37 protein-coding genes (1 of these 37 only partly in view) are annotated in these 40409 nt (G+C 72.3%); 12 read left to right on the top strand and 25 right to left on the bottom strand.

Annotated features, from left to right (window positions below; genetic code table 11):
• Both H283_RS26030 and H283_RS26955 read left to right on the top strand, forming a co-directional pair.
• Window positions 1–1619, top strand: a 1619-nt coding sequence (locus tag H283_RS26030) for a DNA gyrase subunit A (RefSeq protein ID WP_020145504.1), incomplete at its 5' end; no start/stop codon positions are given.
• 455 nt (window positions 1620–2074) lie between these two features.
• A complete protein-coding gene (locus tag H283_RS26955; protein ID WP_231372338.1) occupies window positions 2075–2992 on the top strand; it encodes a sucrase ferredoxin in 918 nt (305 codons plus the stop codon).
• Window positions 2993–3010: 18 nt separating this feature from the next.
• Here the strand turns inward: H283_RS26955 and H283_RS26950 are convergent, their stop codons facing one another.
• The 7 genes from H283_RS26950 to H283_RS0120970 form a co-directional block, all read right to left on the bottom strand.
• Entirely contained in the window at window positions 3011–3853 is an 843-nt protein-coding gene (locus H283_RS26950) for a tetratricopeptide repeat protein (protein ID WP_020145502.1), read from the bottom strand.
• Entirely contained in the window at window positions 3850–4860 is a 1011-nt protein-coding gene (locus H283_RS26015; protein ID WP_231372337.1) for a VWA domain-containing protein, read from the bottom strand. Before H283_RS26015 ends, H283_RS26950 begins: the two co-directional genes overlap by 4 nt.
• Entirely contained in the window at window positions 4857–5846 is a 990-nt protein-coding gene (locus H283_RS0120990) for a VWA domain-containing protein (protein ID WP_020145500.1), read from the bottom strand. The genes H283_RS26015 and H283_RS0120990 overlap by 4 nt, the downstream gene beginning before the upstream one ends.
• Window positions 5837–6319 carry a hypothetical protein gene (locus tag H283_RS26010; protein WP_020145499.1) on the bottom strand — a complete coding sequence of 161 codons (483 nt, stop codon included), beginning with the start codon at window positions 6317–6319 and terminating at the stop codon, window positions 5837–5839. The genes H283_RS0120990 and H283_RS26010 overlap by 10 nt, the downstream gene beginning before the upstream one ends.
• On the bottom strand, window positions 6306–7193 hold the full coding sequence (locus H283_RS0120980; protein ID WP_020145498.1) for a DUF58 domain-containing protein: 888 nt from the start codon (window positions 7191–7193) through the stop codon (window positions 6306–6308). Before H283_RS0120980 ends, H283_RS26010 begins: the two co-directional genes overlap by 14 nt.
• A 26-nt stretch (window positions 7194–7219) precedes the next feature.
• Complete coding sequence (locus H283_RS0120975) at window positions 7220–8476, bottom strand: MoxR family ATPase (protein WP_020145497.1); 1257 nt, start codon at window positions 8474–8476, stop codon at window positions 7220–7222.
• A 130-nt stretch (window positions 8477–8606) separates the two neighbouring features.
• Window positions 8607–10739, bottom strand: coding sequence for a type IIA DNA topoisomerase subunit B (locus H283_RS0120970; protein ID WP_020145496.1), 2133 nt, complete (start codon window positions 10737–10739; stop codon window positions 8607–8609).
• A 407-nt stretch (window positions 10740–11146) separates the two neighbouring features.
• Here H283_RS0120970 and H283_RS27375 point away from each other — a divergent pair, with 407 nt between their 5' ends.
• Both H283_RS27375 and H283_RS0120960 read left to right on the top strand, forming a co-directional pair.
• Entirely contained in the window at window positions 11147–11371 is a 225-nt protein-coding gene (locus tag H283_RS27375; protein WP_028785799.1) for a hypothetical protein, read from the top strand.
• Window positions 11372–11441: 70 nt separating this feature from the next.
• On the top strand, window positions 11442–11930 hold the full coding sequence (locus H283_RS0120960) for a DUF456 domain-containing protein (protein ID WP_020145495.1): 489 nt from the start codon (window positions 11442–11444) through the stop codon (window positions 11928–11930).
• 105 nt (window positions 11931–12035) lie between these two features.
• Here the strand turns inward: H283_RS0120960 and H283_RS0120955 are convergent, their stop codons facing one another.
• From H283_RS0120955 to H283_RS0120930, 6 genes are all read right to left on the bottom strand, one after another.
• Window positions 12036–12434, bottom strand: coding sequence for a DUF3040 domain-containing protein (locus H283_RS0120955; RefSeq protein WP_028785798.1), 399 nt, complete (start codon window positions 12432–12434; stop codon window positions 12036–12038).
• A 74-nt stretch (window positions 12435–12508) separates the two neighbouring features.
• The gene (gene dinB / locus H283_RS0120950) at window positions 12509–13768 is read right to left on the bottom strand and encodes a DNA polymerase IV (RefSeq protein ID WP_020145493.1); all 1260 of its coding nucleotides are present in this window, start codon (window positions 13766–13768) and stop codon (window positions 12509–12511) included.
• 42 nt (window positions 13769–13810) lie between these two features.
• On the bottom strand, window positions 13811–14575 hold the full coding sequence (locus H283_RS0120945; protein ID WP_020145492.1) for a bifunctional 2-polyprenyl-6-hydroxyphenol methylase/3-demethylubiquinol 3-O-methyltransferase UbiG: 765 nt from the start codon (window positions 14573–14575) through the stop codon (window positions 13811–13813).
• 63 nt (window positions 14576–14638) lie between these two features.
• On the bottom strand, window positions 14639–18661 hold the full coding sequence (locus H283_RS0120940) for a DNA polymerase III subunit alpha (protein ID WP_051103712.1): 4023 nt from the start codon (window positions 18659–18661) through the stop codon (window positions 14639–14641).
• An 8-nt stretch (window positions 18662–18669) separates the two neighbouring features.
• Window positions 18670–19122, bottom strand: coding sequence for an SAV_6107 family HEPN domain-containing protein (locus tag H283_RS0120935; protein ID WP_020145490.1), 453 nt, complete (start codon window positions 19120–19122; stop codon window positions 18670–18672).
• Window positions 19123–19153: 31 nt separating this feature from the next.
• Window positions 19154–19519: a DUF6504 family protein gene (locus tag H283_RS0120930; protein ID WP_020145489.1), complete on the bottom strand. Its 366-nt coding sequence runs from the start codon at window positions 19517–19519 to the stop codon at window positions 19154–19156.
• Window positions 19520–20235: 716 nt separating this feature from the next.
• On the opposite strand from H283_RS0120930, the gene H283_RS26005 reads away from it, so the two are divergent.
• Both H283_RS26005 and H283_RS26000 read left to right on the top strand, forming a co-directional pair.
• The gene (locus H283_RS26005; protein ID WP_020145488.1) at window positions 20236–20958 is read left to right on the top strand and encodes a DUF4126 domain-containing protein; all 723 of its coding nucleotides are present in this window, start codon (window positions 20236–20238) and stop codon (window positions 20956–20958) included.
• A 160-nt stretch (window positions 20959–21118) separates the two neighbouring features.
• A complete protein-coding gene (locus H283_RS26000; RefSeq protein ID WP_020145487.1) occupies window positions 21119–21631 on the top strand; it encodes a hypothetical protein in 513 nt (170 codons plus the stop codon).
• A 153-nt stretch (window positions 21632–21784) separates the two neighbouring features.
• Here H283_RS26000 and H283_RS0120915 read toward each other — a convergent pair whose 3' ends face one another.
• Window positions 21785–22693, bottom strand: a complete 909-nt coding sequence (locus tag H283_RS0120915; protein ID WP_020145486.1) for a methylenetetrahydrofolate reductase — start codon at window positions 22691–22693, stop codon at window positions 21785–21787.
• A gap of 106 nt (window positions 22694–22799) precedes the next feature.
• Here H283_RS0120915 and H283_RS0120910 point away from each other — a divergent pair, with 106 nt between their 5' ends.
• The gene (locus H283_RS0120910) at window positions 22800–23894 is read left to right on the top strand and encodes a polyprenyl synthetase family protein (RefSeq protein ID WP_156023356.1); all 1095 of its coding nucleotides are present in this window, start codon (window positions 22800–22802) and stop codon (window positions 23892–23894) included.
• A 67-nt stretch (window positions 23895–23961) separates the two neighbouring features.
• Here H283_RS0120910 and H283_RS0120905 read toward each other — a convergent pair whose 3' ends face one another.
• Window positions 23962–24360 (bottom strand): Rv2175c family DNA-binding protein, encoded by a 399-nt coding sequence (locus tag H283_RS0120905; RefSeq protein WP_020145484.1) that lies wholly within the window; start codon window positions 24358–24360, stop codon window positions 23962–23964.
• Between the two features lie 304 nt (window positions 24361–24664).
• On the opposite strand from H283_RS0120905, the gene H283_RS25995 reads away from it, so the two are divergent.
• The 3 genes from H283_RS25995 (at window position 24665) to H283_RS0120890 (ending at window position 28946) form a co-directional block, all read left to right on the top strand.
• A complete protein-coding gene (locus H283_RS25995) occupies window positions 24665–25849 on the top strand; it encodes a lytic transglycosylase domain-containing protein (RefSeq protein ID WP_020145483.1) in 1185 nt (394 codons plus the stop codon).
• Between the two features lie 195 nt (window positions 25850–26044).
• Complete coding sequence (gene pknB, locus H283_RS0120895) at window positions 26045–28039, top strand: Stk1 family PASTA domain-containing Ser/Thr kinase (RefSeq protein ID WP_028785795.1); 1995 nt, start codon at window positions 26045–26047, stop codon at window positions 28037–28039.
• Between the two features lie 7 nt (window positions 28040–28046).
• Window positions 28047–28946, top strand: coding sequence for a DMT family transporter (locus H283_RS0120890; RefSeq protein ID WP_020145481.1), 900 nt, complete (start codon window positions 28047–28049; stop codon window positions 28944–28946).
• A gap of 167 nt (window positions 28947–29113) precedes the next feature.
• Here H283_RS0120890 and H283_RS0120885 read toward each other — a convergent pair whose 3' ends face one another.
• The 5 genes from H283_RS0120885 to H283_RS0120865 all read right to left on the bottom strand — a co-directional run bounded on the left by H283_RS0120885 (window position 29114) and on the right by H283_RS0120865 (window position 34717).
• Window positions 29114–30181 carry a low specificity L-threonine aldolase gene (locus H283_RS0120885; protein WP_020145480.1) on the bottom strand — a complete coding sequence of 356 codons (1068 nt, stop codon included), beginning with the start codon at window positions 30179–30181 and terminating at the stop codon, window positions 29114–29116.
• A gap of 3 nt (window positions 30182–30184) precedes the next feature.
• A complete protein-coding gene (locus H283_RS0120880) occupies window positions 30185–31621 on the bottom strand; it encodes a class II 3-deoxy-7-phosphoheptulonate synthase (protein ID WP_043650406.1) in 1437 nt (478 codons plus the stop codon).
• Window positions 31622–31726: 105 nt separating this feature from the next.
• On the bottom strand, window positions 31727–32419 hold the full coding sequence (locus H283_RS0120875; RefSeq protein ID WP_043650404.1) for a response regulator transcription factor: 693 nt from the start codon (window positions 32417–32419) through the stop codon (window positions 31727–31729).
• Window positions 32420–32436: 17 nt separating this feature from the next.
• Complete coding sequence (gene macS, locus H283_RS25990) at window positions 32437–33879, bottom strand: MacS family sensor histidine kinase (RefSeq protein ID WP_020145477.1); 1443 nt, start codon at window positions 33877–33879, stop codon at window positions 32437–32439.
• Complete coding sequence (locus tag H283_RS0120865; RefSeq protein ID WP_020145476.1) at window positions 33839–34717, bottom strand: 1-acyl-sn-glycerol-3-phosphate acyltransferase; 879 nt, start codon at window positions 34715–34717, stop codon at window positions 33839–33841. The genes macS and H283_RS0120865 overlap by 41 nt, the downstream gene beginning before the upstream one ends.
• Window positions 34718–34904: 187 nt before the next feature.
• On the opposite strand from H283_RS0120865, the gene H283_RS0120855 reads away from it, so the two are divergent.
• Window positions 34905–35555: a hypothetical protein gene (locus tag H283_RS0120855; protein WP_020145475.1), complete on the top strand. Its 651-nt coding sequence runs from the start codon at window positions 34905–34907 to the stop codon at window positions 35553–35555.
• A 25-nt stretch (window positions 35556–35580) separates the two neighbouring features.
• Here H283_RS0120855 and H283_RS0120850 read toward each other — a convergent pair whose 3' ends face one another.
• From H283_RS0120850 to H283_RS0120835, 4 genes are read right to left on the bottom strand one after another with little or no spacing between them, the layout of a single operon-like run.
• Complete coding sequence (locus H283_RS0120850) at window positions 35581–36309, bottom strand: endonuclease/exonuclease/phosphatase family protein (RefSeq protein WP_020145474.1); 729 nt, start codon at window positions 36307–36309, stop codon at window positions 35581–35583.
• 4 nt (window positions 36310–36313) lie between these two features.
• Window positions 36314–37282 (bottom strand): ROK family glucokinase, encoded by a 969-nt coding sequence (locus H283_RS0120845; protein WP_020145473.1) that lies wholly within the window; start codon window positions 37280–37282, stop codon window positions 36314–36316.
• Window positions 37279–37872 carry a hypothetical protein gene (locus H283_RS0120840; protein ID WP_020145472.1) on the bottom strand — a complete coding sequence of 198 codons (594 nt, stop codon included), beginning with the start codon at window positions 37870–37872 and terminating at the stop codon, window positions 37279–37281. Before H283_RS0120840 ends, H283_RS0120845 begins: the two co-directional genes overlap by 4 nt.
• 6 nt (window positions 37873–37878) lie before the next feature.
• Window positions 37879–38322, bottom strand: a complete 444-nt coding sequence (locus H283_RS0120835; RefSeq protein WP_020145471.1) for an SRPBCC family protein — start codon at window positions 38320–38322, stop codon at window positions 37879–37881.
• A 220-nt stretch (window positions 38323–38542) separates the two neighbouring features.
• Here H283_RS0120835 and H283_RS0120830 point away from each other — a divergent pair, with 220 nt between their 5' ends.
• Window positions 38543–40333 (top strand): long-chain fatty acid--CoA ligase, encoded by a 1791-nt coding sequence (locus H283_RS0120830; protein ID WP_020145470.1) that lies wholly within the window; start codon window positions 38543–38545, stop codon window positions 40331–40333.
• Window positions 40334–40335: 2 nt separating this feature from the next.
• Here H283_RS0120830 and H283_RS0120825 read toward each other — a convergent pair whose 3' ends face one another.
• Window positions 40336–40409, bottom strand: partial view of a hypothetical protein gene (locus H283_RS0120825; RefSeq protein ID WP_020145469.1) — the end only. 1282 nt of this gene lie beyond the right edge of the window; the window shows 74 of its 1356 coding nt (coding positions 1283–1356); its start codon lies beyond the right edge, outside the window — the gene reads right to left on this strand; the stop codon is at window positions 40336–40338.

Here is a 40409-nt window from a genome sequence, read left to right as displayed (position 1 = left end):
GGCAGCACGGCCTGCGCCTCGTCATCGAGATCAAGAACGGCTTCAACCCCGACGCCGTCCTCGAGCAGCTCTACAAGCTGACGCCGATGGAGGAGAACTTCGGCATCAACAACGTCGCGCTCGTCGAGGGCCAGCCGCGCACCATGGGCCTCAAGGACCTCCTCAAGGTCTACGTCGACTTCCGCACCGACGTCGTGCGCCGGCGCACCGCCCACCGCCTGGCCAAGCGCGAGGAGCGACTGCACCTCGTCGAGGGCCTGCTCATCGCCATCGTCGACATCGACGAGGTCATCCAGGTCATCCGCAGCTCCGACGACGCCGCCACGGCCCGTGCGCGGCTCATGGACGTCTTCGACCTCTCCGAGCTCCAGGCGACGTACATCCTCGACCTGCAGCTGCGCCGGCTCACGAAGTTCTCGCGCATCGAGCTCGAGAACGAGAAGACCGAGCTCGAGCGAGCCATCGAGGAGCTGCGCGCCCTGCTCGACAACGAGAAGCTGCTGCTCAAGCTCGTGTCGACCGAGCTCGCCGACGTCGCCAAGGCGCACGGCACCCCGCGTCGCACGGTGCTCCTCGAGAGCTCGGGCGCCAGCGCGACCGCGACCGCGGCGTCGCCGCTCGAGATCACCGACGACCCCTGCTGGGTCCTCCTCAGCTCCACCGGCCTGCTGGCCCGCACCGGCACGGCCGAGCCGGTCAGCGCCGAGGGCTCGCGCTCGAAGCACGACGTCGTCATCGGTGCCGTCCGCACGACCGCACGCGGGGAGTTCGGGCTCGTGACGAGCGCCGGCCGCATGGTGCGCCTCTCGGCGCTCGACCTGCCCACGCTTCCGCCGACCAACGGCTCCCCCACGCTGTCGGGCGGTGCGCCGCTCGCGGCCTACGTCGACCTCGGCAAGGGCGAGGAGCCGGTGACGATCGTGCCGATCGGTGCCGACGCACCGGTCTTCGCCGTCGGCACGGCGGCCGGAGTCGTCAAGCGGGTCACGTCAGAGGCGCCCAAGAGCAACGACTGGGACGTCATCAGCCTCAAGGACGGCGACCGCGTCGTCGGTGCCGCGGTCGCCGACCGCGAGGACCTCGACCTCGTCTTCATCACGACCGACGCCCAGCTGCTGCGTTTTGCGGCGAAGTCCGTTCGCCCGCAAGGCCGCTCGGCTGGCGGCATGGCGGGCATCAAGCTCGCCGCCGGCGCCCGAGTCGCCTTCTTCGGCGTCGCCGACCCCGCCCGCGAGGGTGTCGTCGTCACGTCGTCCGGCTCGTCGGGTGCGCTGCCCGGCACCGAGGGCGGGTCGCTCAAGGTGACGCCGTATGCCGAGTACCCCCCGAAGGGACGCGCGACCGGTGGCGTCCGCTGCCACCGCTTCCTCAAGGGCGAGGACACGCTCGTGCTCGCCTTCGCGGGCAACACCCCGGCCCGAGCCGCCGCCGCCAACGGTGTCGCCATCGAGCTGCCGCCCGCGGACGGTCGTCGCGACGGCTCGGGTGTCCCGACGACCGCGGTCATCGCGCACGTCGCGGCCCCTCCCGCCACCGCCCAGTCCACCGACGCGGAGTCCGCGGTCACGACGGATGTTGTCGCCGATGACGACGCGCCGTCCGACGGCGGCGACGCGTGACCCCGCCTCCCGGCGGCAAGGCCGCCCGCCGTGCCGCGGCGGCAGCGGCGGCAGCCACCGCCGCCGCGTCCGCCGCGTCCGCAAAGGTGTCTTCGGTCGTCGACGCGATCTCCGGGACGCCCGCGCCCGCCACAGATCCCCCGACGTCGGCGGAACCGACGGAGCCGGCTGCGCTGACGGAGCCGACGGAGCCGGCTGACTCTGTCGAACCGACGGAGCCGGCCGACTCTGCTGAACCGACGGAGCCGGCTGGCTCTGCTGAACCGGCTGACTCGGCTGACTCGGCTGACTCGGCTGACTCGGCTGACTCGGCTGACTCTGCTGAACCGACTGACTCGGCTGACTCGGCTGGCTCGGCTGACGCGCCGCCGCCCTCGCGGGAGCACGCCGAGCCCGAGCACGCCGAGCACCCCGCGACGACCGGCTACGGCACCCCGGCCTCCGACGCGTGCTCGGTGCTCTGGGACCACGACGGCACGAGCGCCTACGGCACGGCGGCCACGGCACGCTTCTTCGTCATCGTCGAGCAGCCCGGGCCGTGGGGCCGGGACGCGGCGCGCGAGTCGCACCTCGACCGGGAGCTCGGCGCCGAGCTGGAGAGCCGCACGAGCCGTGCCGGTGGGCGCTTCATGCTCATCCGGCGCCCGGGAGGGCACCCGGCGCACGACGGCCCCCGGCACGTGTTCGTCGCGCACGCCGGCGCGCGCCCCGAGGACGCCTGGCTGCTCGTCGCCGAGGTCGACCAGGTCGGTGACCTGCTCGGGCTCGACTGGGGCGGTCTCGCCCGCGGCAGCCGGGCGCTCGTGCAGGCCTCGCTCCTCGGGTCCCGGCCCGCTGAGCCCACGCTGCTCGTGTGCACCAACGGCCGCCGCGACGTCTGCTGCGCCGTGCGGGGACGTCCGCTGGCGGCCCATGCCGCCCGGGTCGCCCCGGGCCGAGCCTGGGAGGTCTCCCACACCGGCGGCCACCGCTTCGCGCCGACGGCAGTCCTCCTGCCGTGGGGACAGACCTTCGCGCGGCTCGACGAGCAGGCATCGGAGTGGCTCCTCGGAGCGAGCGAGTCCGGGCACCTACCTGTCGAGCTGCTCGGGCCGCTGCACGACCGGGGCCGTTCCGGGGTCACCGGTCCAGCGCAGTGCGCCGAGTCCCACGTGCGCGCCGAGACGGGCGAGACCCGCCTCGCCGCCCTGTGGGCCGACGCCCCAGAGGCGGCCGACGACGGCTGGGACGTCACCGTCACCCACGCCGACGGGCGCCGCTGGCACGTGCGCGTGACGCGCGAGCCGGTCGGTCGCACGCGCCCTGAGTCCTGCGGCAAGAAGGCGGTCGAGGTGCTCGAGCACCGAGCCACGATCGTCGAGGCCTGGTTCTAGCCACCGCGACGGGATCAGTCACCAGGGCTTGGGGACGGTTTGCGACCCGTCGCCGGGCACGGTGTCGTCGTTGCCCTGCTGCTGTTGCTGGTTGCGCTCGATGGTGTTCTGGCGCTGCTGCTCCTGGAGGTAGTCCTGCTCCTCCTGGCTCGGGGTGTTCCCGGGGTCGGGCGTGGGTGCGGGCTGCTGACCCGGGCCGGGCTGCTGCGGGTCGTCAGGAGGTTGCTGGTCAGGCGGGGTGTCGGAGTTCTTCTGCTCCATCCGCTGCTGCGCCTGCTGGAGTTGCTCCCCGGTCTGGCCGCCCTCGGGCGCCTCGCAGAGCGGCGGGCGCTCCTTGGTGATGGTGATGCCCTTGTCGTAGTACTGCTTCCACTCGTCGGTGCGTTCGCGCGCCTTGGCGGCGTCGCCCAGGGCCTCGTAGGTCAGGCCGAGGTTGACGCGCACCTTGCAGTCGTCGATCCCGCCCTTGGGGACCTGCTCGAAGGCCTGCTCGAACCACGGACGCGCCAGCTCGAAATGACCCGAGAGGACGTGGGCGTCACCGATCGCGAAGGGCGACCGGAACTGCTCGACGACGTTGACCCAGCCCTGCCGCTCGCCCCAGGTCAGGGTGCGGGGCTTGTCGCCGGCCTCGTACGCGTCGAGCGTCTGGGCGTGCACGAGGTTGAGCGAGATGAGCCGGAGCGCCACGAGGACGAGCAGGACGACGACGGGAGCGGACGCGAGCAGCAGGCGCCGGCGTCGCCGACGCAGGTGCGGCGGGAGGGGGCGACGGTCACGTCGGCGCACGCGGAACCGGCTCCGTACGTCCTCGCCGGGCACGCTGTCCGCGCGCGCCGGCCGCTCGTCGAGAATCGTCATGGGCGCGCCTCCCTCCGGCGGCGGGTCTGGACGAGCGCCGTGATGCCGGCGCCGACCTCCCACGCGGCGATCCCGGCCACCGCGAGCAGCAGCGGCCAGTAGAGCTCGCGACGGGCGATGACCTTCTGCTTCTCGATCTGCTCGCTCGTGCCGAAGCGCTCGAGGTCGATGCCGCCCACGACCGGGCCGATCGCGTCGCCCGCCTCGCGGTGCACGTAGCCGAGGCCGAGCTGGTCGCCGATCGTGCGGAGCGTGTCCTCGCTGACGACCGACCGGGCGTCCTCACCGGTCGCGGGGTCCTTGATGTAGTCGCGCGTCGTGTCGAAGCGCGACCGCGTGGCCTTCATCCGGCCGCCCTCGGTGGTGCCGTAGCCGAGGACCGCTCCACCGTTGATGAGCCGCTTGTCGATGTCGAAGGGTGCAGGGGGGTCCTGCGCCGTCTGCTCGCCGTCGCCGAGGTAGAAGACGACCCGCCCGCGCTCGGGGGTGCGCGCGTCGGCCTGCCGGAGCAGGGTCTTGAGGCGGTCGTTCGCCTCGCTCACGGACGTGCCCCTGGAGACCTCGTAGGACTCGGGGAGCAACGTCTCGACGGCCGCGTCGAGGGCCGTGGTGTCGGTCGTCAGCGGCAGCCGCACCCGAGCCTCCTGGTCGAACGTCACGACGGAGTAGCGGGCGCCCGGAAGAGCCTCCGCGATGGCAGAGATGTCCGCGGAGACGCCGTCGATGCGAGGGTGTCCGTCGCCGTAGTCCTCGGCGATGATGCTGCTCGTCGTGTCGACGACGAAGTAGACGTTGAGGTTGGCGGCGGTGGTGTCGACCTGTTCACCCGCGACGGCCGGACGCAGCGCGGCGACCCCGAGGAGCACGACCGCACCTGTGAGGCGCCAGTGCGTCGCCCGCGACTCCCCCGGCACCGAGCGCGACGACGGGTTCCACCACACGGCGGCGAGCGCCCCGACCGCGAGGACGAGCAGCACGGGCCAGGGGGCGACGGGCAGGAGGCTCACGACGCCCACCTCCGGCTCGCGCCGATGACGCCGATGAGCCCGATCCCGGCGAGGGTGACGGGCAGCGTCGGGTTGTCGGAGTAGAGGGCGCGGGAGGCGGCGTCGATGAGCGTCGCCTCCTGGGCCTGGACCGCGTCGACGATGCCCTTGATGGCCGCCTGGTCGCTCATCGCGAAGTAGCGTCCGCCGGTGCCGGTGACGATGTCGCGCATCTCCACCGCCTCCTGGTCGGCCCCGTCCTCCTCCGGGTTGAGCCCGTAGACGCGGACGCCCTTGGCCTTGGCCAGCTCGCCGGCCTCGTCGACGTCGATGATCGGCCGCCCGGCGAGGTGGTTGTCGGTGGCGAAGACGACCGAGCGGGCGCGCTGGAGGTCGACCTTGTCGAAGCTGGAGACGCACGTGGCGAGGCCGTCGCCGATCAACGAGGTGCCGCGCCCGTTGAAGGTGCCGGCGAAGAAGGAGTCGTACTCGGGGTCGCCTGTCAGCGCGCGGCCCGCAGAGTCGAGCTCGCCGTTGATGAAGTCGTAGTCGTCGGTGAGCGGGAAGACCGTGGCGGCCGACGAGTTGAAGATGACGAGCCCGATCCGCTCGCCCTCGAAGCTCGAGACGAGCGTCTTGAACGTCGACACGAGCGTCGCGTCGTAGGCCGCCATCGATCCGGAGATGTCGAGGCACAGCATGATGTCGCGGCTGCGGGTCTGGGGCTTGTCGATGGTGGTGTCGAGCGGTCGGGCCGCGCCCACGAGGGCGGCCCCGCCGAGGAGCACGGCGCTGGAGACGAGCACGGCCATCCGGATCCGGTGGAGACGCAGCGCCCGCCGGTACTCCGGCAGCTCGGTCAGCGCGCTCGAGTTGGCGACCGCCGCCGACGCCCGCGCCTGCCGGCGGGACATGAGGCGGAAGACGGCATACGCGAGCAGGACCGCGAGGAGCGTCCCGAGGCCGAGCACGCCCGGCCACTTGAGGTCGAGGCCGTTCAGCTCCATCGCGCCACCACCTGCTTGGCGACGGTGCCCGCCCCGACGAGCGTCGCCGTCTCACGTGGACCGAACTCACCGGGATAGAGCGCTCCGACGACCTCCGAGACCGGGGTCAGCCGAGACCCCGTCGCGTTGAGCTCGGTGAGCGTCATCGTCGGGGCGTGGATCCCCGACACCTCCTGGACGAAGTGGCGCACGAGGACGCTGAGCTGCTGGTGCGCCCGGCGCTGGCTGATCTCGCCCGCCGCAGCCCGGTCGAGCACGAGATCGATCTGCCGGGTGTAGTCGGCGCGCAGCCGCGAGAGCCGGTCCGACGTGATGCGTGGCGGGACGACCACCTTCTTCTCCCGCGTCGACCACCACACCCAGACGTACCAGCCGGCGACGAGGACGAGCGCGCCGATGCCGATCCAGAGCCACTTCGCGGCATACGGGTCGGGGGCGTAGAAGCCCGGTGGCGGGGCGTCAGCGGCGCGCACGACGCTGCCTCTCGAGCAGGGCGAAGACCGTCGCGACGACCTCGTCGGACGACCCGAGACGGGCGTGGTTGATCCCGCGGCGGTCGAGCAGCTCGGTCGTGCGCTGCACGCGGTCGGCGACCGAGGCGGCATACGCCGCGCGCACCCGCGGGTCGAGCCGCACCAGCGTCGGCAGCGTGTACGTGTCGGCGACGTCGTATGCCGTCCGGTCGCCCTCGATGGCCGTGGGGTCCGCGTCTTCGACGGTGATCCAGAGGATCTCGTGCTGGACGTGGAGACGGCGGAGCAGCTCGTCGAGCGCCGGGTCGAGCTCCTTGTCGTCGGCCACGACGAGCAGCACGAGGCGGCGGCGAACGTTGCGGACGATCCAGCGCAGCTGCGTCGCGAGGTTGCTCTGGTCGCCGTCGAGGACGGTCGCCGCGTCGACGGCGCGCAGCAACAGCTCGAGGTGCGCCTCGGAGCCGCGCAGGTCGTGCGCGACCGTCGAGCCGGCGGTGCCGCGGACCAGCCCGACGAGGTCCCCGTGACGCTGCGCGAGGTAGCCGACGAGGCCGGCCGCCGCGATGGCCACCGACTTCTTCGGCTCGCCGCTGCGCGTCGTGGCCGCCATCCCGCGTCCGGTGTCGATGACGAGCATGAGGTTCTGCTTACGCGTCGCGACGTAGCGCTTGACGAGCGGAGACTGGCTGCGGGCCGTGGCACGCCAGTCGATGTCGCGCACCTCGTCGCCGGGGACGTAGTCGCGCAGGTCGTCGTAGTCGAGGCTGCGGCCGTGGAAGACGGAGGCGTACTCCCCCTCGAGAAGGCTGCGGGACTTGCGGCGCGCGTGGACGAAGAGCTTGCTCTTCACCCTCGTCAGCAGCGTCGTCGTCATGTCGCGTCCGTCGTCCGGCTCCCCGGTCAGGGGGTGCGGATCCCGTTGACCATCGCGTCGATGATGCCCTCGACGGCGACCTCGTCGGCGGCCGCCTCGAAGCCGAGCGTGACGCGGTGCCTCAGCACGCGGTGCGTCAGCGCCTTGACGTCGTCGGGGACGACGTGGTTGCGGCCGTCGACGAGGGCGCGGGCCCGCGCCGCACTCGTGAAGGCGATGCTCGCCCGCGGGCTCGCCCCGAAGTCGACGTAGCCGGCGAGGCGCGGCTCGATGTAGTCACGCGGGTGCCTCGTGACGTAGCCGATGCCGACGACGTAGTTGACGATCGCCGGGTCGATGTAGACCCGGCCGACGAGGGCCTGCAGCCGCTTGACGTCGGCGACGGACACGACCGGCTCCGACGCCGTGAGGAAGATGCCGGAGTCGATGCGCCGGAGCACCTCGGCCTCCTCCGCCGGTGACGGGTAGTCGAGGACGTCCTTGAGCATGAAGCGGTCCATCTGCGCCTCGGGCAGCGGGTAGGTGCCCTCCTGCTCGATGGGGTTCTGGGTCGCGAGAACGAGGAACGGGTCGGGCAGCGCGTAGCTGCGGTCACCGATGGAGGTCTGGCGCTCCTGCATCGCCTCGAGCATGGCCGACTGCGTCTTGGCGCTGCTGCGGTTGATCTCGTCGAGGAGGACGAAGTTGGCGTGGACGGGACCCAGCTGGGTCTCGAAGGTGCCGGAGTGCTGGTTGTAGACCTGCGTGCCGACGATGTCGCTCGGCAACAGGTCCGGGGTGCACTGGATGCGGTGGAACGTCCCGCCGACGGCCTGCGCGATCGTCTGCGCCGCCGTCGTCTTGGCCAGTCCGGGCACGCTCTCGAGGAGGACGTGGCCGCCGGTCATCAGGGCGATGAGCAGGGTCTCCTGCAGACGGGCCTGGCCGACGACCTTCGAGGCGAAGGCCGTCGAGATCGATTCGATGGTCTCGGCGGCCCAGTGGAGCTCGTCGGGCGTGAGGTAGCGCGTCGGGGCCGGTGCGGTGCGGTCGGGGGCGATGTCGATGCCGGCCACGGCGACGTCCTCGTCAGGGGCGGCGGGCGAGCCCGAGAGCTGCTCCGGCTCGTCGGGGACGGCCGCGTCGTCCGCCACGGCAGGACCCGGGAGGGCGACGGTGAAGCTCTCTCCGTCGACCTCGTCCGACGGAGCGCCGTGACGCGTGTCGGGCTGCGCGCCCGGCTCGTCCAGCACGCCGGACCGTTCGTCGGCGACCGACTCCTCGGCGTTGACGTTGCCCACCATCGATTCCCCTTCTCGACGCGTACCGGCGGAGGGAGTCGCGCCGGCAGGGACACATCGTAAGCACGGCTGGCTGTGCCGCGCCGAAGGTCCCGTCACCCCACGGACAACCCGGGGGCCTCGAACGCTCCCGTCAGGCGTCGATCCGCTCGCGGTCGACCTCGGCCGCGGACTCGATGATGAAGTCCTTGCGCGGGGCGACCTCGTTGCCCATGAGCAGCTCGAAGACGCGCTCGGCGGTCTCGAGGTCGCGCATCGTCACCTTGCGCAGGGTGCGGTGACGCGGGTCCATCGTCGTGTCGGCCAGCTGGTCGGCGTCCATCTCACCGAGGCCCTTGTAGCGCTGCATCGGCTGCTTGATCTTCTTGCCCGACTTCTCGAGGCGGGCCAGCGTGCGGCGCATCTCCGGCTCGTTGAAGGTGTAGATGAGCTCGTTCTTCCTGGCGCCGGCGTTGATGACCTCGAGCCGGTGCAGGGGCGGCATGGCCGCGTAGACGCGACCGGCGTCGACGAGCGGACGCATGTAGCGGAAGAAGAGGGTCAGCAGCAGCGTGCGGATGTGGGCGCCGTCGACGTCGGCGTCGGTCATGATGATGACCTTGCCGTAGCGGGCGGCGCTCAGGTCGAAACTGCGGCCCGAGCCGGCGCCGATCACCTGGATGATCGAGGCGCACTCGGCGTTCTTGAGCATGTCGGAGACGGACGCCTTCTGGACGTTGAGGATCTTGCCGCGAATCGGCAGCAGTGCCTGGAACTCGGAGTTGCGGGCCTCCTTGGCCGTGCCCATGGCCGAGTCCCCCTCGACGATGAACAGCTCGGACCGCTCGACGTCGGTGGTGCGGCAGTCGCGCAGCTTGGACGGGAGCGTCGAGCTCTCGAGGGCGTTCTTGCGCCGCTGGGTCTCCTTGTGCAGCCGTGCGCTGATGCGCGACTTCATCTCGGAGACGACCTTCTCCAGCAGCAGGGCGGCCTGGGCCTTGTCGCCCCGCTTGCTCGACGTGAGGCGGTCGGTCAGCTCCTTCTCGACGACCTTGGCCACGATGGCGCGCACGGCGTTGGTGCCGAGGACCTCCTTGGTCTGGCCCTCGAACTGCGGCTCGGCCAGGCGCACGGTGACGACGGCCGTCATGCCGGCGAGGATGTCGTCCTTCTCGGGCTTGTCGTTGCCGACCTTGAGCCGCCGGGCGTTGACCTCGAGCTGCTTGCGGAACACCTTGACGATGGACTGCTCGAAGCCGGTGACGTGGGTGCCGCCCTTGGGCGTCGTGATGATGTTGACGAAGGACTGGACCTTCGTGTCGTAGCCCTGGCCCCAGCGCAGGGCGACCTCGACACCGCACTCGCGCTCGAGCTCGGTCGGGGTCATGTGGCCGTTGACGTCGAGGACCGGGACCGTCTCGGTGAACGTGCCGGAGCCCTCGAGGCGCCACACGTCGGTGATCGGGGTGTCGGGCGCGAGGTACTCGACGAAGTCGGTGATGCCGCCGTCGTGCTGGAAGACCTCCTCGACGGTGCCCTCCTCGCCCGGGGTGCCCTTGAGGCGTCGCTCGTCGCGGATGACGAGGCGCAGGCCGGGGACGAGGAACGAGGTCTGCCGGGCGCGACCGAGGATGGCGTCGTAGTCGAGCTCGGCGTCCTTGAGGAAGATCTGCCGGTCGGGCCAGAAGCGCACGCGCGAGCCGGTGACGCCTCGCTTGGCCTTGCCGACGACGGGCAGCGCGCTCTTCTTCTCGTAGGGCGTGAACTCCGAGTCGGGCGAGTGGATCGCCGTGCGGTCGCCGAAGGTACCGGGCTCGCCGCGCCGGAAGCTCATGCCGTACGTCTTGCCGCCGCGGTCGACGGCGACGTCGAGTCGCGCTGACAGGGCGTTGACGACCGACGCGCCGACGCCGTGGAGGCCACCGGTGGCGGCATACGACGCCCCGCCGAACTTGCCGCCCGCGTGCAGCTTGGTGAAGACGACCTCGACCCCGGACAGGCCCGTGCGGGGCTCGATGTCGACGGGGATGCCGCGACCGTTGTCGCGCACCTCGATGGACCCGTCGCCGCTGAGGATGACCTCGATGTCGGTGCAGACGCCGGCCAGGGCCTCGTCGACCGCGTTGTCGATGATCTCCCACAGGCAGTGCATGAGGCCGCGCTGGTCGGTCGAGCCGATGTACATGCCGGGGCGCTTGCGCACGGCCTCGAGGCCCTCGAGGACCTGGAGGTGGCGGGCGGTGTAGTCGCCGTTGCCGGAGGGAGCGGGTCGTGAGGCGGAGGCCACGGTGTGTCGTTCTCTTTCCGTCGGTGTGCGGCCAGCGGTCGGGCTGTGGAGGGCTGGCAGGGGAAGCCTAGCCACCGCCACCGACCGCCCTCGGGAGGCTCGCGGCTCCCCGGGTGACGGACCTCACGGACGAGCCGGGCACCAGCCCCGCCGGCCCCTCGAGCCCCGTCGGGAGCGGCCTAGCCAATCCGTATCTGGGCGCCGCGGCGAATCACTGACACGTAACGATGTTGGTCCGGCGGGCGTCTCACTGACCGAGCCTCACCATCGGGAAGGTTTCGACGTGATTCACTGTTGGAACGTCCACGAGGCGCGAGAGGTCCACCCGATGGACCGATCGGGCGTCGTAGGTACATGGCAGGGTTTCCCTCCGGGGGACCCCCGAGGGAGGAAAGAGGCGAAATACGATGACGACAGCACTGGCACCCGAACTGACTGCTGCTGACCGCTGCGACCGATGTGGGGCTCAGGCCTACATCCGCGCCCGCCTCGTTTCCGGCGGAGAGCTGCTCTTCTGCGCGCACCACGGACGGGAGCACCTCCCGGCGCTGAAGGACAAGGCTCTCGACATCCGCGACGAGACGGAACGACTCACCGAGGTCCCGGGATCCGCTCCCGTCGACGAACACTGAGTCCAGAGGCGATCTCCGACCCGGCCCCTCCTGACCCCATCCTGATCCGCACGCCGCCGACGGCTGCCCCGTGATCACTGCGACGAACGTCCTCGTTCTGCTCGCGATGCTCGTGGGTACCGTCGGCATCGTCGTCCCGGTGCTGCCGGGGCTGCTGCTGGTCTGGGGTGCGACGCTCGTGTGGGCGTTCGAACGTCAGGACGGGCCGGGTTGGCTCGTCTTCGGCATCGCGACCCTGCTGTATGCCGTGGGCCTCGTCGCGCAGTACCTCGTCCCCGGGCGACGGATGAAGACCGCGGGCGTCGACGGGGTCGTCGTCGCGGTGGCGCTGGTCGTCGCCGTGGTGGGCTTCTTCGTCGTGCCCGTCGTGGGCGCCCCCCTCGGGTTCGTCCTGACGATCTACGTTCTCGAGCGGGTCAAGCACGGTTCTCATGCACGAGCCTGGCACGCGACGACGCAGGCCCTGCGCGCAGTGGCCCTCAACATCGGCATCGAGCTCGTCACGGCGTTCGCGATGATCGCCACCTGGGCTCTCGGCGTCTACGCCACCCGTCCCTGATCCGCGGGGCTCGGTCACCCGCGGCCTCGACACGTGAAGGACCCCGACGGTCTCCGTCGGGGTCCTGTCTGCGTCCGTCGGGTGCGCGCGCCGGTCAGCGGCGCGTCACCACTGGTCGCGGCGGCGCTTCTCCCACCGCTCCTCGAGGCGCTCCATGAAGCTGGCCTGCTTGGCGGAGGCGGCCTTGGCCTTGCCGGCGCGCGGCTTGGTGGTGCCGTCGCTGGCGACGGCTGCGAGCTTCGTCTTCGACGGGGTGATCGCGTAGACGATGCCCGCGACCATGACGGCGAAGCCGACCGCACCGAGCCAGATGCTGCTGCTCATCGCCGAGAAGACGACCAGGGCGAGACCGATGACCGCGGCCACCACGCCGGCGACGAGGCGTCCACGGCCGAGGCCGCGTGACTTCGTCTTCTCGATCCGCGAGGCGAATCGAGGGTCTTCGGCGTAGAGGGCTTCCTCCATCTGCTGGAGGAGGGCTTCCTCGTGTTCCGAGAGTGCCACCGGGCACCTCCCTGGTGCGAAATCGACTGTGCCCGAATCGTATGTCGGAAACGGCCGACGCGGACTTCTTTCCCTCAGGATAGGTCGCGCCGAGCGCGTTGGGAACCCGAGGGTCGGTCGGGCATGAGTGACGCCGGACGCACCGACCCGGCACCGAATCTGGCGCTCGCGCGGTCGACCGCGCGGTCGGCCTCGCGCCACCCGTGCTCGGGCTCGTCGAGGGTGGCCTGGATGGGGGCGACGGCCGACGGGACGAGCCCCTCGAGGCGGACCCCGACGAGCCGGATCCGGGCGCGTTGGAGGCCGAGGCGGTCGTAGAGCTCGCGGGCTGTCGCGAAGATATCGCGGGACACGTCGGTGTGGTGGCGCAGTGTCTTGGCACGGGTGATCGTCGTGAAGTCGGCGAAGCGGACCTTGATCGAGACGGTGCGCCCCGTCATGCCGGCGGACCGGGCCCGGGCCGCGGTGCGGTCGGCGAGGCGCAGCAGCTCGCGGTGGATGCGGACGGGGTCGTCGATGTCGTGGGCGAAGGTCTCGTCGGCACCGATCGACTTCTCGCGTCGCTCCGGCACGACGGAGCGGGGGTCACGACCCCACGCGAGGTCGTGCAGGCTCCTGCCGGCGACGTCGCCGAGGGCGCGCTGGAGGGTCTCGACGGGCGTGTGCGCGAGGTCGGCCACGGTGCGCAGGCCGAGGCGGTGCAGGTGCTCCTCGGTCTTGTCGCCGACGCCCCAGATCGCGCCGACCGGCAGCTGGTGCAGGAACGAGACGACCTCCTCGCGCGGCACGACGATGAGCCCGTCGGGCTTGGCGAGGTTGGAGGCGAGCTTGGCGACGAACTTCGTCGAGGCCACGCCCACCGAGCACGTGATGCCCTGCTCGTCGGCGATCGTGTCGCGCAGCTGCTCGGCGATCCGGGTCGGACGGCCCAAACGGCGCACGGCTCCGGAGACGTCGAGGAAGGCCTCGTCGAGCGAGAGCGGCTCGACGCTGTCGGTGATCGTCGCGAAGGTCGCCATGACGGCCTCGGAGATGGCGGCGTAGCGGCGGTGGTCGGGCTCGATGATGACCGCCTGCGGGCACAGCCGCTGGGCCCGGGCCATCGGCATCGCCGAGGTGACCCCGAAGGCCCGCGCCTCGTAGGTGGCCGAGAGCACCACGGACCGCCCGCTCGCACCGCCGATGATGACGGGCCTGCCCCGCAGCTCGGGCCGCGAGATGAGCGAGGCGGACGCATAGAAGGCGTCCATGTCGACGTGCAGGACGGTGCAGCCGGTGTCGTCGGGCGGCTCGGAGCCGGCCCGGGTCGGGGCGGTGAACTGGCGGCGGCTCATCGTCGGCCCTCCGGTCGGGTCGACGCGCGCCCGCGGGCGCGGTCAGTCGCGGCGCGCGACGACGTGGAGGGCATTGCCGAGGGTCCGGAGGAACTCGCGCCCCGGACCGGTGACGAGCAGCTCGTCGAGCTCGGCCAGGGCGACGCGGTCGGCCTCGGAGTCGATGAGCGAGGCCGGGACGAGGTGGCCGAGGATGTTGGTGCCGCGCACCCGCACGTCGGTGAAGCCGGCGTCGGCGAGGAGCGTCTCGAGCTGCTCGACGTCGAAGCGGCGCGGCAGCGGGTCGGTGCTCCCCCAGCGACCGGAGGGGTCGACGAGGGCGGCGCGGGCCTGGCCGAACTCACCGGCGATGGCCTTGGCGAAGACGACGGACAGCCGGCCGGAGACGAGCAGGGACAGGACGCCGCCGTCGCCCAGCGCCTGCGCGATGGCGTGGAGCGTCGCCGCGGGGTCGTCGACGAACTCGAGCGTGCCGTGGCAGCAGGCGAGGTCGACGTGGCGCCCGGCCAGGACGGAGCCGAGGGAGTCGCCGTCTCCCTGGACCGCCGTGATGCGGTCGACGATGCCGGCCTCGCGGGCCCGGCGACCGAGCGAGGCCAGGGCGTCGGGGCTGGGGTCGACGACGGTGACGTGGTGACCGGCCTCGGCGAGCGGGACGGCGACGCCACCGGTGCCGCCACCGAGGTCGAGCACCTCGAGCGGCCGGCCGAGGCGCTGCGAGCACTCGTCGGCGAGGTGGCCCACGGCCGAGACCACGGCCGACGGCCGGACCCCACCACGTCGCTGGGGGCGCTGCTCGTCGGGCACGGGATCCTCCGTCTGGGAACGTGGTACGCGTGGTGCCGCGTGTGGTTCGTGTGCGTCATCACCCTAGTGCCCCGAGCTTCCCGGACTCGCGTGCCACAGCTTGCGTGGCGGGCCGCCCACCGTCTCGGTGGGCACGAGCCCGCTCGTCCCGCGCGGGCCCCGGACGTCGTCGCCCGCCGGCTTGATGTCGGCGTACGGCGACTGCTTGAACCCGGAGGCGTGGACGAGCACCCGCCGGCCGTCCGGCCCCTCGCCGACGCCGGACCGGGCCCCGTCGGGTCCGGCGAGCGCGGTGGCGCGCTCCCACGCCGACCGGTCGGCGGCCTCGAGCGCGTCGCGGACGGCGGTGATGCCCCCGGAGGTCCACGCGTCCTGCAGAGCCGAGAGCTCCCACGCGCCGGTGGCCCGGATGGAGACGCCGCGTGGACCGGTGCGCCGCACGACCCCACGGCAGAGCAGCAGCCACGAGTGGAAGACGGTGGCGGCATACGGGCCCTGGACGTCCTCGAAGAAGGTGAGGTCGGCCGGGCCGGTGGCGTCGTCGAGCGTGAGGAAGACGACGCGGCGTCCGGTGCGGATCGGCGGGGTCTGGGTGGCGACCTTGACCCCGGCGACGAGGACCTCGCGGCCGCTGCGCCCGGAGAGCAGGTCGCGCGCCCGGGTCACGCCGAGCGCGTCGAGCAGCGGGCCGTAGAAGTCGACGACGTGGCCGCTCGCGTCGAGGCCGAGCACCTCGAGCTCGGCCCGGACCCGCTCCGGGCCGGTCATCTCCGGCAGGCCGCTCGTCGCGGAGAGCCGCGGCGTGTCGCCGAGGTCGAGCGTCAGCTGGGTCGCGATCTGCTCGGGCGCCCCGGCGGAGCCCTGCGACTGGGCCGCGGCGAGGGCCCGGATGTCCCCCGTGGCGGAGACGGACGTGACGCGACCCCGTGAGGAGCCCGGTCCCGACGACCGGCTCGCGGCCGAGACCCGATGGGAGGAGCGGCGCGACGAGCGCTGCGAGGAGGACCAGCGGTCGAGCTCGGCGACGTGGAGCAGCAGGTCGCGCCGGGTGACCCGGCCACGACGGCCGAGGCCACCCCGCGCTCGGCCCACGACCCCGGACCCGCTCTCGTCGAGACGGGACGGGCCACCGAGGTCGATGTCGTGCAACGCGTCGAATCCCCCTGCGAGCACGAGCTTCTCGGCGACGGGACGCGACACGTGGGCGCGCTGCCAGAAGTCGGAGAGGCTGGAGTAGGGCTGTCCGGCGACGATCTGCGCGACCTCGGCCTCGCTGATGCCGTGGACGTCGGCGAGCGACAGCCGGATGGCCTCACCGCCGTCGTCGGTGCGTTCGAAGCGGTAGGCGCCGGTCGAGACGTTGACGTCGAGCCCGAGGATCGCGATGCCGAAGGTGCGGGCGTCGTCGAGGATGAGTCGCTTGGGGTACATCCCGGGGTCGTGGGTGAGCACTCCGGCGAGGAAGGCTGCCGGGTGGTGCGTCTTGAGCCAGGCCGACTGGTAGGTGGGCAGCGCGAAGGCCGCGGCGTGCGCCTTGCAGAACCCGAAGGAGGCGAACGCCTTGAGGACCTCCCAGATCTTGTCGGCGACCTCGGGCGCGTAGCCGCGGTCCCGGGCCGCGGGTCGCCACCACGCCTCGATCCGCTTCTGCCCGTCGGGCGTGCCGAGGGTGCGGCGCACCTCGTCGGCCTGGGCGAGGGTCACCCCGGTGGTCTCGGCGACGATCATGAGCACCTGCTCGTGGAAGACGACGACGCCCTCGGTCTCCTCGAGCGCCGGGACGAGCGACGGGTGGAGGTAGGACGGGTCCTTCCATCCCTGCCTCGCGTTGAGGAACGGGATGATCATGTCGCTCTTGACCGGGCCGGGCCGGAAGAGCGAGATGTCGATGATGAGGTCGTCGAAGGTCCGCGGCCCGAACTTGCCGATGAGCTCGCGTTGTCCGGGACTCTCGATCTGGAAGCAGCCGAGGGTCTTCGTCGAGCGGACGAGCTCGAAGGTCGGCTCGTCGTCGAAGGGGACCTGCGACTCGTCGTCGAGGTCGACGTGGTCGCCGTCGACGCGCTCGACCTCCTCGATCGCGTGCGCCATCGCGGACTGCATCCGGATGCCGAGGACGTCGAGCTTGAGCAGTCCCATCTCCTCGACGTCGTCCTTGTCGAACTGGCTCATCGGGAAGCCGAGCCAGCTCGCCTCGACGGGAGTGCGGTCGAGCAGGACGGAGTCGGACAGCACGACCCCGCAGGGGTGCAGCGCGATGTGCCGGGGCAGGCCGTCGAGGCGTTCGACGATGTCGAACATCAGCTGCAGGCGCGGCACGTCGAGGCCGCTCGCGCGGAGCTCGGGCAGCTCGGCCAGGGCGTTGCGGACGTTGCGGGCGGCGATGTGCGGGAAGGCCTTGGCCATGGCGTCGACCTCGGGCGGCGGCAGTCCGAGCGCAGCCCCGGCGTCGCGGATCGCGTGGCGCACCCGGTAGGTGTCCATCATCGAGACGCAGGTGACCCGGTCGCCCCCGAAGTGGTCGAGGATGCGCTCGTAGATCTCGGTGCGCCGGGCCGACTCGACGTCGATGTCGATGTCGGGCAGCTCGGCCCGCAACGGCGAGCAGAAGCGCTCCATGAGCAGCCCGTGCCGCATCGGATCGACGCCGGAGATGCCGAGGAGGTAGTTGACGAGCGACCCGGCCCCGGACCCGCGGGCGGCGACCCGCACGCCCATCTCGCGGATGAGGTCGCAGACCTGGGCGACGGTGAGGAAGTACGTGGCGTAGCCGAGCGTCTCGATGACGCCGAGCTCGTCCTCGAGCCGGTCGCTGACGGCGACGAGCTCGCTCTCGGTGCGGCCGGGGTAGCGGGTCGGGATGGACTCGCGGCACCGTCGCGCGAGGACGCGGTGCGGGTTGGTGCCGGGCCGGATGCCGAGGACGCCCGGCTCGGGCAGGTGGACCGAGCCGATGCCGAGGTCGGCCCGTGGGTCCTGGACGCACTCGGCGGCGAGCGACGTCGTGCGGGCGAGCAGCTCCCGGGCCTGCTCGCGGGCCAGCGAGCCGCCGCCGACGAGCCCCGGGCCGGAGACCTGGACGACGTCGAGGGCGAGCGCGTGCATGAGGGGCGTCGGCGAGAGGTGTCCGGCCGTCGTGACGCGGTCGAGGTGGCGTGCGTCGAGCGCGACGAGCCGCCGGGCGGCGTCGAGGACGTCGACGATGGCGGCGTCCTGCGGGTCGGCGTGGCGCACCGCGGCCGTGATGATGCTCGGCACGCCGACCTCGCGGGCGAGCGCGAGCATGCGTCCGGCCTGGCCGAGGCTGCCCGGCTGGTGCTCGGGCCCGCCGTGGCACACGACCTCGACGACGACGGCCCCCCGCGGCAGCAGCGCGACCCAGCGCTCGAGCGCCGCTCGGGCGTGGTCGCGTCGCTTGGCGAGCACCGCGCGACCGACGTCGGAGTCGGGCCCGAGGAGCACGACGAGCGGGCACGGCCCACCGTCCGCCACCGACGGCGTGTGCTGCCCGCCTCGTCCGCCGGGTCGACCCCGGCCCTCGGGCCGGCCGCGCCGGTCGTCCTCCGCTTCGGACGCGACGGGCAGGGTGGGCAGCAGGCGCGCGTGCTCCGCGACGAGGGCCGCGGTCGTGACCGGGTTGCCGCGCTCGCCGCGCAGGTGGGTCGCGGTGACGAGGCGACAGAGCGCCGCCCACCCCGCACCCGGGGCGAGGCCGGTGCTGCTGCCCCGGGCCAGCACCGTGACCCGCGGGAGCCGCGGGTCGACGAGGGCCCCGCCACGGACCGGGGTGCGCACGGGACGGCTGCGCTGGCGCTCGGGGTGCTCGGGGCCGAGGGCGAGGTCGACGCCGAGGACCGGCGCGACGTCGTGCTCCATGCAGGACCGGACGAACTTCACGGCGCCGTAGAGCCCGTCGCGGTCGGTCAGGGCGAGCGCCGGCTGCCCGAACGCCGCGGCGCGCTCGACGAGCTGGTGCGGCTTGGCCGTGCCGTAGCGCATGGAGTAGCCGGACGCGACGTGCAGGTGCACGAAGCTCTCGGTGTTGCCGGCCGCGCTGCTCGTGCGGCCGCTGGTGATGGTGGTCATGCCGGTCGTCACGCCCCGCTCGCCCGGCTCCTCGAGACCGGGGTGATCGACTGCGGCAACGGGATCGTCGCGGGGACACCGAGGAGGTCCTGGACGATCTCGAGGAACATCTCTGCCTGGCGCAGCAGGTCGTCGGACTCGCGTGCGCTGATGTGACCGCCGCGGTCGATGACCGACCGGTGCGCCGAGCACGCGGCGAAGAAGGCGGCCCACTCCCCCAGCTCCGGGGCCACCCCGGGCAGGACCTGCCACACGCTGCGCGGTCGCGAACGTGGCGACGGCACGGTGCGGGCGGCGACGAGGGCCGCGGCGGCGCGCAGGGCCCCGAGATGGGCGTCGCGGTAGCGCTCGGACGCGTCGCTCGTGCGGCACGCGGTCTCGAGGGTGGCCCGGCCCCGCTCGAGCAGGTCGAGCACGGCGACCGAGATGGGTGGGCGACGCAGGTCGTGGGCAGTGGTCATGGTGGTTCCTCTCCTCTCTCGTCTCATGGGCTCAGTCGGCGACCCGGACGAGCGACCAGTGGTCGCCGCGCGGGGACTCGTCGTGGGCGAGGTCGTAGACGCCGGGGGTGAACGACCATCCCGGGCTCGCCTCGACGCGCCAGACGTGCTGCTCGCTCGCCGCGGCGACGAGCGTCTCGCCGGGACGGACCTGCGCCTCGTCGGCCTCGAGCGCGTCGTGCCACCAGGCCCGCCGCTCGCGCCACTGGGCGAGGACGCCACGCACGACGTAGAGGCGCCCGCGCCAGATGAACGCCTCGGGTGGCGCCTCGACGGACCCGCCCGCGGAACCCGAGGGTCCCGACGACCCGGGGTCCCCTGCGGATCCCGCGGCTCGTGAGGATCCCGAGGATCCCATGGCCCTCGAGGACCCCGCGGACCCGGGCGGACGGGTCGACCTTCCGGCCGTACCGCCGGACCGGCCCGCGACGGACTGCTCCTGCTGCTCCCGCTCGCGCACTCTCACCTGCACGGCGTCACTGAACCTGCGCACCACGACACGTCTCCCTCGGACACGTCGAGGCCGGACATCACGACCCAGACCACCCGCGCCCCACACGAGCGGTCCGACACCAACCGACGACTTGAACTGACAACTGACTGACAACTGACTGGCTCGAACACCGGTTCGGACCTCACCTCCCGGGCACCTCACCCGAGACGACGACGTTCGAACACCTGTTCGATACTCGAAGCCTAACCCCTGGCGCCGACAGCCTGTCAAGACGGTCCGCGGGTCACGTCCACGCGATCCGGAGCCGCCACGACCGACCTCTCCCCATGCGTCCGTTCCGTCCCGCTCCGGACCGATCTGAGTACCCGTGCTCAGGCCTCTGCGACATCCCCGGCGACAGAGTGATGGCGCGGGTTCGGTCCGCGAACGGAGGGGCGCAGGGGTCCTGTCCGCTCACGGATCGGGCCCGTTCCGCTGCCCCCACCACCACGTGCAGCGCGCCCCGTTGCGCCACCCCCGGGAATACGGGAGCGTCAGGGACGTTGGACCTGGGCTCGGCCGACCGGTCGGGCCACAGCCGCACCGGCGCACCGCGACCGGCGCACGACCGAAGGGGTGTCGTGGGCGCCGAGCTCATCCCCATGGCCTTCACCACCGGGTGGGGCAGCGGCATCAACGCGTACGCCGTCGTGCTCGTCCTCGGGCTGGCCGACAAGATCTTCAACCTGAGCCAGATCCCGAACGCCCTGGCTCGCACCGACGTGCTCATCGGGGCAGCGGTCCTCTTCGTCGTCGAGATGCTCGCCGACAAGATCCCCTACGTCGACTCCGCCTGGGACTCCGTGCACACCGTCGTCAGACCAGCGGTCGGGGCGACCATCGGCTACCTCATCGGCCACGACACGGCGAGCCTCGACGCCGCCGTCGGTGCCGCGACCGGTGGCGTCACGGCCCTCATCTCGCACGGGATCAAGGCCGGGCTGCGCGCTGCCGTCAACACCTCCCCCGAACCGGCGAGCAACGTCCTCGTCAGCACCACCGAGGACGTGACCGTCACGGGCGTCACCGCCCTCGCCATCGCGCACCCGTGGTGGGCCGCGGCCATCGCCCTGCTCTTCCTCGTGCTCGGGGCGTTCCTCGTCTACAAGCTGGCCGGACGCATCCGCCGCTACAAGCGCCGTTACGACGCCTGGGGCGAACGCGTCGGCATCGCCGTGCCCTCCGAGCGTCGGGAGCGCCGGGAGCGGCGAGAGCACCGGGAGCACCACGGGACCGGTGTGCCGCCGCCCCCGGCAGCCCGGACCGACGAGCGTCTCGAGCGACCCTTCGACCAGGAGACCTGACCGCCCGTCCCGGTGAGGGCCGGCCATCCCGGGCCCCGGACCCCCACAGGTCCGCAGACCTCTCACAGGACCTCCCCACCCTGACGAGGGTGGGGACACAGGGCCGTTGCCGACGGTGGGCAGAGCTGGCACGAGGCCAGCCCATCGAAGGAGTGAACGCATGAAGAACAAGACCATCGCACTGGCGGGCGCCGGCATCGTGGCCGCGTCGGCGCTCGCGCTCGGCGGCGCCGCCCTCGCGAGCGCGGACGAGACGGGTGCCACCGGCACCGTCACCAGCTACGGCCAGCTCGGCGAGGGCCCCCAGGCCAACGGAAACAGCAACGGCAACACCGACCCGAGCAAGCCGATGCGCTCCGACGAGACGCTGCTCACGGGCGACATCGCCGCCAAGGTGACGGCAGCCGCCAAGGCCAAGGAGCCGACCGCGACGATCGAGCGCGTCGAGACCGACTCGGACGGCGTCTACGAGGCGCACATGGTGCGCACCGACGGCACCCACATCACGGTGCAGGTCGACGCGTCCTTCACCGTGACGGCCGTGCAGGAGGGCGGGCCCGGCGGCGGCCGTGGCGGTGACCACGACGGCGACGGCCCACAGGGCCAGTCGGGCCAGCAGGGCGAGGCCCCGGCCTCCCCCAACGGCACGGCCACCCCGTCGAGCACCACCTGACCGATCCGGTCCACGCACCGGACGGCCGGCCCTTCCCGGGGGTCGGTCGTCCTCGTGCCGTCGCCATGGCTGCGCACCCCCGGCCGGCGCAGACCCACAGCCCTCTGAAGCCTCTAAACCTCCGAGAGTTGGCGTCCTCCGAGGCTGCGCCGGTCAGAGGTTGCCGAAGACCTCGAGCGTCGCCGACGACCGGTTCATCGTGATGAAGTGGATGCCGGGAGCACCCTCGTCGAGCAGGCGGCGCGAGGACTCCGTGGCGATCGCCATCCCCTCGGCGCGGACCCCGGCGGCGTCGTCGCCGTGCCGCTCGAGCCGGTCCGTGACCGCCGTCGGCATCGGCTGCCCCGCGAGCTGCGCCATGCGCACCACCTGGCGCGCGTTCGTGATCGGCATGATCGCCGGGACGACGGGCAGCCGGGAGCCGCGCCGGGCGAGCTCGTCGCGCAGCCGGAGGTAGTGGTCGACGTCGAAGACCATCTGGGTGATCGCGAACTCGGCGCCGGCACGCTCCTTGCGGATCAGCGTCTCCGCGTCCTCGCTGATGTCGCCCGACTCCGGGTGGCCATCGGGGAAGGCCGCGACACCGACGGTGAAGTCGCCGAGCCCGCGGACCAGCGTGACGAGCTCGTCGGCGTGGTCGAGACCCTCGGGGTGCGCGACCCACGGCTGGCCGAGGCCGCCCTGGGGGTCGCCGCGCAGGGCCAGGATGTTGCGGACCCCGGCGGCGGCATACGACCCGACGATGCCGCGCAGCTCGGCGACGGAGTGGCCGACGCACGTCAGGTGCGCCATGGGCGTCAGCGAGGTGGCCTCGAGGACGCGCTGGGTGAGTCGGACGGTGCGGTCGCGGGTGCCGCCGCCGGCGCCGTAGGTGATCGAGACGAAGCTCGGCGACACCTTCTCGAGGCGTCGGATGGCGTCCCAGAGCTGCGCCTCGGACGCGTCGTCCTTGGGCGGGAAGAACTCGAAGCTGTACGTCGGGGTGTCGGCCTCGATCATCGCCGGGATGGACCGCGTGAACCGCTCCGCCCGCGCCATCGAGGATGCCGTGCCGTGTGCCATGCCGCACACCATAAGCCGCGCGCGTCCGCGGTGTCCGGGCTGTTCACGGGCGCACCCGCGCGCCGCGTAGGCTGACCCCGATTCCCGCGACTCGATGGAGGACCCCGTGCAGACCCCCACCGACCTCGACGTGCTGCGCCGTCGGGTGCAGCAGGCGATCGACGGGCAGATCGCCGGGGCCACGCAGTCGCTGGCCGCGATCGGAGAGGAGACCGCCCCGCTCGTCTCGGCCGTGTCCGGCCTGCTGACCGGCGGCAAGGGTCTGCGCGCAGGCTTCCTCTACTGGGGCTACCGCGCCGCGGGCGGCGCCGACTCCGACGCGCTCGTGCGCCTGGCCGCGAGCATGGAGTTCTTCCAGGGCGCCGCCCTGCTCCACGACGACGTCATGGACCGCAGCGACACGAGACGGGGTATGCCGTCCGCGCACCGGGCCGTCGCCTCGCTGCACCAGGCGCGTGGCTGGGCGGGTGACGCCGACCGCTTCGGCGAGGGCACCGCGATCCTCGCCGGCGACCTGTGCCTGACCTGGTGCGACGAGCTCTACGCGACGTGCGGCCTGCCCGCCGACGAGCTGGCCCGCGGCCGGCAGCTCTTCGACTCCATGCGCACGCAGCTCATGGGCGGCCAGTTCCTCGACCTGCTCGAGTCGGCCCGCGGCTGGGACGGGCTCGATCTCGACGCCCGGATCGCCTCGGCGCGCAAGGTGATCCGCTTCAAGAGCGCGAAGTACACCATCGAGCACCCGCTCCTCATCGGGGCGCTCGTCGGCGGTGCGCCGGACGGGTCGCTCGCTCCCCTGTCGGACTACGGCCTCGCGCTCGGTGAGGCGTTCCAGCTGCGCGACGACCTGCTCGGCGTCTTCGGTGACCCCGAGGCGACCGGCAAGCCGGCCGGCGACGACCTGCGCGAGGGCAAGCGCACGGTGCTCGTCGCCCACGCCCTCGACGCGGCGTCCGACACCGACCGCGAGACCGTCGAGGGTCTCCTCGGGCGCGACGACCTCGAGCTCTCCGGTGTCGAGGCGATCCGCACGGTCCTCGTCGACACCGGCGCGGTCGACCGGGTCGAGAGCCTCATCTCGACCCTGGCCGACGAGGCCTGCCACGCCGTCGACAGGGCACGGGCCACGGGCTCCTACGACACGTCGGCGCTCGACGTCCTCGAAGCCCTCGTCGCGGTCTCGACGGCCCGCCGGTCGTGACGGCCCCGCGGTCCTGACGACCCGGCGGGACGGCATACGCCCTCCCGTCAGGTCGGGTCAGGAAGGGTCAGAAGGCGAGCTCCTGCGCCCGCCGCCGGATCTCGGTCTTGTGGCCGGCCAGCATGGCGTCGATGGGAGCACCCTCGACGGGCAGCGTCTCATCGGGGGTGTGCAGCCACTCGATGATCTCGTCGTCGTTCATGCCGCCGTCGGCGAGCACGGTGAAGGTGCCGCGCAGCTCGGGCCGCGGGCCGGTCTCGTCGAAGAACTTCGCCGGGATCGCGACGACGCGGCGCTCGCCGATGCGGGCTGCGAGGACCTCACGGTCGGCGATCAGCTGGCGCACCTGTGACAGCTGCAGACCGAGCCGCTCGGCGGCGTCGGGAACGGTCAGCCACTCCCCGACGAGCGACTCGAGGTCACGGGCGGTGGGCACGTCGGGCTGCAGCTCAGGGGTCTCGCTCACAGGACGAGAGTCTGCCACCGTCCCGACCGGTCCGCGCACACCGCCGACCGAGGTGGGCGGGAGCAGACCCGGAGCAGACGCGAGCAGACGCAGAGCAGCCCGGAGCAGACCGGGACGAATTACACGGCTGTATTTATACTTTAGTGCTCAATTATGCGCTATCGTCACAGGCGCCACTCCGCTCACAAGCGTCACACAGCACCTCCGCAGCACCAGAGCACCCTCCAGCACCTCACCGAACCCCTTCCGAACGCCCCTCCACGCTCTCGAACTCAGCTCGGGCTCCAGGAAAGGACTCCACCCCATGCCCTTCGCCGACGTCGCCGCGCTCGCGCTGCCCGCACACGCCGCCGTGGCCCCCGTGGCCGCCACCCCGTGGAAGACCGTCACGGTCCGCCCGGGTGACACGATCTGGCACCTCGCCCTCGCCAACCACACGACCGTCCAGGCGATCGTCGAGAAGAACCGGCTCACCGCACGCGGATCGGTGATCCACCCGGGGCAGAAGCTCCTCGTGCCCGGTCGCCCCTCGGCGACGCCGGCCCGGTCCGCCACGTCGACGGCGGCGACCGCCCGCCCGGCGAGCACGACGGCCACCGTCATCCACGTGGTGCGCGCGGGCGAGACGATGAGCGGGATCGCCAAGCGGTACGGGGTCTCGCTGACCAAGCTCCTCGCCGCGAACCGGCTCCCCAACGCAGGACTCATCTTCGTCGGGCAGCGGATCAGCGTGCCGGGGGCGAAGGCACCGGCCACGCCGGCGGCGCCCAAGCCCTCCACCCCGACGCCCTCGAAGCCGACGACGGGACCGACGACGCCGAGCGGTGCCGGCACGATCTACGTCGTCAAGGCGGGCGACAGCATGAGCGTCATCGCGCAGCGCTTCGGCGTCTCGCTGACCAAGCTGCTCGCGGCCAACAAGCTGGCCGACGCGAGCCGCATCTACGTGGGCCAGAAGATCGTCATCCCCGGCACCGTCTCGGCCCCCGCGCCGACGACGCCGTCCCCCGCCCCGGCACCCGCGCCGGGCTACCAGTACCCCAGCAAGACCGCGCAGGCCGTCGCCGAGAGCAAGGCGAAGCTCGCGGCCATGGACGTGCCCAGCCGCACCGACACCGCCGCGATGATCCGCGCGACCGCGACGCGCCAGGGCGTCGACCCCAAGCTCGCGCTCGCCATCGGCTACCTCGAGTCCGGGTGGTACCAGCGCGCCGTCTCCTACACCGACGCCGTCGGCGTCATGCAGCTCATGCCGGTGGCCCAGACGTGGGCCTCGCAGCTCGCGGGCCGCACGCTCGACCGCTACGACACGCAGGACAACATCACCGGCGGCGTCCTCATCATCCGCGCCCTGCAGGCCAGCGCCGACTCGCGGGAGCAGGCGATCGCCGGCTACTACCAGGGCCTCTACTCGGTCCGGACCAAGGGCATGTACGAGGACACGAAGAAGTACGTGGCCAACGTCCTGGCCGTCTACGACCGCCTCTGACGGGGTGCCGCTCCGCGTCCCTGGCCGCCCCGACGGGGAGGTCGTCGGATGGGCCCGCGGGCGCGGAGCGCAGGCGGAGGTCTCGCGGTGCGCCTGACCGGCGCGCCCATCGGGGCGGGCAGGCGCCCGCACCGCGAGACCCCGCCGCGGCTGGCCTGCACGGGATGCGCGGACCCAGCCCGTAAACTGCGGGGCGTGACGTCCAGCGTGGCGGACGCCCTCGTCGGTCGGGTGATCGACGGCCGGTACCGCATCCTCTCCCACCTCGCAGACGGAGGCATGGCCTCTGTCTACGTGGCGTTGGACGGGCGGCTCGACCGGGAGGTGGCGCTCAAGATCATGCGCCCCGGCCTCGCCACCGACGACGTCTTCGTCGAGCGTTTCCGCGCCGAGGCCCGGTCCGCGGCCCGGCTCAGCCACCCCAACGTCGTGGCCGTCTTCGACCAGGGCGAGGACGACGGCGAGGTCTTCCTCGCGATGGAGCTCGTCGAGGGCAAGACGTTGCGTGACGTCATCCACGAGGAGGCACCCCTCACCGCTCGTGAGGCGCTCGCCATCCTCGAGCCCATCCTGTTGGCGCTGAGAGCGGCCCACGTGGCCGGCATGATCCACCGCGACGTCAAGCCCGAGAACGTCATCGTGCGGCGCGACGGCGAGGTCAAGGTCGCCGACTTCGGCCTCGCGCGCGCGATCACCAACCAGGCCGCGACGAGCCAGACCGGCGTCCTGCTCGGCACGGTCTCCTACCTCTCCCCCGAGCAGGTCGAGCGCGGAGTCGCCGACACCCGCAGCGACGTGTATGCCGCGGGTCTGCTCCTTTTCGAGATGCTCACCGGGCGCAAGGCGGTCACCGGCGGCACCCCGATCCAGATCGCGTACAACCACGTCCACGGATCGATCGTCACGCCGAGCTCGGTCGTCCCCGGCGTCCCAAGCGCGCTCGACGAGCTCGTCGCCCACGCGACGGCCGTCGAGCCCGAGGACCGCTTCGAGTCGGCCGCCGCGTTCGTCGCCGCCCTGCGGGCGGTGCGTCGCGGCCTGTCATCCGACGAGCTCGACCGGCGCGGCAGCGCGCTCGCGACCGATCCCGCAGCCACCTCGGTGCTCTCGCCCGTGTCGTCGACGACGCAGCTGCCCGCCCCGGCTCGACCGCAGCGGGCCGACCTGCCCAGCTCCCCCGAGCGGCACCGCACCCGACCCAACGAGGTCGGACGCGCGGCCCTGGCCGGGATGCCCGTCCACGACGAGGGCCCCGCCCTCGAGCACACCGCAGCCATGCCGATCGACCGGCGGGACCGCCGCCGCCGACGGCGGTGGCCGCTCTGGCTCGCGGCCCTGCTCGTCGTCGGCGGTGTCGGGTTCGGCGGCTGGTGGTTCACGGCCGGCCCGGGAGGCTCGACCGTCGTGCCGGCCGTCGTCGGTGAGCCGGTCGCGCAGGCCGAGGGCGCGATCGAGCGGGCCGCCCTGACGGTCGAGACCGTCGAGGAGTTCTCCGAGGGGAAGGCCAGGGGCGTCGTGCTCCGCGTCGAGCCCGGCGCGGGGAGCGAGCTCGGCAAGGAGTCGACCGTCCGTCTCGTCGTCTCCAAGGGCAAGGAGCGGTATGCCGTCCCGAAGCTCGTCGGGGCCAGGCTCGGTGACGTCGGGGCGACCCTGTCACCCCTGACGCTCCGTCTCGGCGAGCGCTCCGACGAGTGGAGCGAGACCGTGGCCAAGGGCGTCGTCATCTCCCAGGACCCCGCTCCCGGCGAGTCGGTCAAGCGCAGCACTCCCGTGTCCGTCGTCGTCTCCAAGGGCCGCGAGCCGATCGAGGTGCCCACGGTCACCGGCGCACCGTTCGACGCGGCCTCGGCAGCCATCACGAAGGCCGGGCTCACGGTGCAGCGCGGCGAGGACGTCAACAGCGACGCCGTGCCCGCCGGCCAGGTCGTCTCGCAGTCACCCGACAAGGGAACGCTGCACCGGGGCGACGCCGTCACCCTCGTCGTGTCGAAGGGCCCGGTGCTGGTCCCGGTGCCGAACGTCGTCGACCAGCAGGACACCGCCGCCGAGAAGACGCTGACCGACCTCGGCTTCAAGGTCGACCGGCAGTACCCCTTCGGCGAGCTCTTCGAGAAGAAGGTCCGGGCCCAGGACCCCGCTGCGGGCACACCCGTGCCCAAGGGCACGACGATCCACCTGACGATCGTCTGAGGCCCCCGTGACTCCTGCGGCGCGCACGCGCCTGGCCACGCTGCTCCTCGTCGCCCTCACGGCCGTGTGGGGCTCGACGTTCTTCCTCATCCGCGATCTCGTCGAGACCGTCCCGCCGGTCGACTTCCTCGCGGTGCGTTTCAGTCTGTCGGCGGTCATCATGCTCCTCGTGTTCTGGCGCCCGGTGCGCGCCCTGAGCCGTCGTCAGGTCCTCGTCGGTGTCGGTCTCGGGGCCCTCTACGGACTGGCCCAGATCTTCCAGACGCAGGGTCTCGCGACGACACCGGCCTCCGTGTCGGGCTTCATCACCGGCACCTACGTCGTGCTCACCCCGGTCTTCACCGCCGTCCTGCTGCGCGAGCGCGTGGCCGGATCCACGTGGGCAGCAGTCGGACTCGCGACCGTGGGTCTGGCCCTGCTCTCGCTCAACGGCTTCTCCGTCGGGGTCGGCGAGGCCATCACCCTGCTCGCGGCCGCCCTCTACGCCCTGCACATCGTCGGCCTCGGCCGCTACAGCGCCTCCGAGATCGCGACCGGTCTGTCCGTCGTGCAGATGGTCGTCATCGCCGTGCTCTGCGTCGTCGGCGCCCTGCCCGGGGGCGTCGTCCTGCCGAGCGGACCGCGCCAGTGGGCATCCGTGCTCTACATGGTCGTCTTCGCCAGCATCCTGGCCCTGTGGGTCCAGACGTGGGCGCAGGCTCACATGCCGGCCACGCGGGCGGCCATCGTCATGACGCTCGAGCCCGTCTTCGCGGCCTTCTTCGCCGTGACCCTGGGCGACGAGTCCGCCACGCTGCGGATGGTCGTCGGCGGCGCGCTCGTGCTCACTGCGATGTATGCCGTCGAGCTCCTCGCGCGGCGGCGCCCGGGCGAGCTGCCCGTCGAGGCCCTCCACCACGAGGTCTGACACGGGCGCGATCCCCTCACCGCGCCAAGTCCGCCAGGGCGCAGCTCACGCGCCGAAACGGCGGCACCACGCCGCGCCAAGTCCGCCAGGGCGCAGCTCACGCGCCGAAACGGCGGCGCCACGCCGCGTCAAGTCCGCCGGGGCGAAGCTGGCGAGCCGCTCTCGGGTCAGGCTGCCGGGGGCGCCGAGCGCAGCAGGCCGGTGAGGACGTCGATCGCGACGTCCGTGCCGGCATCGTCGACGTCGAGGTGCCACACGAGGCGCACGGCACCGGGCCCGACGGCATACGTCCTCACGCCGGCGGCGAGAGCGGCCTCGACGAAGGCGGCGGAGGTCCAGCCGACCGCGGCGACGTCGACGATGACGATGTTCGTCTCGACCGTGGCCAGGTCGACGGCGCCGGGTGCAGCCTCGGCCATGGCCTCTGCGGCGCGTCGTGCCCGGGTGTGGTCGTCGGCGAGGCGCTCGACGTTGTGGTCGAGAGCGAAAAGCCCTGCGGCGGCGAGGATCCCGGCCTGCCTCATGCCTCCGCCGAAGCGCTTGCGCCAGATGCGTGACTCGGCCATTGCGTCAGCGGAGCCCACGAGCACGCTGCCGACCGGGGCGCCGAGACCCTTGCTCAGGCAGATCGAGACGGTGTCGAACTCACGGCCGTAGTCACCGACCGGCACGCCGGAGGCGACGTGCGCGTTGAAGAGCCTCGCCCCGTCGAGGTGCATGGCGACCCCGCGCCCGCGCGTCACCTCGCGCGCCCGGCGGATCTCGTCGAGCGACTGCACGGTGCCGCCCCCGAAGTTGTGGGTGTTCTCGACGATCACGAGCGACGTGCAGACCTGGTACGGCCCGACGCCGGTGATCATGAGCGAGGCGGCGTCGTCGGCGCAGAAGCGACCGCGCTCGGAGACCCACGTTCGCGACGAGATGCCCGAGAGCACCGCTGCGGCGCCGAGCTCGGCCCGCACGACGTGGGCGAGCGAGTCGCCGATGAGCTCCTCGCCCGGCTTGACGTGCAGCCGCACGCCGAGCTGGTTGGCCATCGAGCCGGACGGCGTGAAGAGCGCGGCCTCGTGTCCGAGCATCCCCGCGACGCGCTCCTCGAGGGCGCGCAGCGTCGGGTCCTCACCGAAGACGTCGTCGCCGACCTCCGCGCGCGCCATGGCGTCGCGCATTCCCTCGGAGGGCCGGGTCAGGGTGTCGCTGAGCAGGTCTGCCCGGAAGGGACTCGTCGCCGCCACCGCTCAGGCCTGGCCGAGCATCTCGGCGACGAGGAAGGCGAGCTCCAGCGACTGCTGGTGGTTCAGCCGCGGGTCGCACACGGACTCGTAGCGCTTCTCGAGGTCGGAGTCGATGATCTTCTCCGCACCGCCGAGGCACTCGGTGACGTCGTTGCCGGTGAGCTCGACGTGGATGCCGCCGGGGATCGTGCCGAGGGACTGGTGCACCTCGAAGAAGCCGCGCACCTCCTCGACGATGTCCTCGAAGTCACGCGTCTTGTAGCCGGACGGGCTCTCGAAGGTGTTGCCGTGCATCGGGTCGCAGATCCACGTCACGGTGGCACCGGACGCCGTCACCTTGTCGACGAGGGCCGGCAGGGCGTCGCGGATCGTGCCCGCGCCCATGCGGGTGATGAAGGTCAGGCGGCCCGGCGTGCGGTTCGGGTCGACCTTGTCGATGAGGCGCAGCACCTCGTCGATGTCGGCCTTGGGCCCGAGCTTGACGCCGATGGGGTTGCTGATGCGCGAGACGAAGTCGACGTGCGCGCCGTCGAGCTGACGGGTGCGCTCGCCGACCCAGACGAAGTGGCCGGACGTGTCGTAGAGCCGCCCGGAGCGGGAGTCGATGCGCGTCAGCGGGCGCTCGTAGTCGAGCAGCAGCGCCTCGTGGGCGGCGTAGAACTCGACGGTGCGCATGGCGTCGAAGTCGGCACCACAGGCCCACATGAAGCGCATCGCCTTGTCGATGTCCTTGGCGATCTTCTCGTAGCGCTGGTTCGCCGAGTTGGCGACGAAGCCACGGTTCCAGTCGTGGACATGCCGCAGGTCGGCGAAACCGCCTGTCGTGAAAGCGCGCACGAGGTTGAGGGTCGCCGAGCTCGCGTGGTAGGCCCGGACGAGGCGCTGCGGGTCGGGGATGCGGGCGGTCTCGTGGAACGCGAAGTCGTTGACCATGTCGCCTCGGAAGGCGGGCAGGGTCACGCCCTCGCGGGTCTCGACGGTGGAGCTGCGCGGCTTGGCGTACTGCCCGGCCATGCGCCCGATCTTGATGACGGGCACCGAGGCGCCGTAGGTCAGCACCGCGGCCATCTGGAGGATCGTCTTGATGCGGTCGCGGATGTTGTCGGCGGTCGCGGAGGCGAAGGTCTCGGCGCAGTCGCCGCCCTGGAGCACGAAAGCCTCGCCGACGGCGGCCTTGGCCATCCGGTCGGTGAGGATGTCGCACTCGCCCGCGAAGACGAGCGGAGGATACGAGGCGAGGGTCTCGATCACCTCGGCCAGGGCAGCCGTGTCGGGCCAGGCAGGCTGCTGCTGGGCCTCGAGCTCGGTGGCCGCGGCCGTGAGGGCGGCGAGGGCCTCGGACCCGTCAACGGGTTCGAGGCCGGCATCGGCGGTGGCGGTCCTCGTGTTCACCCCGCCAGCGTAGACGTCGCACGGGGGTGCCCCCGCCCGGGTCCGCATCCCGAAACCTCCGAGCGCCCCGCCCACGCCGCCGACGACGTATGCCATCCGGCCGGCGGAGCGGGTCAGCTCGGGTCAGCTCGGGTCAGCTCGGGTCCATGCCGGTCACGTCGGGTCGGCGAGGTCGAGACCGCGCTCCATCGCGAAGCGGACGAGCTCGACCCGGTTGTGCATCTGGAGCTTGCCGAAGATGTTCTGCACGTGGTTCTGCACGGTGCGGTGCGAGAGGAACAGCGTCGCCGCGATCTCCTTGTAGCCCATGCCCGTCGCGACGTACTTGAGGATCTCGGTCTCGCGGTCGGTCAGCTCCGGGATGGGCCGCTCCGGAGTGCCTCCACCCTCGGCCTTGACGCGCCGGAACTCGCCGAGGACGAGACCCGCGAGGCCGGCGGTGAAGACCGGCTCCCCCGCGGCCGTGGCCCGCACCGCGGCGAGGAACTCCTCACGGCCGGCCGACTTCACGAGGTAGCCGAGGGCGCCGGCCTTGACCGCGTCGAGGACGTCCTGGTGGTCCCCGCTCGCCGAGAGGATGAGGATACGGGTCGGCACCTGCGCCGCGGCGAGGGCGGCGCAGACCTGCGCGCCGGACAGGCCCGGGAGGTTGAGGTCGAGGACGAGGACGTCCGGCACCGTGGCGCGGGTCCGGGCCACCGCCGACCGGCCGTCGTCGGCGGTCGCAAGGACCTCGAAACCGGCGTCGGCAAGGTCACGGGCGACGGCGTCGCGCCACATCGGGTGGTCGTCGGCGACGACGACCCGGATGTGCTCGGGCGGCGTGCTGCTCCCCTGCTGCGGCATGGCGTCCTCCTGATCCGTCACGGTGCTCCTCGTCCTTGGGTGCGGACCTGCGACCCGCGTTCGGTCGTCGCAGGCGTCCGGCGACCATGGTGCCGGTTGGTCAGACGTGTCGTCCGGCGATTGGGGATCCGCAGCTCGACGGTCGTCCCCCCGGCTGCCCCGGACGTGATGGTCGCGGTGCCGCCCAGGTCGGCGAGGCGTCCGAGGATGCTCGACGAGACGCCGAGACGTCCCTGCCCGACGGCCTCCTCGAGGCGACCCTCGGGAACACCTCGACCCGAGTCGCGGATCGTCACGGCGATCTCGTCGCCGTCGTCGTCGAGCAGCACCCACGCCCGGGCCTCGTCACCGGCGTGCTGCCGGACGTTGTCGAGGGCTGCCTCGACAGCGGCGACGACCTCGTCGGCGACCCTCCGGGGCAGGAGCACGGCGTCGGCGGGCGAGACGAGCTGGACACCGTCGCCCTCGACGTGGCGCAGCAGGCCGCGCAGGTCGGCGTCACCGCTGACGGCGCGGTCGACCTCGGCGAGATCCGTCTGGCTCACGAGCGTGCGCAGGATCCGCTCCTGCTCGCCCGCCATCGCACCGAGACGCGCCGTCTCCCCACCGATGTCGGTCGCACGGCGGTTGATGAAGGCGAGCGTCTGGAGCACCCCGTCGTGCACGGTCCGTGCGAGCCGGTCGCGCTCCGCGCGGGCGGCGTCGAGCCGCATGGCCTCGGCGAGCGCCGCGTGGCTCGAGCGGGCGAGGTCGACGCAGTAGCCGATGCAGCCACCGAGCAGGAGCCCGAAGATCGAGTTGGTGACCGTGTTGGGAGTCGGCTGGACCACCTCGACGAAGGAGCAGGCTGCGACGAGGGAGGCGGCTGCCAGACCACCGCGCCAGCCCCGCAGCACCGCGAACCCGATGACGGCCGCGGTCGGCCAGATCGAGGGGATGGTCTTGGCGCCGGCGGTGATGACGTCGGGGTCGTCGACGAGCCGGGTCGCGAGGATCGCGGAGCAGCCGATGGCGAGCTCGACCGTGTAGGCGCGGACGGTCCGCACCGGCCGCAGCGTGACGGCCAGCGTCCAGCCGGCGAGGACGCCGAGGATGGCGACCGCCCCGACGAGGTGCGCGATCTGCTCGTGACGCTCACAGACCGACCAGACGGCATACGCGAGGGCGAGGCACCGGAAGACGTCGATACCTCGCCAGAGCCCGCGCACGATGGCGTGCTCGTCGTCGAGCACCGCCACCGTCGGCGCCGAGACGGCGGCCGGGAGCTCGTCGCCGGACAGCGGTGCCGGCGCCGGGATCAGGTCGGTGTCAGGGCCGCCCGGCCCACCGCCCGGGACCAGGCCCGGCACACCGCTCGGCACGGCGTCGGGATCGCCGTCGTGCTCCGGGCCGGCGCCGTGGCGCGTGCGCGCCATGACGTCAGGACGCCGCCACGACGGGAGCGTCGCCGTCGCCGTCATCGTCTGCGGCCGAGGCCGAGGCCGAGGTGGTTTCCCCCGACTCGGTGGCCTGGGCCGGCCGGGCCTTGCCCTCGGCGGCGTCGAGCGCCTCCTCGAGCTCGGGCGCGGCGCTACCGGGCTTGGCGGCCTCCTGCAGCTCCCGGGCCTTGGCACGGGCCGCGGAGACGAGCCGGTCCTTCATCGACGTGGCGTACATGTCGACGTACTCCTGGCCCGACAGCAGCATCAGCTCGTACATGATCTCGTCGGTGATCGAGCGCAGGACGAAGCGGTCGTCCTCCATGCCCTCGTAGCGCGAGAAGTCGAGCGGCTTGCCGACGCGCACCCCGACCCGCATGATCCGCGGGATGACCTTGCCGGTGGGCTGCGCCTTGTCGGTGCCGATCATCGCGACGGGGATGACCGTGACCTTGCCCTCGAGGGCCATCCGGGCCACGCCGGTGCGGCCGCGGTAGAGACGGCCGTCGGGCGAGCGCGTCCCCTCGGGATAGATGCCGAGCAGGTCGCCGCGACGCAGGACCTTGAGGCCCGACGTCAGCGCGGCGTTGCTCGCCTTGCCGCCCGACCGGTCGACGGGCAGCTGCCCGACGCCCTTGAAGAAGGCGGCGGTGAGGCGGCCCTTGATGCCGCGCCCGGTGAAGTAGTCGCTCTTGGCGAGGAACGTGACGCGGCGGGACACCACGAGCGGGAGGAAGATCGAGTCGGAGAAGGACAGGTGGTTGCTCGCGAAGATCGCGGCACCCTCCTCGGGGATGTTCTCCTCCCCCTCCACCCACGGACGGAAGAGGAGCTTGATGATCGGCCCGATGACGATCGTCTTGAGGAACCAGTAGAACAACCGTGTCCGCCTTCCGTCTGTGACGGCTCGAACTCTACGACACTCGCGCACTGACAGCGGCGCATGCGAGGATCAGCAGGTCCAGCCGCTTCGCCCGAGGAGCCCACCGTGACGGTCCGTCCCGACGCCGCAGCAGGCTTCGGCATGTCCTCCCGGCACCGCCGCACGACCGTCGCCGGGGCCGGCGATGAGTGACCGCGACCTCGACGCGGAGTTCGCGCGGATCATCGCGGGGTGGGACGACGAGGCCCCCGAGCCGCAGCGTCGTGACGTCGCCGCGTCGTCGACCGACCAGGCGGCCGAGCCGGCAACCGAGCAGGTCGCCGACCCCGCGCCGCCGGTCTCGCTGAGCGAGGCCGTCCCGGCCGACGAGCCGGGTCCGCCGTCGGCACCGGACGCCTCTCCCTCGACGGTGGAACGCCCGCAGGCCGGCCGGGGCACCGACCCCGCGGCGCCGCCGCAGCCGGGAGCCGGCGCGTCGAACCCGCCGGGCTCGTCCGGTCTGCTCGAGCTGCCGATCGCCCCGACGACGTCCCACGAGTGGCGCGGCCCCACGTCCCGCCGCGCCGACACCGACGACGCGTCGGACGGCGACGACCACTTCGTCCCGCCCTCCGAGATCGACCTGCCGTCTGCCGAGGCCGACCCGATGTTCTGGGCGATCGTCGGCGGCCTCGCCGGTGGCCCGCTGCTGCTGCTCTACGTCCTCTTCTTCGACCGTGACGGCAGTGGCTGGTGGGTCGTGACGGCCCTGACCATGGTCGTCGTCGGTTTCGTGCTGCTCGTGCTGCGGGGCGGCACCGAGCGCGACCCGTTCGACGACGGCACCCGCGTCTAGCCGCTCGTCGAGGCGGTCCGACGCGTCAGTCGGACTCGACGTCGAGGTCGACCCAGACCGGCCGGTGGTCCGACCCCGCTTCGAGGTCCCCCTCGTCGACGACGGTCTCCGCCGCTTCGACCGCCTGCAGTCCCGGCCCGGCGAAGATGACGTCGAGCGCGTTCCTCGGGCCGAGGGCGGGAAACGTCGGCACTCCCCCGGACACCGGCCGGTGGTGCTCGGCGAACATCGCGTATGCCGTCCCGTCGGGTCCCTCGTTGAGGTCCCCTGCGATGACGGCCCGGTCGTCGAGCCCGCCGAGTCGGGTGAGACCGGTGAGGACGGCCGCGGCATGCTCCACCCGCTCGGAGGCGCGCAGTCCGAGGTGCACGCTGACGACGGTGAGGGGAGGACGCGACGGACCGCCCGTCGGGAGCGAGACGGTCGCGGCGGCATACCCTCGGGTGCGGTCGGGGAAGCGGACCGGCAGACGGCCACGCGACGTCCCGTGCACGACCACCCGTGCGGCCGTCAGGACCGCGGTCCCGCCCGTGCCGAGGCGGCCCCGGTGCCAGTCCAGACGGCACTCACGCGCGAACGGCGGGAGGCGGAGCTCCGTCGTGAGCCGGCGCGGGACCTCCTGGAGGCACAGCACGTCGGGGGCGACGGCGCGCACGACCCGGGCCGCCGCTGCCCGGTCGTCGAGCAGGTCGTGGACGTTGTAGCTCATGACCCGCAGCACGTGCGGCGGTCGGCCACCGGGCCGCACGGCCATGGGTTCAGCGGCCGGTGCGCGCGAGCTCGGCGGCGCCGATGAGACCGGCGTCGCTGCCGAGCACGGCACGCACGATCCGCGCCTCCGGCCGGTAGCCGCGGCCCGGGAGCTGCCGGCGGAAGGCCTCGCGGGCCGGACCGATGAGCATCTCGTCGGCCGCGCTCACGCCCCCGCCGATGACGAAGAGGCCCGGGTCGAAGGCCGAGGCGAGGTTGGCCAGCCCGATGCCGAGCCACTCGCCGATGTCGGCGAGCAGCTCGCGCGCGGTGGGGTCGCCCTCGCGGGCGGCCTCGGTGATGAAGGGACCGGTCAGCGCGTTGGCGTCGCCGCCGAGACGGGCCAGCAGGTCGGCGACGACGGGAGACCCGGCCTCGATCATGGCGCGTGCCTCGCGCACGAGCGCGTTGCCGCTGGCGTACTGCTCCCAGCAGCCACGGTTGCCGCACTCGCAGCGCGCACCCCCCGGCATGATCTGCATGTGGCCGAACTCGCCGGCGATGCCGTGCCGGCCGCGTTGGACGTTGCCGTCGATGATGAGGGCGCCGCCGATGCCCGTGCCGAGGGTGATGACGACGACGTGCGACTCGCCACGGGCGGCACCGAAGGTCGCCTCGGCCCACGCCGCGGCGTTGGCGTCGTTGTCGACGGTGATCGGCAGGGCGATGCGCTGGGACAGCGCGTCACGCAGCGGCTCGTTGCGCCAGGACAGGTGCGGCGCGAAGACGACGGTCGCGCGGTCCTCGGCGACGAAGCCCGCGGCACCGATGCCGACGGCCACGACGTCGTCGGCGTCGACGTGGCCGAGCAGCTCCTCGACCGACTCGACGATGGTGTTCTCGACGACCGCCGGGGACGTCGAGCGGTGGGGGGTGTCACGACGGGTGCGATGGGTGATGACGCCCGACTCGTCGACGACACCACCTGCGACCTTCGTGCCGCCGATGTCGATGCCGATCGCGAGACGCCTGCTCATGCGCGGCCTCCGGGGCCGCTCTCGTCGGCGTCGTCGGTGGCGGTGTCGGCGCTGGCAGGGGCGCTGGCAGGGGCGTCGGTGCTGTCACCGTCGCGGTCGGGCGCCGGCTCGGCGCGCCGCTCCCGCTGCGCCGTCGCGAGGTCGCGCAGGGCCGTGGCCGCGAAGCCGACGAAGTCGGCGACCTTCTCGATGGTGTCGGGATTGACCTGCTGGACGAAGGCGATGAGCTGGCAGACCGGGCACACGCGGCACGCGGCGGGCGTCGTGCCCCCGCACGTGCACTCCCCCGCCGTCCCCTCGGGTCGGCGCGCTGCGTCCGGGCCCGTCTGGTCAGCTGCCGGGGACGCGGGGTCCGCGGCGTGGTCGTGTGCGTGCGCGGCACCGCCCGCACGCTCTCCGCGGGAGTCACCGGACGGCATACGCGAACCTCCCGACCACGTGCGGCGGGAGAGCAGGTCGACGAGGAGCGCAGCCTCTGCCGCGACGCTGCCGGGAGGCGCGTCGGTGGGGCGCGACGACCCGTTGGCGTCGGGGCGCTGGGGCTGGCCGGGGTCGGCAGGGGCCGCGTCGCGACCGTCGTTCGGGGTCACGGTCGGTCAGGCCTCGACGCGCTTCTTCAGCTCCTTGAGCGCGGTGTCGACGATGACCTTCTCCGCCTTGCGCTTGAGCAGCCCGATCATGGGGATCTTGACGTCGACGGCGAGGCGGTAGGTGACCTTCGTGCCGTCGCCGTCACCGGCCAGCGTGTAGGAGCCGTTCATCGCCTTGAGCACCTGCGCGGAGACCAGCGACCACGAGACGACGCCGGTGCCGTCCTCGACGACGTCCCACTCGTAGTCCAGGACGTAGGTGTCCTTGATGGCGCCGGCGTCGAGGGTGAACTGGACCTGGTCGGCCCAGCCGTCGCCCTCCTCGGCGAGCACGGTGACGTCCTTCACCTCGCCCGCCCACTCGGGGTAGGCCTCGAAGTCCGCGATGACGTCGAGCACCTCGCCGGGCGGGGCGTCGATGACGATGGAGGACTCGGTGCGATCGGCCATGCGCCGAAGGCTATCGCGTCGCCAGCGGGCCGACAGCGGTTGTCCCCGCCGGTGTCATCCCGCGTCGGCCGCGTGCCAAGATGGGGACGACGGCAGCCCTGCGCCGAGGGGCTGCGCGCCCGACCGCGGAGCCCGCCCTGTGATCATGCTGACGTGGTCTGCGCGGTTACCGATCGGTAAGGTGCAGCACAGTTCCCCGGCCCCGCCATCAGGAGTGACAGTGAAGGACAACGTCGTCGCACCACTCGCCCCCGTCACGACGGAGGGCAGCCTCGCCGACCTCCCCGTGCGCAACGCCGCGGAGAACGCGGGCGAGACCGCGTTCTCCCGCAAGACTCCCTCGGGGGGCTGGACGCACGTGACGTGGGCCCAGTTCGCCGACGACGTCGCCGCCGTCGCCAAGGGCCTCATCGCCGAGGGGCTGCAGCCCGGTGACCGCGTGGCCCTCATGTCGCGCACGCGCTACGAGTGGACCCTCGTCGACTTCGCCGCCTGGAGCGCCGGTGCCGTGGTCGTGCCGATCTACGAGACCTCCTCTGCCGAGCAGGTCCAGTGGATCCTCTCGGACTCCGACGCCCACGTCGTCGTCGTCGAGACCGACGCGCACCGCTCGGTCGTCGACCAGGTCCGGGGCGACCTGCCGTCGCTCCGCGACGTCGTCACGATCGACGCCGGTGGTCTCGACTCCCTGCGCGAGAAGGGCCGCGAGGTCCCGGACGCCGACCTCGCCGCCCGCCGGGCCGGACTCGACCGACGGGCCGTCGCCACGATCATCTACACCTCGGGGACCACGGGCCGACCCAAGGGCTGCGAGCTGACCCACGGCAACTTCCTCGACCTCGCCGAGAACGCCATCGAGAAGCTCGGCCAGGTCGTCCTCACCGAGAACGCCTCGACCCTGCTCTTCCTGCCCCTCGCGCACGTCTTCGCCCGGTTCATCGAGGTGCTCTGCGTCGAGGGTCGCGCACGGATGGGCCACTCGGCCGACATCAAGACGTTGCTCGACGACTTCGCCGGGTTCCAGCCGACCTTCGTGCTCGCCGTCCCCCGTGTCTTCGAGAAGATCTTCAACTCGGCCGAGGCCAAGGCGTCCTCCGAGGGCAAGGGCAAGATCTTCCTGCGCGCGGCCACCGTCGCGATCGCCTACAGCGAGGCCCTCGACACCGGCCGACCGGGCCTCGCGCTGCGGATCCAGCACGCGGTCTTCGACCGTCTCGTCTACGGCAAGCTGCGCGCAGCCATGGGCGGGCACGTGCGCTACGCCGTGTCCGGCGGGGCGCCCCTCGGCACGCGCCTCGGCCACTTCTACCGGGGCATCGGGGTCGTCATCCTCGAGGGCTACGGCCTCACCGAGACGACCGCGCCCGTCGCGGTTAACACGCCGGACAAGATCAAGATCGGCACCGTCGGACCGCCGTTGCCGGGCACGGGCATCCGGATCGCCGAGGACGGCGAGATCCTGCTCAAGGGCGTCGGCGTCTTCAACGCCTACCACGACAACCCGACGGCGACGGCCGACGCCATCGTCGACGGGTGGTTCCACACCGGCGACCTCGGCGAGATGGACGACGACGGCTACCTGCGGATCACCGGCCGCAAGAAGGAGATCCTCGTGACGGCTGGCGGCAAGAACGTCGCCCCGGCCGTGCTCGAGGACCGTCTCCGCGCGCACCCGCTCGTCTCGCAGTGCATCGTCGTCGGCGACCAGAAGCCGTTCGTCGCCGTCCTCGTGACGCTCGACGAGGAGATGTGGCCGCTCTGGGCCAAGACGCACGGCGTCGAGGGAGTGTCGCTCGACCAGGCCCGCACCGACCCGAAGGTGCTCGAGGCGCTCCAGGAGGCCGTCGACCGGGCCAACGAGGCGGTGTCCAAGGCCGAGTCGATCCGCAAGTTCGCGGTGCTGCCCGGCGACTTCACCGAGGCCAACGGCTACCTCACGCCGTCGCTCAAGCTCAAGCGCAACGTCGTCATGAAGGACTACGCCGACGAGGTCGAGAAGCTCTACGCCTGAGCTCAGCGGAGCAGGTCGCGGATGCGCGCCTGCCAGTCCCTGACGAGGGCTGCCCGGGTCGTCCCGGTCGTGCTGC

It is taken from the genome of Terracoccus sp. 273MFTsu3.1 (assembly GCF_000383675.1).
Classification (GTDB): Bacteria; Actinomycetota; Actinomycetes; order Actinomycetales; family Dermatophilaceae; genus Terrabacter.
The sequence above is the reverse complement of the archived record's forward strand: the minus strand, read 5'-3'. Positions and strand labels throughout refer to the sequence as shown.

What these genes read in the sequence shown, in the direction of transcription:
- H283_RS26000 (WP_020145487.1), top strand. Translation starts at nt 21,119, where the DNA reads ATGAAGAACAAGACCATCGCACTGGCGGGCGCCGGCATCGTGGCCGCG.
- H283_RS0120845 (WP_020145473.1), bottom strand. Translation starts at nt 37,282, where the DNA reads ATGAGCAGGCGTCTCGCGATCGGCATCGACATCGGCGGCACGAAGGTC.
- H283_RS0120850 (WP_020145474.1), bottom strand. Translation starts at nt 36,309, where the DNA reads ATGGCCGTGCGGCCCGGTGGCCGACCGCCGCACGTGCTGCGGGTCATG.
- H283_RS0120915 (WP_020145486.1), bottom strand. Translation starts at nt 22,693, where the DNA reads ATGGCACACGGCACGGCATCCTCGATGGCGCGGGCGGAGCGGTTCACG.
- macS (WP_020145477.1), bottom strand. Translation starts at nt 33,879, where the DNA reads ATGACGGCGACGGCGACGCTCCCGTCGTGGCGGCGTCCTGACGTCATG.
- H283_RS0120940 (WP_051103712.1), bottom strand. Translation starts at nt 18,661, where the DNA reads ATGACCACCATCACCAGCGGCCGCACGAGCAGCGCGGCCGGCAACACC.
- H283_RS0120935 (WP_020145490.1), bottom strand. Translation starts at nt 19,122, where the DNA reads ATGACCACTGCCCACGACCTGCGTCGCCCACCCATCTCGGTCGCCGTG.
- H283_RS0120980 (WP_020145498.1), bottom strand. Translation starts at nt 7,193, where the DNA reads ATGACGACGACGCTGCTGACGAGGGTGAAGAGCAAGCTCTTCGTCCAC.
- H283_RS0120855 (WP_020145475.1), top strand. Translation starts at nt 34,905, where the DNA reads ATGAGTGACCGCGACCTCGACGCGGAGTTCGCGCGGATCATCGCGGGG.
- H283_RS0120990 (WP_020145500.1), bottom strand. Translation starts at nt 5,846, where the DNA reads ATGGAGCTGAACGGCCTCGACCTCAAGTGGCCGGGCGTGCTCGGCCTC.
- H283_RS26950 (WP_020145502.1), bottom strand. Translation starts at nt 3,853, where the DNA reads ATGACGATTCTCGACGAGCGGCCGGCGCGCGCGGACAGCGTGCCCGGC.
- H283_RS27375 (WP_028785799.1), top strand. Translation starts at nt 11,147, where the DNA reads ATGACGACAGCACTGGCACCCGAACTGACTGCTGCTGACCGCTGCGAC.
- H283_RS25995 (WP_020145483.1), top strand. Translation starts at nt 24,665, where the DNA reads ATGCCCTTCGCCGACGTCGCCGCGCTCGCGCTGCCCGCACACGCCGCC.
- H283_RS0120835 (WP_020145471.1), bottom strand. Translation starts at nt 38,322, where the DNA reads ATGGCCGATCGCACCGAGTCCTCCATCGTCATCGACGCCCCGCCCGGC.
- H283_RS0120880 (WP_043650406.1), bottom strand. Translation starts at nt 31,621, where the DNA reads ATGCGGACCCGGGCGGGGGCACCCCCGTGCGACGTCTACGCTGGCGGG.
- H283_RS0120875 (WP_043650404.1), bottom strand. Translation starts at nt 32,419, where the DNA reads ATGCCGCAGCAGGGGAGCAGCACGCCGCCCGAGCACATCCGGGTCGTC.
- H283_RS0120975 (WP_020145497.1), bottom strand. Translation starts at nt 8,476, where the DNA reads ATGGTGGGCAACGTCAACGCCGAGGAGTCGGTCGCCGACGAACGGTCC.
- dinB (WP_020145493.1), bottom strand. Translation starts at nt 13,768, where the DNA reads ATGAGCCGCCGCCAGTTCACCGCCCCGACCCGGGCCGGCTCCGAGCCG.
- H283_RS0120930 (WP_020145489.1), bottom strand. Translation starts at nt 19,519, where the DNA reads ATGGGATCCTCGGGATCCTCACGAGCCGCGGGATCCGCAGGGGACCCC.